Source organism: Pseudomonas frederiksbergensis, assembly GCF_017114915.1.
Lineage (GTDB): Bacteria > Pseudomonadota > Gammaproteobacteria > Pseudomonadales > Pseudomonadaceae > Aquipseudomonas > Aquipseudomonas frederiksbergensis_I.
In genome coordinates this window covers 57672-99775 of record NZ_JAAUOE010000022.1, presented here as the reverse complement: position 1 = coordinate 99775, position 42104 = coordinate 57672, and the positions used below count along the sequence as shown (strand labels likewise).

Below are 42104 nucleotides of genomic sequence, written 5' to 3'. Positions count from 1 at the left end.
TACCGACGTCTTCGCGGGCAAGCCCGCTCCTACAGTGACCGCGCCAGGCGCAGGCTTTGCGCACGACGCCGATCAAATGCAGGAGTGGGATTATTTGCCAGGCGTCAACGTCAGCCGCGTCTTGCCATACACCTTGTCAAAGTTCTGCGGCTGCATCGGCAGGCTCAAGTATTGCCCCTTGAGCCACGGATCGACGCTGTCCAGATAATGCGGGCTGGCCGGGTTGCCGGACTGGCCGGTCGCGTTCTGACCCATCAGCGGTTCGGCCTGGCCGAAGTCGACGATAAAGCGCATGGCCGGGGCCTGCGTGGTGTTGAAGTCCTGACCCCAGGCGAATGCGGCGGTGTTGAGCGTGGTGTGATCACCGCCGGCCGCCAGAGGACCGCGCACGGTCTGGCCGCTGGCGTTTTTCCATTCGTAGCGGTGCAGTTTGCCCCACTGCCAGGCTTTGTGATCGCTGCCCAACTGGCTGTCTCCCGCGCTGATCGCGGCCGCCAGGCTACGGGCGATGATCGCCGGTTTGTCTTCTTTCTGCGCCGTGCGCACGTCATCCCAGAACGGACTGTCTTCACGCCCCAGCAGGTGATCGGCCTGGGCCGCGTAAGACAACGTGCCGTTGGCGATAAAGGCTTTCCATGCCGGGCTGCTTTGCGGGCCCAGTTCGTCGAGGAAAATCTGTTGGGTGCTTTCCTGCAGAAACAGCTCATAAATCGCCGCGTCGGCGGAGGTCGGGCTGAGTTTGCCGTCGAAGGCCATCAAGCGCGTGTAAGCTTCGCGAGCCTTGCCGCGATCGGCCACTGGCAACGCTTCGATGGCTTGCTTGAGTGGCTGGGACATGCCCGGCGCTTCAAACATCTTCTTCAGTTTGGCGGCGAAGGTGGTGGTCTGGTCGTATTGCATGGCGATCAGGCTACGGGTGTCGTGTTTGCCCACGCCCGCGAGTTCGGCCATGCGTTCGCCACGTTCCGGCGCCGACCAGGAATTGGACAACTGCATGCCGTAACCATGGGGAATGACCCGCTGGTTGGCGGTGCCGAGCCAGCCCTGAGCCGGATCCTGGTCATATGGGTGGAGCATCGGGTCGGCGTAACCGTCCCAGTCATAGCGACCTTCCCAACCCGGCGACGGCAGCAAGCCTTCACCTTCGCGGCGGTTCGGGTAGCGACCGGTGACTTGCCAGCCGATATTGCTGGCATCGGCAAACACCAGGTTCAGGGCGATGGCGCGGATCTCACGGCTGGCGTCCGACGCCTTCTCGGCGCTTTGCGCTCGGGACAGGTCGAAAAAGGCGTCCAGGGTTTTGTCGTCGGTGAAGTTCGGTGTCTGCAAGGCAAGGCCCAAACCATTCGCCAGCGCAGTGCCTTGGGCGCTGTTGAGCAGTGGCCCGTGGCGGGTTTCGTACACCGCTTCGCGAATCGGCCGCTGGCCTTTGACGAAGTAGGTTTCGTTGCGCACGATCGCCGGCTGCCATTTGCCGCTGACTTCGTAGGAAAGGCCGTTGCCCTGGCGTTTGATTTTTTCCAGGAACAGGTCCTGGTTGTCGCCCATGACCGTGGTCATGCTCCACGCCACTTTGCCGTTGAAACCACCGAGCACCATGGGTAACCCGGCAATGGTCACGCCGGCGGCCTGGTATTTTGGCGCGTGAATCTGCACGTAACTGAACAACGACGGTACGTTCAGCGGCCCATGACTGTCGCTGGCCAGCAGGCTTTTGCCGCTGCGGCTGCGTTGCGGGGCAATCGCCCAGTTGTTCGACGACGTGGTGCCCAGCAGATTCAACCCGGACAGTTGACCCGTGGCCTTGCTGATGTCGCTCAAGCCCGGGATTTGTCCGTTGAGTTTGAGGCTCTGCAGTTTTTCGGTTTCGGCCACCGGCAATTTTTCGTCGGGGGCCGAAGGCGTCAGCCACGCCAGTTTGTCGGTGTTGACGGTCTGGGCCAGCATCAATGAGGAGATTTCTTCCGGCAGGTTCGCCGACTGGCTGAAATTCAGCAGGCAGAACATCAGCGCCGAATCTTCCGGTTTCCAGTACTCGGGCTTGTAGCCGGTGGCCGCGAGGTCCGCAGGCAGTTTGTCGCGGTAGCGGAACAGGTAGGCGTTGACGCCACGGGCATAGACTTCGAAGAAACGCTTGAGGCGCGGCGAAGAGGCTTTGTACAGCTCATCCGCGCTTTTCTTCAGATTGACCGCACGCATGTAGCGGTCGGCATCGAGCAGGTCCGCGCCGGACATCTCCGCCAGACGGCCCTGGGCCAGCAGACGCAGAGTGACCATTTGGTTGATGCGGTCGCTGGCGTGCACGTAGCCGAGGGTGAACAGTGCATCGTGGAAGCTGTTGCTCTCGATCAACGGCATACCCATCGCATTGCGGCGAATCGAAACGTTCTGCGCCAGGCCCTTGAGCGGTTGCACGCCGGAGGTGGGCGGGAGGGTGTCCTGGGCGTTCCAGGTCTGACAACCGGTCAGGCTCAAAACACCGGCTACTGCTGCGGCAACGCCGAACCGGGGAAGAAAATGTGTGAGGGCTGGCGAGGCCATGGCAAAGCTCCTGCGGGGTAGTGACGCAATAAAGGCGCTACGTTAGTGAGCAGGAGATAGCCGCGCAAGCGGCGGCGGGGTTATTTCTTTTCGGTGATCGTTGTGGTCGTTCCCACGCTCTGCGTGGGAATGCCTCAACGGACGCTCCGCGTTCGGCTCTGGATGTGACGCAGAGCGTCACGGGCTGCATTCCCACGAGCGTGGGAACGATCGTCAGGTCGTCCTGGTCTGCGATTGATGGCTTGCCAGCAGCAAGAGGTGATGCTGAAGTGCGGGAAATTCAATGACCTTGCATGAGACAAGTCGGCATGGAGCTCAAGACAAACGCAGCGCTGATCATCATCGATCAACAAAAAGGCATTCTGCATCCCAGGCTGGGTCGTCGAAACAACCCTCAGGCCGAAGAACGCATGCTGGAATTGCTGGGGCATTGGCGTCGAACCGGACGGTCGGTGATTCATGTGCAGCACCTGTCCCGCTCAGCGGATTCGGTGTTCTGGCCGCAGCAATCGGGGGTGGAGTTTCAGGAACGATTCCAGCCATCGGCCGGTGAGTGGCTGGTTCAGAAGCAAGTGCCGGATGCGTTTTGTGCGACGGGGCTGGAGGCGCGTTTGCGCGAGGCGGGGATCGATCAGTTGATCATCGTGGGCGTGGCGACCCACAATTCGGTGGAGTCTACGGCGAGAACGGCCGGGAATCTGGGGTTTGAGGCATGGGTTGCGCAGGATGCGTGTTTTACCTTCGACAAAGCGGACTTTTTTGGCAATGCCCATTCGGCCGAAGAAGTGCATGCGATGTCGCTGGGGAATCTGCATGGGGAGTATGTGACGGTCGTCAACACCGCGAACATTCTCATGAGCGACTGAAAACTTGTAGGCGCGAGGCTCGCCCTAATGCCAGTGTAGGAGCGGGCTTGCCCGCGAAAGCGGTGTGTCAGGCGACATCAATGTTGACTGTACCGACGTCTTCGCGGGCAAGCCCACTCCTACAGGAGCGAGGCTTGCCCGCGAAAGCGATTCAACAGGCGAAGAAATTATCCGCCCGAAGCCTCAAGCCCCGTGGCACTTCTTGAATTTCTTGCCGTTGCCGCAAGGGCAAGGGTCGTTGCGGCCGACGTCTTTCAGGGCGTTGCGCACCGGTTCCTGGTGGGCGTGGCCGCAGTTCGGGCCGTGGACATGGCCATGGTCGTGATCATGGTGGTGATGGTCATGATCGTGGTTGCAGTCAGGGCCATGGACGTGGGGTTGCTGGGTCATCGGGGTCACTCCGGAATTAAATCGGCGGCGATTATCACGCCATTGCGCGCCACGTGCACGTAGTGCGCGATGAATATTCCGGTTTCCAGTTCACCTTCCAGACGATAGGGAATCGGTTGCTCGGGTTTTTTCAGCAGTTTCACCAGGTCCCGGACTTTGGGCCACAGGTTGGTGCGAATCGGCACCTTGAAGTAGGCACTGCGCTTGGGGCCGATGGTGAACCAATGGTCATGCTCGCCTTCGGTCAGCAGCATGTCCCCCAGGTGAATGCGATATTCCAGAGCGCGCACCGTCAGGTCTTCGTCATTGGGGTTGTCGACGCGAAAATGCAGCAGGAATTTCTGCTCCAGCAACTTGGCCCGGACCACCTCGACCTTGACCAGATGCACCTGCGGGTCCGGCAGGTCGTTACTGAACCACGAGACGCAACCGCCGAGTCCCAGGAACAGGAGCAGGGTAAGCAGCTGCAATGTGCGCCGCTGGGTGTTCATGGTCGTGATTCTCCCTTTGTAGCCGCTGGCGAAGCCTGCGTTCGGCTGCGCAGCAGTCGCCAACCCTGGCGCCTCTGTTTATCTGAAACACCGCACCGCCCGGTTTCGCGACTGCTGCGCAGCCGAACGCAGCCTCGCAGGCTCGGCAGCTGCTACAGGGCTCCCTCAAGCGCTGAAATAACTCGCGCAACACTTCTTGAACTTCTGCCCGCTGGCGCACGGGCACGCATCGTTGCGCCCGGCCTTGAGCGGCACGGTGGGGTCGATGAAGTACCAGCGGCCGGCGTTCTGTACAAAGGATGAACGTTCGCGGTGGCTGTGTTCGCCGCTGCTGTCGTGCCAGCGAGCAGTGAAGGTGACGAAGGCGTGCTCCGGCTGACCGCCGAAGACTTCGGCGTTTTCCACCTCCAGGCCCAGCCAGGTGCTTTGGGCGCTCCAGTCACTGATCGACTGGCGATCCAGGCCGGCCTGTTGCGCGGGCAGGGTGGTCGCCACCAGATAATCGATCAGCCCCAGCACATAGGCGCTGTAGCGCGAACGCATCAGGAGTTCGGCGCTAGGGGCCGGATGGCCGGCATGGTAATGGCCGCAACAGGCATCGAGCAGCGTGCCGCTGCCGCAAGGGCAAATGGATGTACTCATTGCGTTACCACCAATATTTCCCGAAGTTTTCCGGATTGGCCCAGAAGCGTGAATTGAGCCAGTCGGGCACCTGTTTGTAGTCAAGCAGATCGTAGGTAAACAGCGTCAACACTTGATCGTCGCGCTGGAAGCGCTCGCTGGCTTGCAAGGCCAGGGAGAAAAAATCCGTCTCCTGCCAACCGCTGGCCGGCAAGTCGGCCAGCACCGCAATGCGACTGGCATTGAGATTGCGTATCCCACCGAGCAGATTCAAACCGTCGCGCTTGGGCAAGTGTTCGAGGCAATCGACCACCAGCGCCAGATCGAACCGTTGCGCCGCCAGTTCGGCCGGCAGTGGCCCGGGCGCGGCAAAGGCGACGAGGCTGTCCGGGTGCGCGAGTTTGAACGCCTCGAGCGCGGGGAATTCGCTGGCGCCAATCAGCAACAGACGCGCCGGGGCGTAACGATCAAGCAAAGCGGCTAACGCCTGCTGGGGCGTGCGCGAAGAAATACCTGCAATCATCGAAGATCCTCAATCAGAACACCAAGACTAACGTGTCTTGCCGAGCGGGTTTAAGCCAAAAGCAGCGATCTTCCGTGAACATAGGGCAAAACAGCAATGGCCTATTGCTGGCGGAGATTAACACTCCGGTCTTTACTCCCTGAATCGGTTATTAGCCGATCCCTCAGGAGAAAACTAGATGAGCATAATTCGGACAGCATTACCTTTGGTTCTGCTAACCAGTGTGTTGACTGGTTGCGCAGGTTTGCAGAAAACCGACTGGCCGACCTGTGCGGCGGTCGGTGGTGTCGTTGGTGCGGGGCTCGGCGCGACCGAGAGCTCGGCATGGGCGGGGTATGGCGCGCTGCTGGTCGGCGGCACGGCAGCGGCCTGGTGCTGGGTGCACGGTGATGGCGACGAAGACGGCGATGGTGTGCCGGACAGCCGCGACAAGTGCCCGGGTACACCTAAAGGCGTGCGTGTCGATGCCGACGGCTGCCCTCCACCCGCGCCTGCGCCAGTGGTCGAAGAGAAGGCGGTGGTCAAGGAAGAAGTCATCGTTATCCGTGATGTTCACTTCCAGTTCGACTCGTCCAAGCTCACCCCGGCCGACAAAGAGGTACTCAACACCATTGCCACGCGCCTGAAACAGGAGTCCTCCAGCGCCCAGCTGACCGTGACCGGTCACACCGACAGCGTCGGCAGTGATAAGTACAACCAGAAACTGTCGGACAGACGCGCCCATTCGGTGGTGGATTACCTGATTTCCCAAGGCGTGCCGCGCAGCAGTTTCGTGTCTGTGACCGGTGCCGGTGAAAGCCAGCCGGTGGCCGATAACAAAACCGCTGACGGTCGCGCGTTGAACCGGCGCACGGAAATCAAAATCAACCGCTAGGCCCCCCGCGCTCCGCGGCTTGTACAGTCGCGGATGCGGGTCTTTACTCCTGTGTGACCGGTATGGGCCGGTAACACAGGAGCATTCACAATGAGCGTTCTCACAAGGACCGTTTTGCCGACTCTGCTGCTTGGCAGTCTTCTGACCGGTTGCGCGACTCACAGCGATGGCACCGCCCCCCTCAATCAACGTACCTGGCCGATCTGCAGTGTTATCGGTGGACTGGTCGGCGGCGGTTTGGGCGCGATCGAAAGTGGCGGTTGGGCCGCGGGTGGAGCGGCGCTCGGTATCTTGAGCGGTGGCCTGATCTGTTACGCCCAGGATGGCGATGAAGACGATGACGGTGTCTTCGATCGACGAGATCGCTGCCCCGACACGCCTGCCGACACACCTGTCGAACATCACGGTTGCCCACTGCCGCAATACCCCGTCAGTGTGAAACCAGCTGAGCCACCGGCCTCCGAAGTCATCACCCTGAACGGTAACGTGCTGTTCGCTTACAACCAGTCCGACCTGACGCCTGAAGCGCGCAGCGAGCTGGATTCGCTGATGGCCAAATTGCAGGGCGCCGATGTGGTGAGCATCAGAGTCGTTGGCCATACCGACAGCCAGGGTTCAGACACCTATAACCAGAAGCTGTCGGAGCGTCGAGCCAGCAGCGTCGCGGCCTACCTGTTGCGGCAGGGGGTGGCGCCGAACAAACTGACCAGCGAAGGCCGGGGTGAAAGCCAGCCGGTGGCCGACAACGACACGGAGGAAGGGCGGGCGCAGAACCGTCGCGTGGAGTTGCACATCAATCGCTGAACCGCATTACCTAGCTCTGTGACCAAGCCCCGTAATAGAGCCGCCGGACGACGATTCACGTGGGGCCGGCGGCCAGGCGGCGACCTTCCGGAAGAATTTTCTGTTGCCCTCTGGCTTATCCCGCGTGGAAGCCGTTACTGTGCGTGCAAAGAATAATTCTCAACGGGGACGCGAATGAAGGTGTTTTGGGGGCTGGGGAAGTTGTTGACCCTGCTGTTCTGGTTGGTGGTGCTGGCCAATCTGCTCATCCCGTTCGTCCATCCGCTGCACTTTCTGGTCAATTTGGCCGGCAGCGTGCTGGCTGTGCTCCATCTTCTGGAGGTGGTGTTCTGCAACCGCAGCCTCAAAGGTCGAGCCCACCCTTGGCGTGATCGCCTGAAGATTGTCTTTTTTGGTGTTTTCCACCTGCAAACCATTCCAGCCCCGACCACTGCGAAGTCTTCCCATGCGTAAACTCTGTCTGCTCGCTGCACTCATCAGCCCATTGGCCTGCGCCCAGGTGGTGAGCGTCGAAACCAACTCGCTGATGCGTTTGCCCAACACCGCCAGTTCCTTGCAACTGGAACGGCTGGAAGTCGCCGATCACGGTACCTTGCTGATTCCCTCGAACGTGACCGAAGTGATCGTCGGTGAGCTGCGCCTGGGGCGCGACGCGCGGATCGCCATTGTGCCGGGCGAACAGGCGCTGGCGTTGAAGGTCAGCCGGGCGGAGTTGGCCGAAGGCAGCCAGATCACCGCACGGGGCGCCCCCGGGACTTACCTCAAGGCCGCCCGCTCCGGGCGCAACCTGAATGTGCAAATCAAGGCGCTGAACGCGCCGCAGTTGTCGGTGGATGCTCGCGGTGGCACGGGCGCCCCGGGGTTTTTCGGCCTCGATGGGGCCAACGGGCAGGCACCGGGTTGCACCTGGGGCCAGGCCGGTCGCGGCGCCGATGGCAGTGACGGTAGCGATGGCCAGCCGGGTGCGCCTGGAGCGCTGGTTCATCTGGAAGTGCCGCGTGATTACCCGGCGCAGCAGATCAAGGTCGAGGTCGCGGGCGGGGCCGGTGGCGCGGCCGGGCCGGGTGGCAAACCGGGAGCGGGTGGCAAGGCCAAGGGCTGCATTGTCTATAAAGCCGATGGCGGCAAGAGCGGTCGCCCCGGTGCTGACGGCCAGCCAGGGCCTGCCGGGGCGACGGGTTCGGTGACGATTCAGCGGTTGTAAGCAGTTTCTGAGAGACGATCGTTCCCACGCGCAGCAAAGGAATGCAGCCCGTGACGCTGCGCGTCACTGGACGCAGAGCGTCTCTTGAGGCATTCCCACGCAGAGCGTGGGAACGATCACGGCCGGGCCGCAGCAATCGCCACCAACGCCAACCCGACCAACAGGTTAATCCCCACCAACCGACGAATCCTGCCCAGCGTCGCCGCACCCGCCGGCCAGTCCTGTGCCGCCACCGCCGTGCGCAGTTCCGGCAGCAGCAACGCCTGAATCCGGATAAACAGCGCCGTCATCACCACATACAATCCCATCATCACCTGCACATAGCGCGGCGCCGCTTCAAACCCGGCGAACTGCAAATGAATCATGCCCACACCGCTGATCGGCAAAAGCACCACCGCGATCCAGACCCAGCGGAAAAAACCTTGAAACACTTCCACCCACAGCTTCAACCGGGCAGGGCCTTCCAGCGCCTTCATCGCCGCCGGGCGCAGGACCATCCAGGCGAAAAACATGCCGCCGACCCACACCAGGGCGGCCAGGACATGCAGGGTATAAACGATGCCAAAAGGTGTCATTGGGGTACTCCGTTCTGCGCGGGATTAATTAGCGGGGTATGATAGCGGCCGATCCCAAGTACTGAAAATTTATCCAGCCTTTTTTGCGCCCCGACAATCCATGATCAGCACTGAACTCAAAACCACGATCCAGGGCGCCTATTCGCGTTTTCTTGAAGCCAAGAGCCTCAAACCGCGCTACGGCCAACGCCTGATGATTGCCGAAATCGCCAAAGTCCTCGGTGACATCGACACCGACGACGAAGGCCGGCGCAATGGCGACCCCGCGATTGTCGCGGTGGAAGCCGGCACCGGTACCGGCAAAACCGTGGCCTACAGCCTGGCGGCCATTCCCGCCGCCAAGGCTGCCGGCAAGCGTCTGGTGATCGCCACGGCCACCGTGGCTTTGCAAGAGCAGATCGTCTACAAGGATCTGCCCGACCTGATGCGCAACAGCGGGCTGAATTTCAGCTTCGCCCTGGCCAAGGGGCGGGGGCGCTACATGTGCCTGTCCAAGCTCGACATGTTGCTCCAGGAAGGTCATGCGCAAACCGCCACCGCGCAGCTGTTCGAGGAAGAAGGCTTCAAGATCGAGGTCGATGAGGCCAGCCAGAAGCTGTTCACCAGCATGATCGAGAAGCTTGCCGGCAATAAATGGGACGGCGACCGCGACAGTTGGTCGACGGCGCTGGAAGACGCCGACTGGGCGCGCCTGACCACCGATCACAGCCAATGCACCAACCGTCATTGCCCGAACTTCGGCCAGTGCGCCTTCTACAAGGCCCGCGAAGGCATGGGCAAGGTCGACGTGATCGTCACCAACCACGACATGGTCCTGGCCGACCTGGCCCTGGGCGGCGGCGCGGTATTGCCGGACCCGCGCGACACCATCTACGTGTTCGACGAGGGCCATCACCTGCCGGACAAAGCCATCGGCCACTTCGCCCATTACACACGCCTGCGCTCCACCGCCGACTGGCTGGAAACCACCGCCAAGAACCTCACCAAATTACTCGCCCAGCACCCGTTGCCGGGGGATCTGGGCAAGTTGATCGAGCAGGTGCCGGAGCTGGCCCGGGAGATCAAGACCCAGCAACAATTCATGTTCACTGCCTGTGAGCAGGTTGCCGACTTCAAGCCCGGCGAAGACGTCGAAGGTCGCGAGCGGCCGCGTCACCGTTTCGTCGGCGGGGTGATTCCCGAACACATGCGCGAAATGGGCATCGAGCTGAAGAAGGGCTTTGCCCGGCTGACCGACCTGTTCACCCGGCTCACCGAATTGCTCAAGGAAGGCATGGACGGCGAGGTCAACATCGGCATCGCCAGCAACCAGGCCGAAGAGTGGTATCCGCTGTTCGGCAGCCTGCTGTCGCGTTCTTCGGGCAACTGGGAGTTGTGGACCGCCTTCACCGTCGAAGACCCGGAAGACAGCCCGCCCATGGCCCGCTGGCTGACCCTGGCCGAAAGCGGTTCGCTGTTCGACATCGAGGTCAATGCCAGCCCGATCCTCGCGGCGGAAATGCTGCGGCGCAACCTGTGGAATGTGGCTTACGGGGCGCTGGTGACCTCGGCGACCCTGACCGCCCTCGGCACCTTCGACCGCTTCCGCATGCGCGCCGGCCTGCCTAAAACCGCCGTGACCGCGGTGGTCCCGAGCCCGTTCCATCACGCCGACGCCGGCGTGCTGCGGGTGCCGGACCTCAAAGCCGACCCGCGCGATGCGCCGGCGCACACCGCGGCGATCATTCGCGACTTGCCGGAACTGGTCGAGGGCTCCCGTGGCACCCTGGTGCTGTTCTCGTCCCGCAAACAGATGCAGGACGTGTTCGACGGTCTGGATCGCGACTGGCGCAAGCAAGTGTTCATTCAAGGCAACCTGTCCAAACAGGAAACCCTGAACAAGCACAAGGCGCGGGTCGATGGCGGGGATTCCAGCGTGCTGTTCGGCCTGGCGAGTTTTGCCGAAGGCGTGGACTTGCCCGGTGCCTACTGCGAACACGTGGTGATCGCCAAGATCCCGTTCTCGGTGCCCGACGATCCGGTCGAAGCCGCGCTGGCTGAGTGGATCGAGGCCCGTGGCGGCAATCCGTTCATGGAAATCTCCGTGCCAGACGCCTCGCTGAAACTGGTCCAGGCCTGCGGTCGCCTGCTGCGAACCGAGGAAGATCGCGGCACCATCACTCTGCTTGACCGCCGTCTGGTCACGCAGCGCTACGGCAAAGCTATTCTCAATGCGTTGCCGCCATTCCGTCGTGAAATTTCCTGATACCCCGGTGGGCAAATAGGCCCACCGCGTTGTCTACCTCACTGCCACCGCTGTTCCACTGGCCCATGATGGTCGTTAGGGAGATCCACGTTCTTATGATTCGCCGTTCGTTGCCCGCTGTTTTTGCCTTGATGTTCGCCGCCCCGTTGCTGGCGGCTCCCGCCGGCCAGCAGACGCTGTTCAACTTTGTGCGGCCCGCCGATGTGGTTCAGGTGGCGACCCAGGACGCCAGCCTGCCGCAATCCAATGCGGAGCAAACGGCCGAAGGCGAAGTGTTGCGTCGCGTCACCTTCAATCCGGTCGCCCAGCCGACTTTGCGCCTGACACCGCAGACTGGTGCCTGGGACTGGTCGCAGTCGGGCGTCATGAGCCTGCGGATCCAGAGCGCGATGAACTGGGCCGTGACCCTGTACGTGAAAATCCAGAGCAACGATGGCAAGACGCTCATTAGCCGCGTCGATTTGCCGGCCGGCCCAGCACAGACCTTGTTGGTACCGCTGCAGCCGAGTTCGCCGCTGAGTCAGGGCATGAAAGCCGGCCCGCCGATGCCGATGACCTTCGAGGGGCAGCGTGTGTTGCTGGCCAGCAGCGCCGGTGAGCTGGATCGCAGCCAGGTGGTGTCGGTGACCTTGTCGATGGATCAGCCCAAAGTCGCCCAAAGCATTCTGCTCGAACGTTTCGGCGTGCAGGACGGCGAGGCCGTGACCAAGGCCGCTTATGGCAATCTGGTGGACGCTTACGGTCAATCGAGTCGGGCCAAATGGCCGGAAAAGGTCAGCAGCGACGAGCAACTGAAATCCGCCGCGGCCAAGGAGCAGCAACAACTGAAAACCTGGCTGGCCGAGCGTGAGAGGGCATCCTTGGACAAGTTCGGCGGCTTGAACAAAGGCCCGGTGTTCAAGGCCAGTGGCTTTTTCCGCACCGAAAAGCGTGACGGTCGCTGGTACCTGGTGACGCCGGAAGGGCATCCGTTCTATTCCCTCGGCGTCAACACCGTGACCCCGAGCGTCAACCAGACCTATGTCGCCGGGCGCGAGTGGATGTTCGAATCCCTGCCCAAACCCGACGAACCCCTGGCCGCTTATTATGGCGAGGGCGACAACCGTGGCGGCAACGGCGCCGACCAGGGCCGGGGCTACAACGCCGGTCGATGGTACGATTTCTATGGTGCCAACCTGCAGCGTCTGTATGGCGAGCCTTGCGTACCGGGCAGCGATACCAAGGCCGGGGTCGCCGAAGCAGCCAAGGCTGATGCGGTTGAGGCGACGGTCGAAACAGCGGCCGTTGAACCCTGCAAAGTGGCATTCAACGAACAACGTTGGGCCAGTCACACCCTCGACCGCCTGCAAGCCTGGGGCTTCAACACCCTTGGCAACTGGAGCGCGCCGGTGTTGGGCAATGCTGACCGCATGCCGTACACCTTGCCGCTGTCGATCGTCGGCGATTACGCGAGTATCAGCACCGGCACCGATTGGTGGGGCGGCATGCCTGACCCGTTCGATCCGCGTTTCGCCATGGCCACCGAACGCGCCGTGGCCATCGCTGCCCGCGACCATCGCGACGATCCGTGGCTGATCGGTTACTACGCCGACAACGAACTGGCCTGGGCCGGTCCCGGCGATGACCCGAAGGCCCGTTATGCGTTGGCCTACGGCACCTTGAAGATGACCACCGACGTGCCGGCCAAACGCGCCTTCCTCAAACAGCTGCGTGACAAGTACCGCAACCAGGCGGGTCTGTCGAAAGCCTGGGGCATTGATCTGCCGGCCTGGGAATTGATGGAAGACCCGGGCTTCGTGCCGCCGCAGCCGAGCGCCGAATACCCGGAAATCGAAGCCGACTTCAAATACTTCCAGAAGGTGTTTGCCGACACTTACTTCAAGACCGTCTCCGACTCGCTCAAATGGCACGCGCCGAACCAGTTGCTGCTGGGCGGTCGCTTCGCCGTCAGCACCCCCGAGGCAGTCGAGTCCTGCGCGCAATACTGCGACGTGTTGAGCTTCAACCTGTACACCCTGCAACCCCAGGACGGTTACGACTTCGCCAAACTGCGCAGCCTGGACAAACCGGTGCTGATCACCGAGTTCAACTTCGGCTCAACGGATCGCGGCCCGTTCTGGGGCGGCGTGACGCCACTGGCGAAAGAAGAAGATCGCGGCCCGGCCTACGCCAACTTCCTCAAACAGGCGATGAGCGAACCGTCGATTGTCGGGGTGCACTGGTTCCAGTACCTCGATCAACCGGTGACCGGTCGCCTGCTGGATGGCGAGAACGGGCACTTCGGTCTGGTGGGTATTACTGATCTGCCGTTCCAGGGTTTTGTCGAAACGGTGCGCAAAAGCAATGTTCAGACCGTCAATCAACTCGGTAAAGAGGCCGAGAAGACCAGGGCTGAGGCGGTAAAGCCCGCCGAGAGCCATGAAGGCGAGGGTGGCAAGCAAGGCGCTGGTCATGCGGGCGGCCATTCAGGTAATGGTCATTAATAGCTGAGACCGCGTTATCGTTCTTCGCGGACAAGCCTCGCTCCTACGGGTAATGCGCACCCCTGTGGAGCGAGGCTTGCCCGCGAAGGCGTCCACAAAGACGCCGTTAACTTCTGATCCAATCCATGGGCGACCGACCGCCCGGCCCGACCCTGTTCCCAAAACCCTCAAGGGCTGGAACAATGCGGGCCACTTTGTAGAGCGTTTATCCGGGAGAGTTGCGGGTGCAGATTCAGGGTCATTACGAGCTTAAGTTCGAAGCGGTGCGCGAAGCATTTGCAGCGCTGTTCGACGATCCTCAGGAACGTGGCGCGGCGTTGTGCATCCGTATCGGTGGTGAAACCGTGCTCGACCTCTGGGGCGGTACCGCCGACAAGGACGGCCATGAGACCTGGCACAGCGACACCATTGCCAACCTGTTTTCCTGCACCAAGACCTTCACCGCCGTGGCGGCATTGCAGTTGGTGGCTGAAGGCAAATTGCAACTGGATGCCCCGGTTGCCCGCTACTGGCCCGAGTTCGCCGCCGCCGGCAAAGAATCCGTGACCTTGCGTCAATTGCTCTGCCACCAGGCCGGTCTGCCGGCCCTGCGCGAATTGCTGCCCGCCGAAGCGCTTTACGACTGGCAGACCATGGTCGATGCCCTGGCCGCCGAAGCGCCATGGTGGACGCCGGGTGAAGGTCACGGCTATGCGGCGATCACCTATGGCTGGCTGGTCGGTGAATTGCTGCGTCGCGCCGACGGTCGTGGGCCGGGCGAATCCATCGTGGCGCGAGTCGCCAAGCCTTTGGGGCTGGATTTCCACGTCGGCCTCGCCGACAAAGAGTTTCATCGCGTGGCGCACATCGCCCGCAGCAAGGGCAACCTCGGCGATGCCGCAGCCCAGCGCTTGCTGCACGTGACCATGCGCGAACCGACGGCCATGACCACCCGGGCCTTCACCAACCCGCCGTCGATCCTGACCAGCACCAACAAACCGCAATGGCGGCGCATGCAGCAGCCAGCCGCCAATGGCCACGGCAATGCGCGCAGCCTGGCTGGTTTCTACGCCGGACTGCTCGACGGCAGCCTGCTGGAAAGCGAAATGCTCGACGAGCTGACCCGCGAACACAGCATTGGCGAAGACAAGACTTTATTGACCCGGACCCGCTTCGGCCTGGGTTGCATGCTCGATCAACCGGACGTACCCAACGCCACCTACGGCCTCGGCCCACGGGCGTTCGGTCATCCGGGCGCCGGCGGCTCCATCGGTTTCGCTGATCCGGAACACGATGTGGCCTTCGGTTTTGTGACAAATACCTTGGGGCCGTACGTCTTGATGGACCCACGAGCGCAAAAGCTCGTGCGAGTACTGGCCACTTGTCTGTAAATCACGCTTAAGGGGGCCAGGGCCGGAACCCGAAAGCCTTTGTGGTTTCAAATCGTCTGTTTATCCGGGGCAACCCGGTCTGATTGTTCATTACCTCATTTTGTGGATACCCAATGTCGTCCAATAAAACCCTCGCCCTGGCCCTGTGCTTCGCTGTCACCGGTTGTGCACAAACCCCACAGAATGACGCAGCAGGCGGCAGCAGCTGGTGGCCGTTCGGTTCTTCCGACAAGGTTGCGACGAAAGAGCCGGCCCCGGCGCCGGCGCCCCTGAAACCTGCTGCCACCGCACCCGTCGCCAAGGCTGAAAGTGCAGCCCCTTGGTATTGGCCGTTCGGCTCCGATGACGGCGCTGACAAGGTGGCCAAGCCGCAGGTGAAACCTGAAGCTCAATCGCAAGCCAAGCCAGCCGCTGTGGCCAAGGCTGAAGCCGATGCCGGCGGCAAATGGTGGTGGCCGTTCGGTGGCAAGGAGCAGAGCACTGCCAAAGCCGTACCGATGCCCGACCCGAAAGTCACCCAGGCCTGGCTCGACGACTACGAACCGCGTCTGCGCGAGGCAATCAAGGATAGCAATCTGAAACTCGAGCGCCGTGAAAACGTGCTGGTTGTCACGACCCCGGTAGACGGCTCGTTCAACCCTGACCGCCCGGCCATGCTGCTGCCGGTGACTCTCGGCCCACTCACCCGTGTTGCGAAAATCCTCGAAGCCGATCCAAAGACTGCCGTGCTGGTGCTCGGTCACAGTGACACGTCGGGCGCCGCCCCGGCCAACGTGAAGCTGAGTCAGGAACGCGCCCAGTCGGTGGCGGCGATCTTCCGTCTTAGCGGTCTGCAGCGTGATCGCCTGATGCTGCGCGGCATGGGCGGTGAGGCTCCGCGTGCCGCCAACGACAGTGCTGAAGGTCGTGCCTTGAACCGTCGCGTCGAACTGCTGGTGACGCCGGCAGACACCATGGTCGCGTTGCTGAGCAAGTACAACATGCCGGCTCCGGCACCGTTGACCAAGGTCGTCGCGCAAGACGCCAAGCCAGTGGCCAAGCCTGTGACCCCTGCACCGGCTGCTAAAAAAGCGGCTGTCCCGGCGAAGAAAAAGGCACCGGCCAAGAAAGCGGTCGCCAAGGCTCCAGCCAAAAAGGCACCGGCGAAGAAGACTGCGCCGGCCAAGGCCGCTGTCGATACGAAGAGCACCACCGCCACCGATGCCACAAAGCAGTGATTCGTTAACCAAAAGGAATGCGCCATGACCCGGCCCTTGGCAGATATGCGTCGCGACTACACCCGAGATGGCTTGACCGAGGCGCAAGCCCCGGCCGAGCCGTTCGCGCTGTTCCATCAGTGGTTTGCCGATGCGGTGAAAACCGAGCAGGTGCCGGTAGAGGCCAATGCCATGACACTGGCCACCGTCGACCAGGACGGTCGGCCGCATTGCCGCATTCTGCTGCTCAAGGGCCTGGACGAGCAGGGCTTCACGTTCTTCACCAACTATGAAAGCGACAAGGGTCAGCAACTGGCCGCCAATCCGTTTGCGGCCATGACGTTCTTCTGGCCAGCCCTGGAGCGCCAGGTGCGTATCGAAGGGCGGGTGGTGAAGGTCACGCCTGAAGAGTCCGACGCCTATTATCAGGTTCGTCCTCTGGGCAGTCGTCTCGGTGCCTGGGCGTCGCCCCAGAGCCAAGTGATCGCCGATCGTGCTGAACTGGAAGCGCTGCTCAAGAACACTGAGCAACGTTTCAGCGACACCCAACCTCACTGTCCCGAACACTGGGGCGGTTATCGCTTGCTACCCGAGCGCATCGAGTTCTGGCAGGGCCGTCCGAGCCGTCTGCACGATCGCCTCAACTACCGCTTGCAGGGCGCTGACTGGGTTCGTGAACGTCTGGCCCCATAAATAGTCTACCGATCGGGATACTCTGCCGCAGCGGCCGCAAGCCACTGGGGCAGGTCCCGACGTTTGATTTTCTGCGCTTGAGCGTTCGCCAGTTGCTGGAGCATGAACGCTCTTTTGTGTTCGTCTTTGCCCGCCAGTGACAACGCCAGATCGCGGTCCATCCAGCGTTTGATCCGCACGTACAGCCACCAATGGAAGTACAAACCGGCGACAGTCGTGACGACAATGATGAAGTAGTCCATGAAAATCCTTGGGTCAGCGGCGCAGATTTCGTAATGTGACGCTACTGTTGGTGAGTTCGAGAAGTGCCTGTACCAGGCCTGAATGGAACCAATTTTATCCGGGCGATGCCGTGACAGGCGTCAAGCTGCGGAGTTTAATGGATACCTGTCCTATGGAGTTTGATGCTATGCGTAAGTCTGTTTTGCTGGTTGCTTCCTTTTCCACGATGGCGATGTTGCTCACCGGCTGCCAATCGAGCCTGACCGGTGACTCCTACTCCCGTGACGAAGCGCGTCGCGTGCAGACGATTCGCATGGGCACCATCGAAGCACTGCGTCCGGTGAAAATCGAAGGCACCAAAACCCCGATCGGCAGCGCCGCCGGTGCAGTCGTGGGCGGTGTCGGCGGTAGCGCCATCGGTGGCGGTCGCGGCAGCATCGTCGCAGCGGTCATCGGCGCCGTCGCCGGCGGCCTGGTGGGCTCGGCTGCCGAAGAAGGCCTGACCCGTACTCAAGGTGTTGAAATCACCGTACGCGAAGACGATGGCAGCATGCGCGCCTACGTGCAGCAAGTTCAGCCAAACGAAGTGTTCCGCGTGGGTGAGCGGGTGCGGATTGCCACTGTGGATGGGACCAGCCGCGTTTCGCACTGAGTGGGAATGTAGGGTGAAAGAAAACCCCGATCAGGCGACTGGTCGGGTTTTTTTGTGTCTGCTGCTTTCAGTCTGATCGTTCCCACGCTCCGCGTGGGAATGCATCTCGTGACGCTCCGCGTCACCAGTGCGCAAGACTCAAGCCTGGCGTCGCCAGCGGAACGCGGAGCGTCCCCGGCGGCATTCCCACGCGGAGCGTGGGAACGATCAATAACCCCGATCAGGTGACTGGTCGGGGTTTTGTTTTTTTGGGGCGGGTCAGGATGTGGCGCGGGTGCCGATGAAATATTCCAAGCCTTTGGGGAAGTCGACGTTGAGTAGATCCGCAATTTGTAGGACCTGGCTTTCCGTCAGCTCAAGCTCCCCAGGTTCTACTTCTTCAAAGCTTTTTGACTCGGTCAATTGAGCCAATGCCTGGTTCAATTCATAGTCTTTGATGGTCAGTTCGAACTGCAACGAATCATCCTGTTTTTCATCGGGGTAAAAACCAGTGATGGATAGGTAGCGCATGGTTTTTTTCTCTTCAGTCATTTTGAGGTCCTTCTACCTGGCTTCGCATCTTTTGTTCGTTCGCCAGTTACGTGATTGCTCGTCGCATCCGTTGGGAAATTCTTCCGCGAATACTAGAAACTCAGTTTCTTTATCAAAGGCTTCAATTTTGTAGATCATAGGGGGGCTTGTTACCAGGCTTCACTGTAATCAAACGAAATCTGATAGTCGTAAGTGGTCAAGACGATGTCGTGTTGAAAAAAAGGCTGAATTGTAGCGACCCATTTTTCGATTACATTGAAACCGCCATTATTGATGTTGTTTTCCACCGGGATACCCAAGGCATTCAATACTGACTCATCATCGCCTAAGTCTTTGGACGATTCCTCGCCTTGGCACAGTTGGGTTTGCTTGTCGTACCACTCCAGTCTCAGTTTTAATCCCATCATTACCTCACAAATATTTTTTCTTGATGCTTCTTTCATCTTTCGGGTCTTCGCGCCGTTCACCTGTAATGGGGTCAAACGCTCCTAGGTGGGCTCCATCACTTGCGCGGTAGACTTCCAATTCTCCGTGCATCGAATCCCACTCGTAAATTCTCCTGCCCTTGGCATCTGTCCAACGTTCTCGAAGCCCACCACCTCCTTGTATAGGATTCATTTTTTTTGCTTTTTTCAGGCCGGGAAACGCGGTGATTTGTTCTGTTTTCGGAGGTTTATGATAGCTATGCCCCGCTGATGGTAGGCCTTTACGTGAAGTGTTAACTACGATGTATAGCGGCCCAACCCCCGAATCCGCCGGAAACACAAGAATGAAATCCTTGTACTCCGGCGGATAAACCGGATTCACAAGAATGCTGTCCGCCGCTTTCGTCGGTGGATAAACCCAGATATGCGGCGCCTGCGGGGCGGCTTCGAGGGCGGGGATGCCGAGGATGTCGGAGCCGTCCTCAACGGGTGTCCAGATCAGTTCGATACCTTCGCCTAGGTCAGCCATGTATTGGCTGCCGCGTGAGGTCAACTGCACGACATCTACCATTTCCCAGTCACGGTTTTTGCCGGTGTAGAAGCCGTACCCCTTGATGCTGCCATCCGCCTGCTGCTCGACTCGCAGACGCACGCGGGTGCGAGCTTGTTTGAGGGCGAGCAGTTGGTCTTCGGTGTAGAGGGCGCTGTCGCCCAGGTTCGATGGCATGAGCAACGCCACCAGACCGACCAATGTGGCCGAAGCGGTGCTGGCGGCAATAGCAGGCAATGCTTCAAGCGCGGAGCCGGCTAGAGAGAATGTGCCCAGGCCTGCCGGGATCGCGGTGCCACTGATTTTCTTGAGCTTGATGCCACCGCTTTCATCAGCCTCGCGGGCACCGAGCAGGATCAGTTCGCCGTAATCCTTCAGGCTGTCGGTGGGCACCATCCCTGAGGGATTCGAATAATCGATGATGGCGTCCGGCAACTTGCAGGACTTGGCGAACACGCATCCTGCGCGGATGACGTCGTCCTTTTTCGCCATGATTTGAAGGCTGTCTTCGAAGGCTTGCTGCCTCGCGAGCATGGCGTCGTAGGCGTTTTGTCTGGCATCGCGCTCGGCCAGTTCAGTGGCCGTCATGAAGCGATGAGTGATGTGATGCCCGTCGCCTGACGGTGGGTTTTGCACCCGTGGGATGTCCTTGTTGCCAGCCACTGATTGTCCTTTCGCTCGTCCATCGGCAACCCCAAAAGAGGGGCTGCACGACGTTAACGAACGCGGTTAACCATGGCTGTAGGACGAATCCTGAATGTCGCTAAGAGTGTTCTTTAAGCGTTCTGCAGGGCGGGGTTCTTGCGACTCGCCGCCGCCGTCACCGCATAACCGATCAATGCCGCCAGGATCGAACCGGTCAGAATCCCCATGCGGTCCATCCCGGCGTATTCACTGGCGCCCGGCACGAAGGCCAGGGAGCCGACGAACAGGCTCATGGTGAAGCCGATACCACAGAGTATCGCCACGCCCAGCACCTGGCCCCAGTTGGCGCCTTGGGGCAGGGCGGCGATGCCGATTTTCACCGCCAGCCAGGTCAGGCCGAAAACACCCACGGTCTTGCCCAACAGCAGGCCGACGGCGATGCCCATCGGCACGTCGTGGGTGAAGCTTTCGACGGTCACGCCGCTCAGGGACAGGCCGGCGTTGGCGAAGGCGAATAGCGGCAGGATGCCGTAGGCCACCCACGGATGCAGGGCATGTTCCAGGGTCAACAGCGGCGAAGGCTCGGCGTTTTTCGTGCGCAATGGAATGCAGAAGGCCAGGGTCACACCGGCCAGCGTGGCATGCACGCCGCTCTTGAGCACGCATACCCAAAGGATCAGCCCGATGATCATGTACGGCCCGAGCTTGACCACACCGAGTCGGTTCATCCCGATCAAGGCCGCGATGCAGGCCGCGGCCAAAGCCAGGGACAAGGTGGACAGCGCGCCGGAATAGAAGATCGCGATGATGATGATCGCGCCCAGGTCGTCGATGATCGCCAGGGTCATCAGGAACAGTTTCAGCGACACCGGCACGCGTTTACCCAGCAGGGCCAGCACGCCGAGGGCGAAGGCGATGTCGGTGGCGGTCGGGATGGCCCAGCCACTCAAGGCGGACGGGTTGTCGCGGTTGAGGAACCAGTAGATCAGCGCCGGCACCACCATGCCGCCAATCGCCGCCGCGCCGGGCAGGACGATCTGCGACGGTTTCGACAGTTGGCCGTCAAGCACTTCGCGTTTCACTTCCAGGCCGATCAGCAGGAAGAACAGGGCCATCAGGCCGTCGTTGATCCACAACAGCAGCGGCTTGGCGATTTTCAGTGCGCCAATCTGCGCCACCACGGGGGTGTCCAGCAGGCCGCTATAGAGCCACGACAGCGATGAATTGTTGATGATCAGAGCGAGGACAGCGGCGGCGATCAATAACAGACCGCTGGCAGCTTCCAACTGAAAGAAACGCGTGAACGTGCTACGCAGAGGCAAGGTCGCTCTCCATCGATGAATTCAAAAGGTGGCACACCCTAACCCGTACCGTTAGTTGTTAAAACAAAAGTTATATTCTTTTTTGTTATATGCCGTTTCCATATCATTGACACCATTGGCTGACACGGATCTGAGCCTAGCAGTTGCCGGATGTATTGGACCTCAGCTGTATCTGTGCGTGATGTAGGTTTTTTCCTAAGCTTGTGGGCTAACCTGGTTCAACGAGAAAACCACCATGAGCGACAACCGACAGTGGGCCCGCGAAGCCATCCGGATCATCGAAGCTGACTTCCAGCGCAGCGCCGATACCCACCTGATCCCCTTGCCGCTCCCGGGATTGCCGGGCATCGAGTTGTACTTCAAGGATGAGTCGAGCCATCCCACCGGCAGCCTGAAACATCGGCTGGCGCGCTCGTTGTTCCTCTATGCGTTGTGTAACGGCTGGCTCAAACCCGGTGCGCCGGTGATCGAAGCCTCCAGCGGTTCGACGGCGATTTCCGAGGCGTACTTCGCCCGTTTGCTGGGTTTGCCGTTCATTGCGGTGATGCCTTCGACCACGTCCAGGGAAAAAATCGCGCAGATCGCTTTCTACGGTGGCAAGAGCCATCTGGTGGACGATCCGACGCAGATCTACGCCGAGTCCGAACGTCTTGCTCGCGAACACGACGGGCATTTCATCGATCAGTTCACCTACGCCGAACGCGCCACCGACTGGCGGGCGAACAACAATATCGCCGAATCGATCTTCCAGCAGATGCGCTTCGAGCAGCACCCGGAACCGAGTTGGCTGATTTCCAGCCCCGGCACCGGGGGCACCACCGCGACGCTGGGCCGCTACGTGCGCTATCGCCAGCATTGCACCCGCGTGCTGTGCGCCGATGCCGAACAGTCAGTGTTTTTCGATTATTACCGGACCGGCGATGCCAGCCTGCGTCTGGATTGCGGCTCGCGGATTGAAGGCATTGGCCGGCCACGGGTTGAAGCGTCGTTCCTGCCCAAGGTCATCGATGCAATGGTCAAAGTGCCGGACGCCTTGTCGCTGGCGGCCATGCATTACCTGGCGCAGCGATTGGGGCGACGGGTTGGCGGATCGAGCGGCACCAACCTGATTGGCGCTTTGATGGCGGCCCGGCAGATGGCGGCGGCGGGGGAGTCGGGGTCGATCGTGGCGATTCTGTGCGATGGCGGCGAGCGCTATGCCGACACCTATTACGATCAGGCCTGGCTCAAGGCCCAGGGGTATGAATTGAGTGGGTTGATGGATGCCGTGGCGGCGAGTGTCGAACGCGGTGAGCCATTGCCGACTAGCGTGTTGCGCGCAAATATCTGACCCGATGATCGTTCCCACGCTCTGCGTGGGAACGATCATCTGGGTCAGGCCTCAAGGCCAAGAATGTCTCGGGCCACGGCTTCGGCGATGCGAATCCCGTCGACGCCCGCCGATAGAATCCCGCCTGCATAACCCGCGCCTTCACCGGCCGGGAACAAGCCCTTCACGTTCAGGCTTTGCATCGACTCGTTACGGGTAATGCGCAGTGGCGACGAGGTGCGCGTTTCGATGCCGGTCAACACCGCGTCGTGCAGCGAGTAGCCACGAATCTGCTTCTCGAACGCCGGCAGGGCTTCGCGAATGGCTTCGATGGCAAACGCCGGCAAGGCCAGGGCCAAATCCCCCAAGGCAACGCCCGGCTTGTAGGACGGCTCGACGCTGCCCAATGCAGTCGACGGTTTGCCGGCAATGAAGTCGCCGACCAGTTGCGCCGGTGCTTCGTAGTTACTGCCGCCCAGCACAAAGGCGTGGGATTCCAGGCGTTCCTGCAACTCGATGCCGGCCAGCGGACCGCCCGGATAATCGACTTCCGGGGTGATCCCGACGACGATTCCGGAGTTGGCGTTGCGCTCGTTACGCGAGTACTGACTCATGCCGTTGGTGACCACGCGATTCGGCTCGGAGGTCGCCGCCACCACGGTGCCGCCCGGGCACATGCAGAAGCTGTAGACCGAACGACCGTTCTTGGCGTGGTGCACCAGTTTGTAATCGGCGGCGCCGAGTTTCGGGTGGCCGGCGTATTTGCCCAGGCGCGCGCGATCGATCAGCGACTGCGGGTGCTCGATGCGGAAACCCACCGAGAACGGCTTGGCTTCCATGTACACACCACGGCCGTGGAGCATGCGGAAGGTGTCCCGGGCGCTGTGGCCGAGGGCCAGAATCACGTGTTTCGAATGGATCTGCTCACCGCCATGGAGCTCGACGCCAACCAGTTGGCCGTCGTCGATCAACACATCGGTAACCCGTTGCTGGAAGCGCACTTCGCCACCCAGGGCACGAATCTGCTCACGCATGTTTTCCACTACACCGGTCAGGCGGAACGTACCGATATGCGGCTTGCTGACATAGAGGATTTCTTCCGGCGCGCCGGCCTTGACGAACTCGTGCAGAACCTTGCGACCGAGGAATTTCGGGTCCTTGATCTGGCTGTAGAGCTTGCCGTCGGAGAAGGTCCCCGCGCCGCCTTCACCGAATTGCACGTTGGATTCGGGGTTGAGCACACTTTTACGCCACAGGCCCCAGGTGTCCTTGGTGCGCTGGCGAACTTCGGTGCCGCGCTCGAGGATGATCGGCTTGAAGCCCATTTGCGCCAGCAGCAGCCCGGCGAAGATCCCGCACGGGCCGAACCCGACCACAATCGGGCGCTGGCTCAGGTCGGCCGGTGCCTGGCCGACCATTTTGTAGCTGACATCCGGCGCCACGTTGACGTTACGGTCATCGGCGAACGTGTGCAGCACCGCCGCCTCATCGCGAACGTTGAGGTCGATGGTATAGATGAAGCACAGTTCGGAGGATTTTTTGCGCGCATCGTAGCTGCGCTTGAACAAGGTGAAATCGAGCAGGTCATCACTGGCGATGCCCAGGCGCTGCACGATGGCAAGGCGCAGGTCTTCTTCGGGATGGTCGATCGGCAACTTGAGTTCGGTGATTCGTAACATGACGGGATCCGGTTCGCGGGGCGCACAACTGCGCCAGGGCGTTTGAAGCCGGCGATTATAAGCCTCAAAGGATGATTCCAGTGAGGCTAAAACGATCAGTCGTTACGCGATCCGCCGAAATACCCGCAACCGCGTTGTACCTGGCCATCAATGCGCAGTTCGGCGCTCATGTGCTCGATGGCGCCGGTGCTGCTGTCGACACAACGTTGCGGTGCGACCCACAGTTCGATGTGCCGGTTATTGGCTTCGGTGCTGAGATTGAAACGGCCATCCCCCAGTTGTTCTTCAACGTACGGCAGGGCCAGGGGCGGCTGACCGGCGCGGTCGATGACCATGCCCTTACCGCTGACCTTGACGTTCCATTCGGGGCCATGGCCGGCGGCGCGCAGGATCAGTTGTTTGAAATTGGCATCGTCGCACGCCGTGCCCGAGCGCTCGACGCGGTACAGCTGCGCCAGATCGAGCTGATTGCCGGTGATCTTGCCGCGCACATCGGCGAACAGCTTGCCCTGCTCATCGGCCAGGCTGGCGGCTTCTTGCAGAATGCTGGTGCCGCCAGTGTCGTTGACCACAAAACTGCGCTGCTCATTGCACGGCTGGAACAGCAGCTTGCCATCGGCCGCCGTCAATTGGCCCTGCATGCGGGTCTGGCCCACATGGGCGGCGCTTTGCCGTGGGCCATCGAGCAACTGGCAGGCGGCGAACAGCGGAAGCAGGGCAACAAGCACTAAGGAACGGGCAACACGCATCGTTGAGTCTCCAGACAAGTGTCGCCACGTTACTCAGCCTGACCGTTCATCACAACCCTGCAATGACCGGTTTAGCCGACGTGGTAGGTCTGGCCGGTCTGTAGGCCTTCCACGCTTTTGGCGTAGGCCAGCGCCACTTCGGCGGCGGGAACCGGTTTGAAACCACGGAAGTACGGGGCGTAGCTGCCCATGGCTTCGACCAGCACGTTCGGGCTGACCGAGTTGATGCGCAGACCGCGGGGCAGTTCGATCGCCGCTGCACGGACGAAGCTGTCCAGGGCGCCGTTGACCAGCGACGCGGAGCTGCCGGTACGAATCGGATCGTGACTGAGGATGCCGGTGGTGAAGGTGAATGACGCACCGTCATTGGCGAATTCCCGGCCGATCAGCAGCAGGTTGACCTGGCCCATCAGCTTGTCCCGCAAGCCGAGCTCGAAGTCTTGTGCGGTCATGGTGGCCAGCGGCACGAAGTTGACGCTGCCGGCGGCGCAGATCAGCGCATCGAAGTTGCCGGTCTGTTCGAACAGCTTGCGGATCGAGGCGCTGTCACTGATGTCGACCTGAAAATCACCGCTTTTACGGCCTATACGGACGACTTTGTGGCGCTGGGACAGTTCATGGTCAATGGCCGAACCGACGGTGCCAGAGGCGCCAATCAAAAGAATTTTCATCGTGCTGCTCCTTCAATGGGTTGCAATTAAAGTTAAGTCTAGTGTGGTTTTTTTTATTAATAAGCGTGCTAATGGGCAACCTTTGGTTTTCAAATGGAAACAATCGATGAGTGAAATGGACGACCTGGCGGCGTTTGCGGTGTTGATCGAGGCGGGCAGTTTCACCCAGGCGGCCCAACAACTGGGTTGCAGCAAAGGGCAACTCTCCAAACGCATCAGCCTGCTGGAAACGCGCTTTGGCGTGGTGTTGCTGCAACGCACCACTCGCCGTTTGAGCCTGACGGCGGCGGGCGCGGCGCTGTTACCGCAAGCCCAGGCGCTGGTGGTGCAGGTGGAACGTGCGCGTCAGGCGTTGGCGCGGCTGAAGGACGACATGGCCGGTCCGGTGCGGATGACGGTTCCGGTTTCACTGGGGGAAACGTTCTTTGATGGCGCGCTGCTGGAGTTCTCCCGGCAGTACCCCGAGGTGCAGATCGAACTGGAACTCGACAACCACTACCGCGACTTGTCCCGGGATGGTTTCGATCTGGCGATCCGCTCGGAAGTGGCCAACGACGAACGCCTGGTCGCCCGCCCGCTGTTGGCCTGGCACGAAATGACCTGCGCCAGCCCTGGGTATCTTGAGCGATTCGGGGAACCACAGACGCCTCAGGCCCTGGCCGAGCACCGCTGCCTGCTCAACAGTCATTACAGCGGTCGCGAAGAATGGCTCTATCACCAACAGCACGAATTACTACGGGTGCGAGTGTCGGGGCCGTTCGCCAGCAACCATTACAACCTGCTGAAAAAGGCTGCGTTGGCCGGCGCCGGCGTTGCGCGTTTGCCGTCCTACCTGCTGCAAGAGGAATTGGCTGACGGGCGTTTACGCTGGCTCCTGCGCGAGTATCAGACCCGCAGCATGCCGATGTACCTGGTGCATCCGTATCAGGGCGGTTTACCGAAGCGCACCCAAGTGCTGGCGGATTATTTGATGGGCTGGTTCAAGCGCAGTGGCGAGGCATTGGATCGGCTTTAGCAATAACGTCTCAGCGGGCGTAGCGCTTGGCGATCAGATGATCGATCGACAACTTGCCCGGACCGGTCGCCATCAGATACAGCAACACCGCCGCCCAAGTGCCGTGGGTCGGATAGGCATCGGGGTAGACGAACAGTTGAATGGTCAGGGTCATGCCCAACAACGCCATGGCCGAAAAGCGCGTGGCGAAGCCGATCAGGATCAGGACCGGGAAGAAGTGTTCGGCGAAGGCCGCCAGGTACGCCGCCAGTTCCGGGGAGAGCAGCGGCACGTGGTATTCGCTCTGGAACAATGGGATGGTCGAGTCCGCCAGCCTGGGTACACCGAGTTCAAAGGTGCCGTCGATCAAGTCGATGGCCAGGCCCTCGACCTTGGTCTGCCCGGACTTCCAGAACACCGCGGCAATGGAAAAACGCGCGATAAAGGCGATCAGGCTGTGGGGGATTTTTTCCAGCAGCGCGATGGCGTGGGCGATGGGGTGGTGAGGGGTGTTCATGGCGATACCTTGTGGCGTAAATGGGTGATGACGTTGTGGCTGATCAGCAGCGCCAGGGTTTGGCTGAGGTCGAAGGCAGGCGCGGTTTCCAACGCTTGGCTCAGGGGCTGGCCGAGCCGCAGGTTTTGAATGAATGTGCTGACGCCGTGGTCGATGGCGAAGACCTCAACCTCCAGTGCATTGCGCAACACCAGTGCGTTTTGGCCGTGGTCGGGGTTGATCCCGGCCAGCGTCGCGTCCCGCTGATGTACCGCCCAGATATCAACCACGGCATAGGCTGAAGTCAGCAGATTCAGGGAGGGATGAAACCCGACTGTCAGCTCGTTCAGCACGTGTGGGGCCGACAGTGCGGCGGCGATTTGTTCATGGCTCAGGGGCTGCGCATCAGCGGCGTGATAGGCCTGAACGCGCAAGTGCTCCAGCCGCGCCACATCGGCCAGATAAGGCACGCTGGCGGCCGGCTCAAAACTGTCGATGAACTCGGCGAAATCCTTGCCGTAGTCGTTGATGAGCGGACTTTGCGGCGGGCAACTTTGTACATACAGCCCTGCCATTGCCCGGAAAAACTCATCACCGACCAACTGCACAACCACCGGATAACTGTCGGCCAAGGCGTTGATCAGCGAGCTCTGCACATTGTTGCGATACACCGCGAAACGGCTGGCCGGATCGGCACCGTTGGCACTGAACACACCCTCGGGGCAGGGCCGTTGCGGATCGAACAGGGCGGCGGCAAAAGCGGCTTGAGTGCTCATGATCGGGCTCCTGCGCGCAGTAGCAACTCGTCGGCGTGAAGGGCTTCTGCGTGTAACACGCTGAAGGCCGGCAGCTGGTTATCGCGCTCGATCAATGTGGCGATCGGGCCGACCCGCTCCAGCACCCGTGAGTACAGCGCCCACACCGCGTTATCGATGGGCGCGCCGTGATCGTCGATCAGTAAACGGTCGCCGAGACTGTCGGTGTCTTCGGCAAACCCGGCCAGATGAATCTCTCCCACCGCGTGCAGCGGCAGGGCGTCGATGTAGGCCAGCGGATCTTTTTGGTGATTGATGCAGGAGACGTAGACGTTGTTGACGTCCAGCAGCAGGCCGCAGCCGGTGCGGCGAATGACTTCACAGATGAAGTCGGCTTCATCGATGGTCGAGCGCTGGAACGCCAGGTAGGTCGCCGGGTTTTCCAGCAGCATCGGGCGTTTGAGGGTGTTCTGCACCTGATCGATGTGCTCGCAGACGCGGTTCAGCGTCGGTGCATCGTAGGCCAGGGGCAGCAGGTCGTTGAGAAACACCGGGCCATGGCTGGACCAGGCCAGGTGTTCGGAAAAAGATTGGGGTTGATAACGTTCGATCAGCGCGGCAAGCCTTTGCAGGTGCTGACCATCCAGCGGACCTTCGGCGCCGATGGACAGGCCAACGCCGTGCAGCGACAGCGGATACTGCTCGCGGATCAACCCCAGGAAATGATGAAACGGGCCGCCGGCCACCATGTAGTTTTCGGCGTGGACTTCGAAGAAACCGATGTCCGGTTGTGCACCGAGCACTTCACGAAAGTGCTCGGTCTTGAGCCCCAGCCCGGAGCGGGGCGGGAGCCCGGAGAATGAATGGTTCATGGTCGACACTCAGGCTGGGTGCTGATTACGACTTGGCTTTGTAGGCTTGCAACTGGCCGAAACCGGTTGGCGAGGTCTGGCTCTCGGTGGTCATGCAGGTGCCTTTCGGGACGAGTTTCCAGGCATTGGCCTGGTGATCCATTTTGGCGGTGCCGGCGCAAGTGGTGCCAGCGCCTGCGGCGCAATCGTTTTTGCCTTTCATGGCCACGCCGAAGCATTTTTCCATGTTGGCGTCAGCGGCGTGGGCAGTGGAGACCGCGGCGATGCTCAGGGCAGAACCGAGGGCCAGAACCAGGGCGGTGGCGGACAGGGTGCGGGTGGTAGCAGTCATGATGTTTCTCCGAAATTGAGCTTGGTTTGGCAAGCGTTTGTGCTTGCTTACCGCTCTAGAGAAACGACAGGGCGAGGCGTTACAGCCTCAACGAAAAAAAACTCAAAAAAATAGATAACCCCCTGTACGAGCGAGGCTTGCCCGCGAAAGCGATGTGTCAGGCGACATCAATGTTGATTGTACCGACGTCTTTGCGGTGTATCTGAATGACCGCATTATCGTTCTTCGCGGGCAAGCCTCGCTCCTACACGCAACCGCGCCAAATCCCGCAGCGGTGGCGCCCCGAACAAGCGGCTGTACTCGCGGCTGAACTGTGAAGGGCTTTCATACCCGACGCGATAACCCGCCGCCGAAGCCTCCAGCCCTTCGGCCAGCATCAACCGCCGCGCTTCTTGCAGGCGCAGCTGTTTCTGATACTGCAGCGGGCTCATCGCCGTCATCGCCTTGAAACGGTGATGCAGCGTCGACACGCTCAGGTTCACTTCCTTCGCCAGATCGTCGATGCGCAGCGGTTGCTCATAATTGCCGTTGAGCCATTTGATCGCCTGGCTGATGCGATGGCTCTGGCTGTTGGCGATGGCAATCTCATACAGCCGATGCCCCTGCTGGCTGCGCAACAGCCGATACAGAATCTCCCGGCGAATCAGCGGCGCGAGCATGGCAATGTCTTTGGGGGTGTCCAGCAAACGCACCAGGCGCAGCACGGCGTCGAGCATGGCCGAGTCGATCTTCTCGACGTACAGCCCGCGCCCCGTGGGCCGTGCGGGCACGCCGATGGGGCCAGCGTCGGCAATCAGTGCGGTGATTTGCGCCGGGTCGATGTCCATCCGCACGGCGAGAATCGGTTCCTCGGGCGAGGCATTCACCACCCGCCCGCTCAGCGGCATCGAGACCGACACCACCAGGTAATTCAGCGGGTCGTAATTGAAGTGTTCATCCGCCAGCCGAACTTCCTTGCGTCCCTGGGCCATGATGCACAGGGCCGGTTGCGCCAGCCCCGGGGCGAAGTCATGGTTTTGGCTGTGGCGCGACATGAACAGCGAATCGACGGCGGTAGCATAGTTGCCATCCTCCATCGTGTTGCGACGGATAAGGGCGGCCAGTTCCGCGCGCTGTTTTTCCATGTCAGTGTCCAGCGGGGCTTGAAAGTGATCGAGCGACGACATGCAGGGCATCCTCGGGAAAGCGTTGGTCATGGGCCGAGCTTAAGTTTGTGCAAGGGACAGCGCTAGACACATCCTGCCCAAAGCTTGCCTGATTCTGCACGGGGTGAATACGCGGTGCCGTTATGGCAGGGCAACGCCGGGCAAACTTGCTTGAAAGTCGTGTTGCAGCGGTGTGACAGTGTTTTACCTGCTGTTACAGGCGTTTGCTGCAGCCACGCAGGATTGTGCAATAAGCCGGCAGAAATCGACTAACGGTGACGGTGAGGCGCCGCCTAACCTTGGATCCTGTCGCAGCCCGTCCCCGGCTGCCACTGGATGACCTGGGAGGGTTGAACATGTCTACGCAGATCCCCGTCAGTCATATGGCCTTCGTACGCGCCCGCGCCGGGCGTTCGGCGGAACTCGGTGTGCGCCTGAGCGCCCTGATCGAACCATCGCGCAGCGCAGCGGGTTGCCTGAGCTTCGCCCTGCAGCACTCGCAATGCGATCCCGAGCTGTGGCTGGTGTCCGGTTTCTGGGCCGACCAACAGGCCATGACCGCTTATTTCGGCAGCCCGTCAATGCAGATTTTTGCCGAGCTGGTGCAGGAGTTGGTGGTCAACAGCCTGGATTTTCATACCTTCAAGGAGGTCTCGGCGGCCCAGGCCCTTGGCCAGTCCCAGGCAGCGGTACACAAACTGGCCGGTTGAGGGTTTAATGGCGCAACTCTCCATTAGCCAGGATCCGCGACATGGCACGCAAAGCCTTTGAACACTTCGAAGCCGTTTCAGCCGTAGTACCGGGCGAGGGCGGTTACCACGCCGCGATTGCCGTCAAAGCCCTCGGTGGTTCCGGTGCCCCGGTTTTTCACAAGGTCCTGGAAGGCCAGACCTTCAAGACCGCTCATGAAGCCGACGAGGCCGCGGCCAAAGAGCTGACCCGCCTCAAAGACGTCAAACAAGACGCCGACCTGCTCTGGTAATCACTTGACCGCCCCCGGGCGGAACATCTTGAACAGTGCCTCTGGCCCCAGCTGAAAGTAATCCGCCGGCCCGCCGCCGCGCAGAATCGGTTCTGCCGCGGCGGTGTCGTACACCCCATCCTTCAACAGCCACTTGGCGATATGCACGGCGACCACTTCGCCGAGAATCAGCCAGCTCGGCACCACTTCCTTGTTGGCGCGCTGCAACTGAATGATCTGCGTGACCTTGCACTCGAAGGACACCGGGCTTTCGGCGACCCGTGGCACCTGAATGATTTTCGACGCGGCGGTGTTCAGCCCGGACAGTTCGAACTCGTCGACCTCAGGCCCGACCATGGCGCAGCTCTGGTTCATCTGCTCGGCCAGCGGACGCGTCGCCAGGTTCCAGGCGAATTCGCCGGTCTGCTCGATGTTGTTCAGGCTGTCTTTGCGCCCGACACTGGAGAACCCAATGATCGGCGGGATGTAGTTGAAGGCGTTGAAAAAGCTGTACGGCGCCAGGTTCAGGCGGCCATTGGCGTCCTGGGAGGAAATCCAGCCGATGGGGCGCGGGCCGACGATGGCGTTGAACGGATCATGGGGCAGGCCGTGGCCGTTGGCGGGTTCGTAGAAATGGATGTCGTCGGGCATGTAAGGGGTTCCGGGCATTGTTCGGGGGACGTCCATAGTGCAAGGACGAACACGTTATTTCCAGCAACGAAAAAGGGGCCGATCCGGTAAGGTCTGCCCCTTTTTTTGTTGCGTGTCCGAAATCAGTCGGTCTCGATCCGCGAATGCTTGCGGGTGTCTTTCATGGTCACGTACACCAGCAACGACACCGCGATGCACGCCGTGACATACCAGTAGTAACCGGTTTCCATGCCGATGCTCTTGAACCACAGGGCGATGTATTCAGCGGTGCCGCCGAAGATCGACACGGTCAGGGCGTACGGCAGGCCAACGCCCAGAGCGCGGATTTCGGTGGGGAACAGTTCGGCTTTGACCACCGCGTTGATCGAGGTGTAGCCGCTGACGATGATCAGCGCCGCCATGATCAGGAAGAACGCGCCCCACCAGGTCTGGATGGTGTGCAGGGTGGTCAGGATCGGCACGGTGAACAGTGTCCCGAGAATGCCGAAGGCGATCAGGATCGGCCGACGACCGATTTTATCCGACAGCCCGCCGATGATCGGTTGCAGGCACATGAACAGGAACAGCGTGGCGGCGGAAATCGTGGTGGAGTCGGAGATGCTCATGCCGACGGTGTTCACCAGGTATTTCTGCATGTACGTGGTGTAGGTGTAGAACGCCAGCGTGCCGCCCATGGTCAGGCCGACCACGGTCAGCAGTTCCTTGGGATGGCGCAGCAAGGTGCGCATGGCGCTTTCCTTGGCTTTTTCTTTCTTGGTGAACGACTCGGTTTCTTCCATGCCACGACGCAGGTACAGCGCGACCACGGCACACAGTGCGCCGATGGCGAACGGAATGCGCCAGCCCCAGGCGTACAGCTCTTCGGTGGTCAGGACGTTTTGCAGCACGATCAACACGCCCAGGGCGATGAGCTGGCCGGAGATCAGGGTCACGTACTGGAAGCTGGAGTAAAAGCCGCGACGTTCCTTGGTCGCCATTTCGCTGAGGTACGTGGCCGAGGTGCCATACTCACCTCCGACCGACAAACCTTGCAGCAGGCGGGCGAACACCAGCAGGATCGGCGCGCCGATGCCGATGGTTTCATAACCGGGGCTCAGGGCGATCAGCAGCGAGCCGAAGCACATCAGGTAGACCGAGGCCATCAACGCCCGTTTGCGACCGGCCTTGTCGGCGTAGAGGCCCATCAGCCAGCCACCGATCGGGCGCATCAAAAAGCCCACGGCGAAGATCGCGGCGGTGTTGAGCAGTTGGGCGGTAGTGTCGCCTTTGGGGAAGAAGACTTTGGCGAAGTACAGGGAGAAGGCGGCGTAGACGTACCAGTCGTACCACTCGACCATGTTGCCGACAGAGCCGCTGAAGATCGATTTGATCCGGCTGGCAGTGGTTCTTTCTTTAGCCGGCACGGCGGCCGACCCAAGGGGCAGGGCGTTGGAGTTATCCATTGAAGGATCCTTCGTTTAATTGTTTTTGTGGAGCGCGTTTAAACGCAGCCTGCAGGGGCTATAGCAGGAGCTGTGCCAAGGGGAGGAGGGCCGGTTTAGAGGGGGTGGTGGATTTTGTTGAGCGGAAATCCGCTCATTGTAGAGGGCGGATGAGCGGAAATTTGCTTATTCCGGGCCTGGATTGATCGTTCCCACGCTCTGCGTGGGAATGCCTCTACGGACGCTCCGCGTTCGGCTTTGGGACGCAGAGCGTCCCGGGCTGCATTCCCACGCAGAGCGTGGGAACGATCATTCGCCGATAAACATCTCCCGGGTCAAGCCATGGCGCTGCATCTTTTCATTGAAGGTACGGCGCGGCAGTTGCAGTTCTTCAAGCACCGCTTTCACATCGCCCTTATGCCGGGTCAATGCCGCGCGCAAGCAATGGGCTTCGAAGGCTTCCTGCTGCGCCGCCAGAGACTGGCCGGGATCGATCCCCACCGGCTCCGGTTCGCCGAGGCCCAATACTTGCCGCTCGGCGACGTTCGCCAGTTCGCGCACATTGCCCGGCCAGTCGTGGCTCAACAGATGACTCAACTGCGGCCCGCTCAACGGTGGAAATGTCCGGCCAAGACGTTCGGCGGCACTCTGGGCGAAAAACTCGAACAACAACGGAATGTCTTCACGCCGGTCGCGCAACGGCGGCAAACGCAACTCGGCGACATTCAAGCGATAAGCCAAGTCTTCGCGAAAACGTCCGGCCCGGGCTTCATCCAGCAAGTCGGGTTTGGTTGCGGCGATGATCCGCAAGTCCACGTGGATACTCTGGTTGGAGCCCAACCGCTCCAGTTTCTGCTCCTGCAACACCCGCAGCAGTTTTACCTGCTGGGCCAGGGGCATGCTTTCGATTTCATCGAGAAACAGCGTGCCGCCATCGGCGTATTCGAGCTTGCCGACGCGTTTGCCCTGAGCACCCGTGAACGCGCCGCTCTCATGGCCGAACAGCTCGGCCTCGAACAACTGCTCGGGGATCGCCGCGCAGTTCAACGCCACGAAAGGCTTGTCGGCGCGGGGACCGAAGTCGTGCAGGCAACGGGCAACCAGTTCCTTGCCGCTGCCGGTTTCGCCACGGATCAGCACGTTGACCGGCAGCGTCGCCAGATCCAGCACCTGCCGGCGCAGCGTCTGCAAGCCACGGGACACCCCCAGCAGCGTGGCGTCGAGTTTGGCGCGATTGTCCGCCTGCTCATGCAGGGCACGGTTTTCCAAAACCAACCGGCGCTTGTCCAGCGCCCGACGCAGGCTGCCGAGCAGGGTTTCCGGGCTGAAAGGTTTCTCGAGGAAATCGTAGGCGCCATCGCGCATCGCTTCGACGGCCATCGGCACATCACCGTGACCGGTCAACAGGATCACCGGCAAATCGGCATCGCGGCGCTGCACTTCAGCCAGCAGCTCCAGCCCGGTCATGCCGGGCATGCGCACATCGCTGAGAATCACCCCGGGGAAATGCCTGGGCAGTTGCGCCAGGCACTCATCGGCGCGGCTGAACAGCTGAACCTCGAAACCCGACAGGCTCAGCCACTGTTGAACAGCGCTGCGGATGCTGCTTTCGTCATCGACCACCATCACCGAATTGAGCATCAGGCAGCTACCTCCAGATCGATGGGCAGCGTCAGGGTGAACACCGCACCGTGTTCGCCATTATCGGCGCTCAGGCGTCCGCCCGCTTCGTGGACGATGGCAAAGGACACGGCCAGCCCCAGGCCCAGGCCATCCCCCACCGGTTTGGTGGTGAAGAACGGGTCGAACACCTGGTTCAAATGTTCCTCGGCAATGCCGCCGCCATTGTCGATGACCTTCAGGCGCCACAGCTGTTCATCGGCTTCGAGACGGATTTCCAGACGTTTGCAGGGTTTGCCCTGCATGGCGTCCAGGGCGTTGCGCAGCAGGTTGATCAGCACCTGTTCCAGACGAATCGCATCGCCGCGCACCCAGGCCGGGCGGGTCAGGTGCAACACCAGGCTGACCTGTTCGTCACGCAGGCGGGCGTCGAGCAATTGCAGGGCCTGATCCACCACCGACGCCAGATCCAGCCGTTCGCGCAAACCGCTGGGGCTTTTGCGCGCGAAGGTTTTCAGGTGGCCGGTGAGGGCGGCCATGCGCGTGAGCATCTCGTCCACCGGCTTGAGCGCCTTGTAAGCCTCGTCGACCCGACCGTGATCGAGCAGCAGCCTCAGCGTAGCCAGCTGCATGCGCTGGGCGGTCAGCGGCTGGTTGATTTCATGGGCCAGTGCGGCGGACATCTGCCCCAGCGCTGCCAATTTGGCCGATTGCACCAGCCCTTCCTGAGCTGTGCGTAAATCCCGGGTGCGTTCTTCCACCAGTCGCTCGAGCTCTTCGCGACTGCGCTGACGCAGTTTCGCCAGACGCCAACGCTGATTGAGGAACAGCAACAGAAACACCAGCGTCAGCCAGGCGCCGGCGGCGGCGAGCCCGGCGTTGCGACTGTCTTCGAAGGGGATCTGCGGGCGACGCAACAGGTGCAGCGTCCAGCCTTCGGCGGCCAGCGGCAGCGATTCCCAGAGGTAATCCGCCGTCCCGTCGGGACCGTCGACCCGGGTCAGCGCACTGTTGTCGTCAAAGCGCCGCACCGGTTGATACTCAAGCGGGGTCAGCGGTTGTTTGTCGTATTGACGGGTGGCTTTGAGCTCGGCGCGGTCGCTGTCGCTCAGGGGTTTCAATTGGCGATAGCGCCAGCCCGGCTGGTTGGCGATGAAAATGATCCCCCGGGCATCGCTGACCAGCAACGTGTCGCTGCCCTGACGCCATTCGCGCTCAAGCTCCGGGAATTCAAGCTTCACCACCATCGCCCCGAGGAACTCACCACTGTCGCTGGTCACCGCGCTGGACAGGAAGTAACCGGGAATGCCGCTGGTCACGCCCACCGCATAAAAGCGCCCGGTGCCTTGGGTGCGAGTCTGGCTGAAGTAAGGGCGAAAACCGTAGTTGTGGCCGACGTAACTACTGGGCAACCGCCAGTTGCTGGCGGCCACGGCCAGGCCGGTGCGGTCGAGCAGTTCCAGGGTCGAGGAATGCGCGGCGCCGTTGATTTTTTCCAGTTTGCGATTCAGCGCAAGCTGCTGTTCGGGACTCACTTCACCGCTTAGCGCGGTGCGCAACTCCGGGTCCAGCGCCAATACGGCGGGCAGGGCACGGTAGCGGTCGATCAGGGTGTGCAGGGAGTTGGCGTACAGCGCCAGTTGCTGATTGGCGCGGACAGCGTCTTCTTCCAGCGCCTGGCGTTCGGCGTGGCGGATGGCCAGGGTCGCGGCGAGGGCGGCGCCGGCGATGATCATCAGCGTATACAGTGTCAAGCGGATGGAGCGAGAGATCGCGAACATGCTTTGGCAAATGTAGATACTCGGGCGGGCACGATAGCACGGGCCCGAGGTTGTCAGTGATTCCGAGGGTATCGGTATCAAGCACGCGTGGGCCAGCCTTGCCGTTGTCTGTACCTCACAATGGTTTCCTGAGCTCGTCGGGTTTTGGCCCTGAAAATCTCCATGTCTTTTTTTATGGTTTTCAGTTCTATCAGTTCTTCCGACCCTGTCACTCCGCCAGTCGAGTACAACGATGGCGTTCCCAGTACAGAAAAGTTTTCCATTACCTGATCGTAATCTGCTGTCACGTCCTCACCCAACTTCGCGTACGCATCGTTCAGTCGGTTGATTTTCATTGGGCTCAACTCACTGATGTCATTGGCTTCCTCAGAGAGTTTTCCAAGTTGTACCAATTCCTTGGCTCCGAACTTTACAAGGCGCCCCATTGCCTGCAGTACTACTTCCTTGAACCATGTTTTTTGTCCTTCCGATGTTTTCGGGTTGTATTCGTGCAGCAGATTCTTGGCGTATTCAACAGAAAGAATCGGGACGTTTTTCTTTTTGATTTTCTCCCATGAAAGTTCGGCCGCCTTGGGCGTGATAGACGGTTCCAGGTTTGCGGCCTTTCCGACCTTTTCCATGAATTTACCTGCCGCTTTTTTTGCGCCTAAAGCACCCAGGGTTCCGAGCGTAATTGTACCTGCCACGGGCACCGTCACTGTCCCTGCCAATCCGCCCGCGAACCCTCCCGCCACGCCGGCACCATAGGAAACAATACCCGTCGCAATAGCGAATGTTTTGGTTTTGGCGATTGTGAGGTTTATAGCCTTTGTCTCAAAAGCGTGTTCCAGCAACGCATTTTGTTTATCTACCGCTTTGGTTGCCGAGGATAGGTTCTCGACAAAAGCGCCTATCTCCTGGCGTCGTTCGGCTTCTGTTTTGGAGAACCCTGAAGAGTCGACGTACCGCAGCGGATTGTTCCCCACGAACGCATACAGATTCAGCCCGTCCACATCCCCCGCCGGATCGGCGCTGATCCAGCGACCCAGCCACGGCGCGTAATACCGGGCGCCGTAGTAGTACAGCCCGCTGACATCCATCTCCTTGCCCGAATACCGCACTGTCCTGTAACTCACTTCAACCGCCGAACGGGCGGTCAGGTAGGCAGTCTCGCCAAACGGCAGGTAGCCTTCATCGCTGATCAACTTCGCCTGCCCGTCGAATTCTTTCACCGCCGAGCCCAAGTGATCGTTCAGGATGTAGCGCAATTGATCGGCGCCGATATTCGCCGGGTCTTTTTCCCAGTGCAGGCAGCGCACGCCGCCCGGCCCGATGTCGAGCGTGATGACATGCAGTTCCTCGCCGTTGTCCTTGGTGCGGATCTCCAGCCCCGGCAGGTAGCGTACGTCGTGAAAGTGGCTGACTTTTGTCGTGTGGGTCTCGTGGCGTTTGTGTACCCGTTCGCCCTGGCTGTAGGCGTAGCGCTCTTCGTCATTGGGGCCGCTGCCGTTGCGATCGACGAGGGTCACCGATTCCAGTTGGCCACGGTTGTTCCAGTGCATGGGCTGGCCGGGTTGCAGGGCCAACAGATTGCCGGCGCGGTCGAACAATGTGTCGAGATCCGGCTGCGGATCACCCGGTTTCCAGCGCACGCCACGGTTGCTCGCGGAGTCGATGAACATCTCGCGGGTATGGCTGGTGCCTTCCCGGACATGGATGGTTTTGATCAGATTGTCGCCAGCGTCGTATTCGTTGGTTTCTGTGTAATTGCGCCGGTCGTTGGGATCGGTCGGCAGCGGGCTTGTGTCGTCCGCGGGCGGAGCGTCGGCATATCCGGTTGCGCTGCGCAGCCGGTACAGCGAGTCGTAGGTGAATGTGCGATCGCCGTCGACCCGTTGGTTGGCGAAAAAACTGGGTGTGAAGGCGTGGTCGAGGATAGCGATGACGTTGCCCATCGGGTCGTATCGATACTCGAGATCCTGAAGAACTGTCGTCGGATCCTTTTGCGCGATTTGTCGGTGCAGGCGCCCGTCGGCCGGGTCGTAGAGCCAGCGGCTGATGACCCCGTTGCCGGTCTTTTGCTCGATGATCTGTCCGGCGGCGTTGTACTGCGCATCCTCCAGCACCGTTTGCCAGTCGGGTTGATCCTTGAGCTGCAACTTGACTTGCCGAAGTTGTCCGGCAACGTTGTAAATCGATTGTCGCTGGTGTCCGCCAGCGTCGGTTTTCTCAAGTATCTCGCCCAGAGGGCTGAAGGTGTGGCTGCTGACGAACGCCTTGCCATCGTGAAACGTGCGCGTTTCGCCCAGCGCCGGGCCAGTCAGAGCGAAGCTGCGAAAATCGACCGTGCCTGATCGATCTTTCAGCGCGATCATTTGCCCGCGCAGGTTGTGGCCGGGGGCGGCCGTGGCGTCGGCGTAAGTGAGGGTTTCGACTTCGGGCACCGCGTTCTCTTCGATGGTCACGGGGCGCATCTGATTGTCGTAGCTCTTGCGCCGATGATTGCCGAGCGCGTCCCAATGCAGCCGTTCTTCCCCGGCCAGCCCCGGCAGAACCAGGCTCTTGCCGGCATCGACACTGTCGACCTTGAGCGGCTGGCCATCCAGACGGAATACAGTCACAACGTTGGGTACGGACAACCTCGGATCCCACTGCTCCACGAGGCGCCCGGCGGCATCGTGGCGCTGGCGGGTGATCAGCGTTTCCACAGGATCGCCGGCGACAGCGCGCAGGTAAGCCACCTGCCGGACGGCGAGTGACCGGGAATCATGAACCAGCAAGGTTGGTGTGCGCAGATGCACTGATTCGCTCATGGGGCGGTCTGCGGAGACTATCAATGTCGCGCGGCGCGTTGCCGCGACAAGAACTGGTTGTCCGTAGTGCCCATCTCCTTGTACCAGGCCATGCCCTTCTGCATGCGGTTGATGTAATCCAGCGTCTTGGTGGTGGTCTGTTGCAGCCCGGCGCGGGTGATCGGCGCAAGCCTTTCACTGGACGTCATATGGGTGACGTTGGGAATGAAATCGGCCGGATGGATGACATCCGTGCCCAACGCGTCGAAGGCGGATTCGGCCCAGGCCGAGCGTTGCTCGACAGCCTCCTTCCATTCACCGAGCATCGTCTCGATCTTACCGACCTTGACCGGATCGAGACGGTTCTTGATGTCTTCGGCTTCCACCGCCCGGGTCAATAGATTGAACGCGCCGGGGAGGATCGATAACCACGACGCCATTACCCGGTTCATCATGAAATCAGGGTTGAGCACCGAATTGAGTGCCGGGTGGATCACTTCGTCCTTTACGTTTCTCCAACTGTTGAGCTGGATGTCCTTGACGGCCTCGGGTATCCCCAACTGGCGATCGATCGAGGCAACGGAGATGTTCGAGGTTTGCGGGATGAGCGCGCCGATCAGCCCCATGCCCGTGACCGGTGCCGCCATGCCGCCGGCCACATCTCCGCCGGCATTGCCGCCGGTCAATGCTTCAATGAACGGCAACCTGTCCACTCGCTTGTGGGCGACGATGTGACGGACATTGGGTATGTGCAGGCTCACCTGTTCCCCGCCGATGTTCCCGGCTTCATAGCCGGCTATCCCACTGGCCACCTCGCCCACCGTATTTTTGAACAGACTGCTCTTGATGTTCTTTTGATGGATGACGTTGTCGATTTGCACGAGCGTCTGTTCGGCAACCCCACCGAGAGCGGAAATGAATCCTGAATACAGCATGATCACGCTTTCCGCTTTGGCCGCTCCCGTAGGGTCCGTATAGCGCAGTGGATTGTTCCCCACGAACGCATACAGATTCAGCCCGTCCACAGCTCCTTTTGGATCTGGGCTGATCCAGCGACCCAGCCACGGCGCGTAGTACCGCGCTCCGTAGTAGATCAATCCGGTGACATCCGTTTCCTTGCCTGCGTAGCGGATGAACTTGTAATCCACTTCGATCAAGGATCGTGCTACCAGCCACGCCTTGCCCCCGTACGGGTAATAGCCCTCGTCACTGATCAACAGTGCCCGTTGGTCCAGTTCCTTCAGGCACGAACCCAGATGATCCACCAGAGGGTAGCGCAGTTGATTGGCGTCTATGCCCGGCTGTTTGCCGGCTACCCAATGCAGACACGTTACATTGCTGACACCGGCGACGAGGGTGATGAGGTGCAGCTCTTCGCCGTTGTCCCGGGTGCGGATCTCCAGGCCCCGTAGGTAGCGCACTTCGTGAAAGTGGCTGACTTTGGCCGTGTGGGTTTCGTGGCGTTTGTAGACCCGCTCTCCCTGGCTGTAGCGATACTGCTCGGTGTCATTTGGCCCGGTGGCGTGTTCGACCAGGGTCACCGACTCCAGTTGATTCTGGTTGTTCCACTGCATCGACTGGCCGGGTTGCAGGGCCTGGAGATTGCCGGCGCGGTCGAACAGTACAGGGAAGTCCGGATCCGGGGCGCCGGATTTCCAGCGCACGCCGCGATTGCTGTCGGGGTCGATGAACATCTGGTGGGTGGAAGTGGTGCCGGCGCGCACATGGCTGAGCTTGGTCAGGTTGTTGCCGTGGTCGTAATCGTAAGTCTGAATATAGTTGCGCCGATCATTAGGATCGGTCGGCTGCGGCCGGCCAGGGGTGTCCTCTGGCGGTGCGTCATCGTAGCCGGTGGCGCGGATGAGTCGGTCCAGCGAGTCGTAGTCGAACGCTCGGCTGCCGTCGACCCGCTGGTTGGCGAAATAGGTGGGCGTGTAAGCGTGGTCGAGAATGCGGGTGATGTTGCCCATCCGGTCGTTACTGTACTCAAAATCCTGAAGCATTGGCTCCGAAGCCTTTTGTGCGACTTGCCGCAGCAGGCGCCCATCGGCCGCATGGTAGCGCCAGCGGCTGTTCACGCCATTGCCGGTCAGTTGCTCGATGATCTGCCCGGCGGCGTTGTACTGCGCACCCTGCAACACTGGTTGCCAGTTGGGCTGCTCGTTGAGCTTGAGCTGCACCTGTGTGAGTTGACCGGCGACGTCGTAGGTCGACTGTTGCTGATGCCCGCCGGCATCGGTGTGTTCCAGCACCGCACCGAGGGGGCTGAAGATCTGGCGGCTGGTGAATGTTTTGCCGTCGTGAAAGGTGCGGGTTTCGCCCAGCGCCGGGCCAGTCAGCGCGAAGCTGTGAAAATCGACGCCTCCCGATGGATCTTTCAGCGCGATCATTTGCCCGCGAAGGTTGTATCCGGGATCGGCCAAGGCATTGGCGTAGCGGAAGGTCTCGAAGTTCGGTACCGCGTTCTCTTCGACGGCCACCACGCGCAGCTGATTGTCGTAGCTCATGCGCCGGTGATTGTCGTTCGCGTCCCAGGTCTGCACGGGCTCCCCGGCCAGTCCGGGCAGGTTCATACTCACCCCGGCATCGACGCTGTGGACCTTGAGCGGTTGGCCGTTGAGCCCATGAACGGTGGTGGTGTTGGGCGTGGTAAGGCGCGGATCCCGTTGTGCGAC

Annotated in this window: 40 protein-coding genes (1 of these 40 only partly in view); 15 read left to right on the top strand and 25 right to left on the bottom strand. The window is 60.8% G+C overall.

Annotated features, from left to right (window positions below):
• Positions 1-90: 90 nt before the first annotated feature.
• Positions 91-2541 (bottom strand): penicillin acylase family protein, encoded by a 2451-nt coding sequence (locus HCU66_RS16875; RefSeq protein WP_205889547.1) that lies wholly within the window; start codon positions 2539-2541, stop codon positions 91-93.
• A gap of 308 nt (positions 2542-2849) precedes the next feature.
• Between HCU66_RS16875 and HCU66_RS16870 the strand changes: the two genes are divergently transcribed.
• Entirely contained in the window at positions 2850-3407 is a 558-nt protein-coding gene (locus tag HCU66_RS16870; RefSeq protein ID WP_205889546.1) for a cysteine hydrolase family protein, read from the top strand.
• A 183-nt stretch (positions 3408-3590) separates the two neighbouring features.
• Here the strand turns inward: HCU66_RS16870 and HCU66_RS16865 are convergent, their stop codons facing one another.
• The 4 genes from HCU66_RS16865 to HCU66_RS16850 all read right to left on the bottom strand — a co-directional run bounded on the left by HCU66_RS16865 (position 3591) and on the right by HCU66_RS16850 (position 5432).
• On the bottom strand, positions 3591-3797 hold the full coding sequence (locus tag HCU66_RS16865) for an SEC-C metal-binding domain-containing protein (RefSeq protein WP_007955014.1): 207 nt from the start codon (positions 3795-3797) through the stop codon (positions 3591-3593).
• Positions 3798-3802: 5 nt separating this feature from the next.
• Positions 3803-4288 carry an LEA/WHy family protein gene (locus HCU66_RS16860; RefSeq protein WP_205889545.1) on the bottom strand — a complete coding sequence of 162 codons (486 nt, stop codon included), beginning with the start codon at positions 4286-4288 and terminating at the stop codon, positions 3803-3805.
• A 165-nt stretch (positions 4289-4453) separates the two neighbouring features.
• On the bottom strand, positions 4454-4930 hold the full coding sequence (locus HCU66_RS16855; protein ID WP_205889544.1) for a YchJ family protein: 477 nt from the start codon (positions 4928-4930) through the stop codon (positions 4454-4456).
• Between the two features lie 4 nt (positions 4931-4934).
• Positions 4935-5432, bottom strand: coding sequence for a DUF6231 family protein (locus HCU66_RS16850; RefSeq protein WP_205889543.1), 498 nt, complete (start codon positions 5430-5432; stop codon positions 4935-4937).
• A gap of 178 nt (positions 5433-5610) precedes the next feature.
• Between HCU66_RS16850 and HCU66_RS16845 the strand changes: the two genes are divergently transcribed.
• The 4 genes from HCU66_RS16845 to HCU66_RS16830 all read left to right on the top strand — a co-directional run bounded on the left by HCU66_RS16845 (position 5611) and on the right by HCU66_RS16830 (position 8314).
• On the top strand, positions 5611-6306 hold the full coding sequence (locus tag HCU66_RS16845) for a PA1041 family peptidoglycan-binding anchor lipoprotein (protein WP_205889542.1): 696 nt from the start codon (positions 5611-5613) through the stop codon (positions 6304-6306).
• 90 nt (positions 6307-6396) lie between these two features.
• Complete coding sequence (locus HCU66_RS16840) at positions 6397-7110, top strand: PA1041 family peptidoglycan-binding anchor lipoprotein (protein ID WP_205889541.1); 714 nt, start codon at positions 6397-6399, stop codon at positions 7108-7110.
• A gap of 174 nt (positions 7111-7284) precedes the next feature.
• A complete protein-coding gene (locus HCU66_RS16835) occupies positions 7285-7563 on the top strand; it encodes a DUF1145 domain-containing protein (protein WP_205889540.1) in 279 nt (92 codons plus the stop codon).
• Positions 7556-8314 carry a collagen-like protein gene (locus HCU66_RS16830; protein ID WP_205889539.1) on the top strand — a complete coding sequence of 253 codons (759 nt, stop codon included), beginning with the start codon at positions 7556-7558 and terminating at the stop codon, positions 8312-8314. Before HCU66_RS16835 ends, HCU66_RS16830 begins: the two co-directional genes overlap by 8 nt.
• Before the next feature lie 116 nt (positions 8315-8430).
• Here HCU66_RS16830 and HCU66_RS16825 read toward each other — a convergent pair whose 3' ends face one another.
• Entirely contained in the window at positions 8431-8889 is a 459-nt protein-coding gene (locus tag HCU66_RS16825) for a CopD family protein (RefSeq protein WP_205889538.1), read from the bottom strand.
• A gap of 100 nt (positions 8890-8989) precedes the next feature.
• On the opposite strand from HCU66_RS16825, the gene dinG reads away from it, so the two are divergent.
• The 5 genes from dinG to pdxH all read left to right on the top strand — a co-directional run bounded on the left by dinG (position 8990) and on the right by pdxH (position 16876).
• Positions 8990-11134 (top strand): ATP-dependent DNA helicase DinG, encoded by a 2145-nt coding sequence (gene dinG / locus HCU66_RS16820; protein ID WP_205889537.1) that lies wholly within the window; start codon positions 8990-8992, stop codon positions 11132-11134.
• 95 nt (positions 11135-11229) lie between these two features.
• Complete coding sequence (locus HCU66_RS16815; RefSeq protein WP_205889536.1) at positions 11230-13617, top strand: beta-galactosidase; 2388 nt, start codon at positions 11230-11232, stop codon at positions 13615-13617.
• Positions 13618-13841: 224 nt separating this feature from the next.
• Complete coding sequence (locus tag HCU66_RS16810) at positions 13842-14987, top strand: serine hydrolase (protein WP_205889535.1); 1146 nt, start codon at positions 13842-13844, stop codon at positions 14985-14987.
• Between the two features lie 113 nt (positions 14988-15100).
• Positions 15101-16204, top strand: coding sequence for an OmpA family protein (locus HCU66_RS16805; RefSeq protein WP_205889534.1), 1104 nt, complete (start codon positions 15101-15103; stop codon positions 16202-16204).
• Positions 16205-16228: 24 nt separating this feature from the next.
• Positions 16229-16876: a pyridoxamine 5'-phosphate oxidase gene (pdxH, locus tag HCU66_RS16800; RefSeq protein WP_095054091.1), complete on the top strand. Its 648-nt coding sequence runs from the start codon at positions 16229-16231 to the stop codon at positions 16874-16876.
• A gap of 5 nt (positions 16877-16881) precedes the next feature.
• Here the strand turns inward: pdxH and HCU66_RS16795 are convergent, their stop codons facing one another.
• Positions 16882-17118 (bottom strand): hypothetical protein, encoded by a 237-nt coding sequence (locus HCU66_RS16795; protein WP_205889533.1) that lies wholly within the window; start codon positions 17116-17118, stop codon positions 16882-16884.
• A 167-nt stretch (positions 17119-17285) separates the two neighbouring features.
• Between HCU66_RS16795 and HCU66_RS16790 the strand changes: the two genes are divergently transcribed.
• On the top strand, positions 17286-17750 hold the full coding sequence (locus HCU66_RS16790; protein WP_205889532.1) for an outer membrane lipoprotein: 465 nt from the start codon (positions 17286-17288) through the stop codon (positions 17748-17750).
• A 258-nt stretch (positions 17751-18008) separates the two neighbouring features.
• On the opposite strand, the gene HCU66_RS16785 is transcribed toward HCU66_RS16790, so the two are convergent.
• The 4 genes from HCU66_RS16785 to nhaA form a co-directional block, all read right to left on the bottom strand.
• Positions 18009-18281, bottom strand: a complete 273-nt coding sequence (locus tag HCU66_RS16785; RefSeq protein ID WP_420908059.1) for a pyocin S6 family toxin immunity protein — start codon at positions 18279-18281, stop codon at positions 18009-18011.
• Between the two features lie 149 nt (positions 18282-18430).
• The gene (locus tag HCU66_RS16780; RefSeq protein ID WP_205889548.1) at positions 18431-18685 is read right to left on the bottom strand and encodes a colicin E3-like toxin immunity protein; all 255 of its coding nucleotides are present in this window, start codon (positions 18683-18685) and stop codon (positions 18431-18433) included.
• Between the two features lie 7 nt (positions 18686-18692).
• Entirely contained in the window at positions 18693-19919 is a 1227-nt protein-coding gene (locus HCU66_RS16775) for an S-type pyocin domain-containing protein (protein ID WP_205889531.1), read from the bottom strand.
• Between the two features lie 113 nt (positions 19920-20032).
• On the bottom strand, positions 20033-21223 hold the full coding sequence (nhaA, locus tag HCU66_RS16770) for a Na+/H+ antiporter NhaA (protein ID WP_205889530.1): 1191 nt from the start codon (positions 21221-21223) through the stop codon (positions 20033-20035).
• Positions 21224-21458: 235 nt separating this feature from the next.
• Between nhaA and HCU66_RS16765 the strand changes: the two genes are divergently transcribed.
• On the top strand, positions 21459-22553 hold the full coding sequence (locus tag HCU66_RS16765) for a PLP-dependent cysteine synthase family protein (RefSeq protein WP_205889529.1): 1095 nt from the start codon (positions 21459-21461) through the stop codon (positions 22551-22553).
• A 44-nt stretch (positions 22554-22597) separates the two neighbouring features.
• On the opposite strand, the gene HCU66_RS16760 is transcribed toward HCU66_RS16765, so the two are convergent.
• The 3 genes from HCU66_RS16760 to HCU66_RS16750 all read right to left on the bottom strand — a co-directional run bounded on the left by HCU66_RS16760 (position 22598) and on the right by HCU66_RS16750 (position 25631).
• Positions 22598-24211: an NAD(P)/FAD-dependent oxidoreductase gene (locus HCU66_RS16760; RefSeq protein ID WP_205889528.1), complete on the bottom strand. Its 1614-nt coding sequence runs from the start codon at positions 24209-24211 to the stop codon at positions 22598-22600.
• A gap of 95 nt (positions 24212-24306) precedes the next feature.
• Positions 24307-24960, bottom strand: a complete 654-nt coding sequence (locus HCU66_RS16755) for a COG3650 family protein (RefSeq protein WP_205889527.1) — start codon at positions 24958-24960, stop codon at positions 24307-24309.
• 71 nt (positions 24961-25031) lie between these two features.
• Positions 25032-25631, bottom strand: a complete 600-nt coding sequence (locus tag HCU66_RS16750) for a short chain dehydrogenase (protein ID WP_205889526.1) — start codon at positions 25629-25631, stop codon at positions 25032-25034.
• A 106-nt stretch (positions 25632-25737) separates the two neighbouring features.
• Here HCU66_RS16750 and HCU66_RS16745 point away from each other — a divergent pair, with 106 nt between their 5' ends.
• Positions 25738-26646, top strand: a complete 909-nt coding sequence (locus tag HCU66_RS16745; RefSeq protein WP_205889525.1) for a LysR family transcriptional regulator — start codon at positions 25738-25740, stop codon at positions 26644-26646.
• A gap of 10 nt (positions 26647-26656) precedes the next feature.
• On the opposite strand, the gene HCU66_RS16740 is transcribed toward HCU66_RS16745, so the two are convergent.
• The 5 genes from HCU66_RS16740 to HCU66_RS16720 form a co-directional block, all read right to left on the bottom strand.
• The gene (locus tag HCU66_RS16740) at positions 26657-27142 is read right to left on the bottom strand and encodes a DoxX family protein (protein WP_205889524.1); all 486 of its coding nucleotides are present in this window, start codon (positions 27140-27142) and stop codon (positions 26657-26659) included.
• Positions 27139-27897: an HvfC/BufC N-terminal domain-containing protein gene (locus HCU66_RS16735; RefSeq protein ID WP_205889523.1), complete on the bottom strand. Its 759-nt coding sequence runs from the start codon at positions 27895-27897 to the stop codon at positions 27139-27141. Before HCU66_RS16735 ends, HCU66_RS16740 begins: the two co-directional genes overlap by 4 nt.
• Positions 27894-28748 (bottom strand): MNIO family bufferin maturase, encoded by an 855-nt coding sequence (gene bufB, locus HCU66_RS16730; protein WP_205889522.1) that lies wholly within the window; start codon positions 28746-28748, stop codon positions 27894-27896. The genes HCU66_RS16735 and bufB overlap by 4 nt, the downstream gene beginning before the upstream one ends.
• A gap of 25 nt (positions 28749-28773) precedes the next feature.
• Positions 28774-29079, bottom strand: coding sequence for a BufA1 family periplasmic bufferin-type metallophore (locus HCU66_RS16725; protein WP_205889521.1), 306 nt, complete (start codon positions 29077-29079; stop codon positions 28774-28776).
• Positions 29080-29294: 215 nt separating this feature from the next.
• Positions 29295-30245, bottom strand: a complete 951-nt coding sequence (locus tag HCU66_RS16720) for an AraC family transcriptional regulator (RefSeq protein WP_205889520.1) — start codon at positions 30243-30245, stop codon at positions 29295-29297.
• A 335-nt stretch (positions 30246-30580) separates the two neighbouring features.
• Between HCU66_RS16720 and HCU66_RS16715 the strand changes: the two genes are divergently transcribed.
• Together HCU66_RS16715 and HCU66_RS16710 are read left to right on the top strand one after the other, a co-directional pair.
• A complete protein-coding gene (locus tag HCU66_RS16715) occupies positions 30581-30934 on the top strand; it encodes a putative quinol monooxygenase (RefSeq protein WP_205889519.1) in 354 nt (117 codons plus the stop codon).
• A 41-nt stretch (positions 30935-30975) separates the two neighbouring features.
• The gene (locus HCU66_RS16710) at positions 30976-31206 is read left to right on the top strand and encodes a hypothetical protein (protein ID WP_205889518.1); all 231 of its coding nucleotides are present in this window, start codon (positions 30976-30978) and stop codon (positions 31204-31206) included.
• Here the strand turns inward: HCU66_RS16710 and HCU66_RS16705 are convergent, their stop codons facing one another.
• From HCU66_RS16705 to HCU66_RS16680, 6 genes are all read right to left on the bottom strand, one after another.
• Positions 31207-31836, bottom strand: coding sequence for a flavin reductase family protein (locus tag HCU66_RS16705; RefSeq protein WP_205889517.1), 630 nt, complete (start codon positions 31834-31836; stop codon positions 31207-31209).
• 122 nt (positions 31837-31958) lie between these two features.
• Positions 31959-33278, bottom strand: a complete 1320-nt coding sequence (locus HCU66_RS16700; protein ID WP_205889516.1) for an MFS transporter — start codon at positions 33276-33278, stop codon at positions 31959-31961.
• Between the two features lie 288 nt (positions 33279-33566).
• Positions 33567-34898, bottom strand: coding sequence for a sigma-54-dependent transcriptional regulator (locus HCU66_RS16695; protein ID WP_205889515.1), 1332 nt, complete (start codon positions 34896-34898; stop codon positions 33567-33569).
• Positions 34898-36658, bottom strand: a complete 1761-nt coding sequence (locus HCU66_RS16690; protein ID WP_205889514.1) for a sensor histidine kinase — start codon at positions 36656-36658, stop codon at positions 34898-34900. Before HCU66_RS16690 ends, HCU66_RS16695 begins: the two co-directional genes overlap by 1 nt.
• 77 nt (positions 36659-36735) lie before the next feature.
• Complete coding sequence (locus HCU66_RS16685; protein WP_205889513.1) at positions 36736-39450, bottom strand: RHS repeat-associated core domain-containing protein; 2715 nt, start codon at positions 39448-39450, stop codon at positions 36736-36738.
• 20 nt (positions 39451-39470) lie between these two features.
• Positions 39471-42104 carry the 3' portion of an RHS repeat-associated core domain-containing protein gene (locus HCU66_RS16680; RefSeq protein ID WP_205889512.1) on the bottom strand. It continues 153 nt past the right edge of the window, so only the last 2634 of its 2787 coding nucleotides appear in the window; the start codon falls outside the window, past its right edge; its stop codon occupies positions 39471-39473.

Excerpts from the sequence above, each read along its gene's own strand:
- HCU66_RS16735 (WP_205889523.1), bottom strand. The coding sequence starts at position 27,897 with ATGAGCACTCAAGCCGCTTTTGCCGCCGCCCTGTTCGATCCGCAACGG.
- bufB (WP_205889522.1), bottom strand. The coding sequence starts at position 28,748 with ATGAACCATTCATTCTCCGGGCTCCCGCCCCGCTCCGGGCTGGGGCTC.
- HCU66_RS16850 (WP_205889543.1), bottom strand. The coding sequence starts at position 5,432 with ATGATTGCAGGTATTTCTTCGCGCACGCCCCAGCAGGCGTTAGCCGCT.
- HCU66_RS16710 (WP_205889518.1), top strand. The coding sequence starts at position 30,976 with ATGGCACGCAAAGCCTTTGAACACTTCGAAGCCGTTTCAGCCGTAGTA.
- HCU66_RS16700 (WP_205889516.1), bottom strand. The coding sequence starts at position 33,278 with ATGGATAACTCCAACGCCCTGCCCCTTGGGTCGGCCGCCGTGCCGGCT.
- HCU66_RS16845 (WP_205889542.1), top strand. The coding sequence starts at position 5,611 with ATGAGCATAATTCGGACAGCATTACCTTTGGTTCTGCTAACCAGTGTG.
- HCU66_RS16705 (WP_205889517.1), bottom strand. The coding sequence starts at position 31,836 with ATGCCCGACGACATCCATTTCTACGAACCCGCCAACGGCCACGGCCTG.
- HCU66_RS16780 (WP_205889548.1), bottom strand. The coding sequence starts at position 18,685 with ATGGGATTAAAACTGAGACTGGAGTGGTACGACAAGCAAACCCAACTG.
- HCU66_RS16835 (WP_205889540.1), top strand. The coding sequence starts at position 7,285 with ATGAAGGTGTTTTGGGGGCTGGGGAAGTTGTTGACCCTGCTGTTCTGG.
- HCU66_RS16860 (WP_205889545.1), bottom strand. The coding sequence starts at position 4,288 with ATGAACACCCAGCGGCGCACATTGCAGCTGCTTACCCTGCTCCTGTTC.
- HCU66_RS16805 (WP_205889534.1), top strand. The coding sequence starts at position 15,101 with ATGTCGTCCAATAAAACCCTCGCCCTGGCCCTGTGCTTCGCTGTCACC.
- HCU66_RS16765 (WP_205889529.1), top strand. The coding sequence starts at position 21,459 with ATGAGCGACAACCGACAGTGGGCCCGCGAAGCCATCCGGATCATCGAA.
- HCU66_RS16745 (WP_205889525.1), top strand. The coding sequence starts at position 25,738 with ATGAGTGAAATGGACGACCTGGCGGCGTTTGCGGTGTTGATCGAGGCG.
- HCU66_RS16755 (WP_205889527.1), bottom strand. The coding sequence starts at position 24,960 with ATGCGTGTTGCCCGTTCCTTAGTGCTTGTTGCCCTGCTTCCGCTGTTC.
- HCU66_RS16830 (WP_205889539.1), top strand. The coding sequence starts at position 7,556 with ATGCGTAAACTCTGTCTGCTCGCTGCACTCATCAGCCCATTGGCCTGC.
- HCU66_RS16725 (WP_205889521.1), bottom strand. The coding sequence starts at position 29,079 with ATGACTGCTACCACCCGCACCCTGTCCGCCACCGCCCTGGTTCTGGCC.
- HCU66_RS16825 (WP_205889538.1), bottom strand. The coding sequence starts at position 8,889 with ATGACACCTTTTGGCATCGTTTATACCCTGCATGTCCTGGCCGCCCTG.
- HCU66_RS16865 (WP_007955014.1), bottom strand. The coding sequence starts at position 3,797 with ATGACCCAGCAACCCCACGTCCATGGCCCTGACTGCAACCACGATCAT.
- HCU66_RS16795 (WP_205889533.1), bottom strand. The coding sequence starts at position 17,118 with ATGGACTACTTCATCATTGTCGTCACGACTGTCGCCGGTTTGTACTTC.
- HCU66_RS16790 (WP_205889532.1), top strand. The coding sequence starts at position 17,286 with ATGCGTAAGTCTGTTTTGCTGGTTGCTTCCTTTTCCACGATGGCGATG.
- dinG (WP_205889537.1), top strand. The coding sequence starts at position 8,990 with ATGATCAGCACTGAACTCAAAACCACGATCCAGGGCGCCTATTCGCGT.
- HCU66_RS16715 (WP_205889519.1), top strand. The coding sequence starts at position 30,581 with ATGTCTACGCAGATCCCCGTCAGTCATATGGCCTTCGTACGCGCCCGC.
- HCU66_RS16875 (WP_205889547.1), bottom strand. The coding sequence starts at position 2,541 with ATGGCCTCGCCAGCCCTCACACATTTTCTTCCCCGGTTCGGCGTTGCC.
- HCU66_RS16750 (WP_205889526.1), bottom strand. The coding sequence starts at position 25,631 with ATGAAAATTCTTTTGATTGGCGCCTCTGGCACCGTCGGTTCGGCCATT.
- HCU66_RS16690 (WP_205889514.1), bottom strand. The coding sequence starts at position 36,658 with ATGTTCGCGATCTCTCGCTCCATCCGCTTGACACTGTATACGCTGATG.
- HCU66_RS16855 (WP_205889544.1), bottom strand. The coding sequence starts at position 4,930 with ATGAGTACATCCATTTGCCCTTGCGGCAGCGGCACGCTGCTCGATGCC.
- HCU66_RS16840 (WP_205889541.1), top strand. The coding sequence starts at position 6,397 with ATGAGCGTTCTCACAAGGACCGTTTTGCCGACTCTGCTGCTTGGCAGT.
- HCU66_RS16685 (WP_205889513.1), bottom strand. The coding sequence starts at position 39,450 with ATGAGCGAATCAGTGCATCTGCGCACACCAACCTTGCTGGTTCATGAT.
- HCU66_RS16760 (WP_205889528.1), bottom strand. The coding sequence starts at position 24,211 with ATGTTACGAATCACCGAACTCAAGTTGCCGATCGACCATCCCGAAGAA.
- HCU66_RS16785 (WP_420908059.1), bottom strand. The coding sequence starts at position 18,281 with ATGACTGAAGAGAAAAAAACCATGCGCTACCTATCCATCACTGGTTTT.
- HCU66_RS16870 (WP_205889546.1), top strand. The coding sequence starts at position 2,850 with ATGGAGCTCAAGACAAACGCAGCGCTGATCATCATCGATCAACAAAAA.
- HCU66_RS16740 (WP_205889524.1), bottom strand. The coding sequence starts at position 27,142 with ATGAACACCCCTCACCACCCCATCGCCCACGCCATCGCGCTGCTGGAA.
- HCU66_RS16815 (WP_205889536.1), top strand. The coding sequence starts at position 11,230 with ATGATTCGCCGTTCGTTGCCCGCTGTTTTTGCCTTGATGTTCGCCGCC.
- HCU66_RS16720 (WP_205889520.1), bottom strand. The coding sequence starts at position 30,245 with ATGTCGTCGCTCGATCACTTTCAAGCCCCGCTGGACACTGACATGGAA.
- HCU66_RS16695 (WP_205889515.1), bottom strand. The coding sequence starts at position 34,898 with ATGCTCAATTCGGTGATGGTGGTCGATGACGAAAGCAGCATCCGCAGC.
- pdxH (WP_095054091.1), top strand. The coding sequence starts at position 16,229 with ATGACCCGGCCCTTGGCAGATATGCGTCGCGACTACACCCGAGATGGC.